Source organism: Cupriavidus agavae (assembly GCF_004217045.1).
GTDB classification, from domain to species: domain Bacteria; phylum Pseudomonadota; class Gammaproteobacteria; order Burkholderiales; family Burkholderiaceae; genus Cupriavidus; species Cupriavidus agavae.
Genome location: NZ_SGXM01000003.1, coordinates 115,344 through 173,014, shown reverse-complemented (window position 1 = coordinate 173,014; position 57,671 = coordinate 115,344). Strand labels below are relative to the sequence as shown.

The following is a 57,671-nucleotide window of genomic DNA, read 5'->3' as shown; positions in this document are numbered from 1 at the left end:
AGTTATTCCGCCAGATAGCGCTCGACCAACCGCGTCCAATAGGCCGCGCCGACGGTCAGGTTGTCGTCGTTGAAATCGTAGCCGGCGTTATGCAGCAGCGGCTGGTTGGCGCCGTTGCCCATCCGCACGAAGCAGCCCGGCCGCTGCTGCAGGAAATACGCAAAATCCTCGCTGCCGGCGATCCGGTGGAAGTTGCCGATGGCGCGTTCCGGGCCGACCAGTTCCTCGGCCACCTGCCGCGCGAACTCGGTCTCGGCCTCGCTGTTCACGAGCACCGGGTAGCCGCGCACGTAGTCGATATCGGCCGTAGCGCCGTAGCCCTCGGCGTGCGAGGTCACCAATTGGCGAATCCGCGATTCCATCGATGCCCGCACCTCGGCGCTGAACGAGCGCACGCTGACTTCCATCCGCGCGCTGTCGGGAATCACGTTCGGCGCATGCCCGGCGTGCAGCGTGCCGATGGTGACCACGGCGGTCTCGTTCGGATCGACATTGCGCGCCACGATCGATTGCAGCGCCATCACCAGGCTGCCCGCCACCAGGATCGGGTCGATCGACTGGTGCGGCCGCGCGGCATGGCCGCCCTTCCCTCGGATGGTGATATTGACCGTGTCGCACGCCGCCATGAACGGGCCGGAGCGGAACATGAAGGTACCGGCTTCGACACCCGGGTGGTTATGCAGCCCGAAGATGGCGTCGCACGGAAAGCGCTCGAACAGGCCATCGGACAACATGCGCTCGGCGCCGCCGCCCGCGCCGATTTCCTCGGCCGGCTGGAAGATCAGGTGGACGGTGCCGTTGAAGTGACGCGTACGCGCCAGTTGCCGCGCGGCACCGAGCAGGACGGTGGTGTGGCCGTCATGGCCGCAGGCGTGCATCTTGCCCTCGTGCACGCTGGCATACGGCAGGCCGGAGCGCTCGTGGATCGGCAGCGCATCCATGTCGGCGCGGATGCCGATGCTGCGCTTGCCGCTGCCGGAGCGCAGCGTGGCCACCACCCCGGTACCGCCCACGCCACGCGTGACCGTGTAGCCCCACCCTTCGAGCTTGCTCGCCACAAGCTCGGCGGTGCGGACTTCGTTGAACGCGAGTTCGGGATGCTGGTGGATATTGCGGCGGATGTCCTGCAGTTCTTCACGCGAGTCGAGCGTGTCGTGAACCGTGCAGAACGAACGCGTGGGAGCGTCCTTGGCGAGGCTGACCGAGACGGTCTTCAATATCGACTCGATTTCGGGGGCGTGTTCAGACATGGCATTGCTCTTGGTGGCAGACATGTAGGAACAGTATTTCACGCGATGCCGAAGGGTAAAACCCTGATTGCCGAATTCGTGCGAAAGCGCCCCAAATGCCCCCAAAACTGTTGCCCTTAACGGACGCTTTGTTTGCAAACGCGACGCTTTGAAAAAGCATGTTTCAGCGGGGAACCCCGCTGACCCACGAGATGGGTCAGGTATCCCCGCCGATTTTCCACATCACGATAATCAGCGCGCGCCGTACGCCACCACCTGCTGGCGCTGCGCGCCCAGGCCCTCGATGCCGAGCGTCATCACGTCGCCGGCCTTCAGGTAGCGCGGCGGCTTGAACCCCATGCCCACGCCGGGCGGCGTGCCGGTGGCGATCAGGTCGCCCGGCTCCAGCGTCATGAACCGGCTCACGTAGCTGACAATCGTCGCCACGTCGAAAACCATGGTGGCGGTGCTGCCTTTCTGCATGCGCTCGCCATTGACGTCGAGCCACATCCCGAGCCGCTGGGCGTCGGGTACCTCGTCGCGTGTCACCAGCCACGGGCCGACCGGGCAGAACGTGTCGCAGCCCTTGCCCTTGTCCCACGTACCGCCGCGTTCGAGTTGGAACTCGCGCTCGGAGACATCGTTGACCACGCAGTAGCCGGCCACGTGTTCGAGCGCCTGGGCTTTCGACACATTGCGCGCCGTGGTGCCGATCACCACGCCAAGCTCCACCTCCCAATCGGATTTCTGCGATTCAAACGGCAGCATGACCGCGTCGTCCGGGCCGTTCAGCGAGGAATTGGCCTTCAGGAAGACGATCGGCTCGGCCGGCAGCGGCATGCCTGCCTCGGCCGCATGATCGGCGTAGTTCAGGCCGATGGCGATGATCTTGCCGATGCCAGTCCAGGGCACGCCGGGGCGCGCGTCCCCGGCCAGCGGCAGCGTGGCGGGGTCCAGCGCGGCCAGCTTCGCCAGCGCGGCGGGCGCCAGCTGGGCCGGCCCGATCCCTTCCACCACGCCCGAGAGGTCGCGTACGCGGCCATCGCGGTCAATCAGGCCGGGACGCTCGGCACCGGGCTTTCCTGTGCGGACAAGTTTCATCGCGCTGCACTCCTCGGGAGGACGGTAATGGGGGGCACTCAGCGGGCGCCGAGCAGTTCCTCGATCTTCGCCACGAACTGCTTGTCGTCGGGCTTCACCATGCTGTTGAAGCTGCCGGCCACCTGGCCTTTGCGGTCGATCAGGTACTTGTAGAAGTTCCACTTCGGCGCCGTGCCCGATTCCTTGGCCAACAGCGTGTACATCGGGTTGGCCTCGCTGCCGCGCACGTGGGACTTGCCCAGCATCGGGAACTTGACGCCGTAGGTGTTGTAGCAGAAGTCCGAGATTTCCTTCGACGAGCCCGGCTCCTGCGAGAAATCGTTCGACGGGAAGCCCAGCACCACCAGTCCGCGATCGCGGTACTTGGCGTACAACTGCTCCAGCCCCTCGTACTGCGGCGTGAAGCCGCAGTAGCTCGCGGTATTCACCACCAGCACAACCTTGCCGGCGTACTGGCACAGGTTCTGGGGCGCTTCGTCCTGCAGGCGCGGGAAACGGAAATCGAGCGAGGCCGGGCAGTTGCCGGGCTGGGCGGCGGCCGTGGCGGGCTTGTCCGCCTTGCCGGCGGCGCGGGCCGGCTGCGGCAGCAGGCTGGCTGCGGCGGCCAGCCCCAGGGCAGCCGTCAGCGCCAGGCGCTGGAACCGCTTCACATGAAGGGCAGTGGCGGCACTGCGCGGACGGGACGGATAGCGGGACATCGGTTCAGACTCCATTTTCCAGAGGATGCCGGCAAGTCTAACGCGCCGGGCGCCACCCCGTCATGCCGCGCGGCCGCCGCCGCCGTCAATCCATATGGATCTTGGACGCGTGCTCGGTCACGGCGCTGCGCAGTTCCAGGTCCGGCATGCGCCGCACGATCAGCAGCGCCACCACGGCCGCCACGGCGCCGGCCGCGAAGATCAGATGGAAGCCCGACTCCACGCCGCCGGCCAGTACCTGGCGCACCGCCGGCGAGAGCTGGGCCATCGCCTCGCTGCCATGGCGCAGCGCGCCCAGGTCCAGCGGCTGCGTGACACCGGCGCGTGCCAGCGCACCCCGGAACTCCATCGCCAGCAGCGTGCCGGCCAGCGCGCCGCCGATGGCGCTGCCGAGCGAGCGCAGCACCAGCAGGGCGCCGGTGCCCGCGCCCATGTCGCGGCGTTCCAGCGCGTTCTGCACGCAGATCAGCGTGCCGACCATCGTCATGCCGAGCCCCACGCCGGCAACCGTCATCGCCAGCAGCACCAGCGCGGTCGGCACGGCGGCCGTGACCGCGGCCAGCGCCGCCAGCCCCGCGGCCGCCGCCACGTAGCCGCCGGTCAGGATGCCGCGCATGCGGCCGAGCCGGGGCGCAAGCCAGGCCACCACGAAATTGCCGGCCACCGTGGACAGCAGGAACGGCACCACGAGCAGGCCCGACAGCGACGCATCGGCATCGCGCACCAGCTGGAAATGCAGGGGCAGGGCGAAGATGCACAGGAAGATATTGAGCGCCGCCAGCGCCGACGCTCCCACACCCATCACATAGGCGCGGTTGCGGAACAGCCGGGGCGGCAGCATGGCGTCGGGCGCGCGGCGCTCCTGCCAGGCCAGCAGCGCCACGGCGGCGGCCGTCACGAGCAGCAGGGCGCCCATTTCGAGCGAGATCCAGTCGAACGCCTCGCCAGCCCAGCTCATCGCCAGCAGGAAGGCGACGATGGCCACGGCCAGCAGGAAGGCACCGAGCCAGTCAACCTGCGGCCGGCCGCCGCGCGGACGCAGTTGCGACAGCCCGCGATAGCACAGGCCCATCGCCAGCAGCCCCAGCGGAACGTTGATCCAGAACAACCAGCGCCACGACAGATGATCCGCTACCCAGCCGCCCACCAGCGGCCCGGCAATCGACGAGACGGCCCAGACCGTGGCCAGATACCCCTGGTAGCGTCCGCGCTGGCGCGGCGCCACCACATCGGCGATGGCCGCCTGCGCCAGCGACATCAGTCCGCCGCCGCCCACCCCTTGCAGCGCGCGGAACAGGATCAGCTGGGTCAGGGACTGCGCCATCGCGCACGCCACCGAGGCGGCGATGAACAGCGCGATGGCCATCATCAGCAGCCGCCGCCGCCCGAAACTGTCGGACAGCTTGCCGTACAGCGGTGTGCTGACCGTGGAAACGATCAGGTAGGCCGTGACGATCCAGGACAGGTGGCCGAAGCCGTTCAGGTCAGTGGCGATGGCCGGCACGGCCGGAATCACCACGGTCTGGTCCAGCGCGGCCAGCAGGATGCACAGCACGATCCCGCCAATCACGCGCATGATCGCGGCGTGGTCGTGGACGGCCGGCAGGTCGGAGGCGACGGAGGCGGAGGCGGGGGCTTGCGAAGTGGGCGGTGGCATGCGGTGGGGCGGCAACGGCGGGAGTCGACAGGCCGCATGACATCGATGCGGCCTTATTCAGTCACCGCATAATTATAGGCATGCTCAGCAATTGACGGGGCAATGATTGCTTCGTCCAGCATTCAGGCGCCCGCCCCGGACGCCTGCCCGTCACATTTGGCGCTTAGCGCGTGCCGCCGGAGATATATTGTTCGAGTTGCTCGATCGTGAAGCGCTGCTCGCTGATGATGTTGTTCACGAGGTCGCCGATCGACAGCATGCCGAGCAGCTCCTCGCCCTCCATCACGGGCAGGTGGCGCAGCCGGTGCCGCGTCATCAGCGCCATGCAGTCGTCGGTGCTCTGGTCGGCGCGGACGTAGATCACCGCCGTGGTCATGATCTCGCGCACCAGCGTCTCGCGCGAGGTCCGCTGCATCAGGATCACCTTGCGCGCGTAATCGCGCTCACTGAGGATGCCGACGATCTTCTGGTGTTCCATCACCAGCAGCGCGCCGATTCCCTTGTCGGCCATCAACTGCAGTGCGGAATAGACCGTGGCGGTGGGCGGGATGCTGAAGATGGCCCGCGTTGCCTTGTTTTCCAGAACCTGCCGTGCGGTTTTCATTGTCACCGACTCCTTGTTGCCGTCTTGGAAACAGTCTTGGCCGAGGCCGAATGGATATCACGGCGCCGCGCAATGATGCCGCGCCCCCCGGTGCCTGGCCACGTTCATCCAGATTAGCAAAGGATCGGCGCGGCTCACAGGGTGACTTTCACGAATCTTTGTAAGAAATGTTGGAGCTGCCGGCGGCCGGTGACAGACGCCCTCATGCTGATCCAGGCGCCGGCCAGACCTGTCTCGGCCGGCGCTGCCAGAGACGTCCGAGCCGGGCGATTTCGGGCGGCAGCTCGCCGGTGGCCGCCCCGTGCATCAGCAATGTCTGACGCAGCCGCGGGCACCGACTGGCCACGAAGGCGATGTCGTCGACAAAACCCATGCTGAGCATCGCATCGGCCCGATCGAATATCACGGTGTTGACCGCACGCAGATCAAGCGTCGCGGCGTCCACATGGTCGAGCATGCGGCCCGGCGTTCCCGCAACGATATGCGCGCCATGGATCAGGCTGTCGATCTGCAAGCGCATCGGCGCGCCGTGGCACAGCAGCGCCACCTTGATATGGTCCATCGGCTGGGTCAGCGCCCGGATGCGCCGCGCCACGCGCTCGGCGGCATCGGGCGTGGGGCAGAGCAGCAGCGCCTGCACGTCGAAGCGCTGCGGATCAAGCCGGTGCAGCACCGCCAGCGCCAGGGCCAGCGCGGCATCGTCGCCGGGATCGGCAGTCTGCACGATCAGGTCGCGCCCGGACAGCGCAGGCGGCAGCATCGTCGCCTGGAGCGGCGTCATCGCGGCATGGCCGAGGCGGGCGAGGGCGTCGAGCCAGACCGGCGCCAGCGGCAACGCGGAGTAGGGCGCGCCGGCCGGCAGCGCGGCGATGGCACGGGACGGAAGCGGGCGCATCGACGGTCCTTGCCCGTGGTCAGGCGGCGGCGCGGCCGGGAGCTTTTGCCGCCTTCGGGGTCCTGGAGGTCTTCTTCGCCGGCGCGGTTGGCGCCTTCTTTGCTGCGGCCTTCCCTGTCACGGCAGTCTTTGCGGCGGCCTTCGCCGCCGCCTTCACCGGCACGGTCTCGCTGGGCGCCCAGCCGAGCCGGTCGAGCAACGCCCCGGCCGCCGCCGGCGCCCGCACCTTCGCGCCATTGATGAAGAACAGGTACACGGCCTTGGCCTTGGGCGTCCGGCCCGGCTTGTCTTCCACGCGCGGCAGATCGCCGGGCGCCTCGCCGCCGGCCCAGGCCGTGGCGCGCGCCGCCCAGCGGTCGAGTTCCTTCGGCGCGTAGCCGGTGGCCACATCCTCCTTCGCATTCATCAGCCGCGCATAGACAAAATCAGCGGTCTGGTCGGCAAACGACGGAAACTTTGGCGAATCGGTGAACACGGTTGCCATGCGGTACTTGCGTGCAAGCTTCACAAATTCGGCACACATGAAACTTTCATGGCGCACTTCGAGCACGTGACGCAGGTCCACCCCTTCAATGGCATCGGGCAGCAGATCGAGAAACGCCTCGAAGTCATCAGCCACGAACTGTTTCGTCGGCGCAAACTGCCAGACCACCGGCCCGAGCTTCTCTCGCAATTCGGCGATACCGCTGTCGAGGAAACGATGCACCGAGTCGGCGCCTTCGGCCAGGTTGCGACGGTTCGTGGCAAAGCGTGACGCCTTGACCGAGAACACGAACCCATCGGGTGTGGCCTCGCGCCAATTCACGAACGACGAGCGCTTCTGCGTGCCGTGATAGGTGCTGTTGATCTCGATGGCCGTCAGATGCCGGCTCGCATACTCCAGCTCCCGTGCCTGGGCGAGCCCGGCCGGATAGAAGTTGTCACGCCACGGCGCAAAATTCCACCCGCCAATACCGATGTGAATGTTTGTCGCCGCCTTGTCCTTGCGCACTGCCATGGCCGTTTCTCCACGAGAGGCAATGCGAGAAGTCTAGCTGTAATTTTCTGACCCGGCTGTCCGGCTCCGGACACGTGATTCGCGCCCGACGTCCGGCGGCGTCAGGCGTCCGTGGCCCCCGGCGCGGGATACTTGCGCGCATTCATCGCCATCTTGGCCTGCACTGCGGCGTCGAGGTCCACCCCCAGCGCCGTCACCAGTTGCGTCAGGTAGATCGTGATGTCGGCCAGTTCCTGCTCGACATGCTCCCGCTCCCCGGTCGCCATGATTCCGCGCGACTCCTCCTCGGTCTGCCACTGGAAGATTTCGACCAACTCGGCCACTTCCACGCTGAGCGCCATCGCCAGGTTCTTCGGGCTGTGATACTTGCCCCAGTTCCGCGCCTCGCCAAAGGCAAGGGCGGCCTGCTGGAGATTCTTGAGGTCGATCAGGGGCATGGCGGTGTCAGGCAAAGTCAAACCCGAACGATACCGCAGGAACGCTACCGGGCCGCCGCGAACCGCCCGCCAGCAGCAATCTCGTCCGCCGGCCGCTTCCGCACGATGAACTCAATCGCCGATTCGCCAATTGCGGTCCGGGTCTGATCCTGGCGCGGCAGCCGGAAGCGGAAGCTGGCATCGAGCAGTTCCGCCTTGATTGGCTGCGCAGCGGCGCCCAGCGTTTGCAGCAGATCAAACAGATTGATGGTCCGCGCACTCCACGACCGGGCCTTCCAGAGCGTGAACGTCCATTTGTGGTCGTCGTTGAACGTCGACGGAAAACGACCCTGCTCGTACAGATCCTCGTCCGGCACCATGCAGATCAGATGCCCGCCCGGCTTCAGCACCCGAAACCAATGCCGCAACGCCTCGCGCGGATCGCGCAGGTGCTCCAGGCAATGCGAGGAATGAACAAAGTCGAAACTCTCGTCCGCCACCCCCGCCAGCAACTGCGCGTCCCCATCAGGCAAATCCCACGCCCGCAACGAGCGCATGCCGGGGAACAACTCCGCATACAGCGACACCGGATCGTTCCCCGCGCCGATATCGATCCCATCCCCGACAAAATAGCGCGTGGCAAACCGCACATCATGGATGCGCCGAGCGATTGCCTTGCTGGCTTCGTTCATGGAAATCCTCGCAAATGCACGACCGTAGCGCATCAACGCCCGCGGGCGGATGACCTATCGCAAGGGAGGATAGCAAGGGCAAGGGCGGTGTTTGGGCAGAGGCTTTGGTGGGGGATATGGAGGGTGCAGAAGGGGCGAAGTCGTGCCGCTCATCGATTGATACAGCATTCGAAGAGCCTTACTCTCTGTATTCTTGACCACCGCGTAGTGCGGGCTGCGTCGACCAATGGCGCCTTCGAGCAAGCGCTGCTGTTGGCATTCCTGTCAGGCACCCAGAAGACACATGATCTTATCGACCGGCTCGGCCTACGTGGGCCCCTTCATCGATGCAATCTCACATGCCAGGCTGAGCAACTACCGCCGCTTCTTCAGCCCCGCTGATGACAACGAAACCTTGGGAATCTACCAGTGGAATGACGATGTCAGCAGTTCGTTGTTCCGTGCGATGTCCCTGCTCGAAATCGTCCTCCGGAATCAGTTTCACAAGGCGCTGGGTAGCCGGTATGGCGCCGTGGGCCCAACAGGAGGAAAGGACTGGTTCAACCATCTCAATCTGAACCCGGATTCTCGGGACAAGGTCAAGAAGATCACTCACAAGAAGCGCCATGGGTCATGGTTGCCTCGCAATCCAATGCCGTCGCCAGATGACGTGGTTTCGAAGCTGACGTTTGGCTTCTGGTCCCACCTTCTGGATGTAGCCAGTGACGTCACAGGGCAGACGCTCAAGTGGGGAGACATCCTGATCGACGTGGTACCTGGGCACCGGATGCGATTGTCGACTCAGTGGAAGCAGGCAGAGCGTGACGCGCTGTTTGCAAGGCTGGATCTCTGCAACGAGGTCCGCAATCGCATTGCGCACCATGAGCCCATCTGGAAACTTGGTCCTTTGATGCAGGAGGCGCGGGCCCGGCAGGGTGTGACGCCCGCCATCGTTGCTCCCGCGCCGGCCACACCTGCCGATGCCGTTGACCGGCTGGCCTTGTATTACAGCCGCATGATGGAACTGCTGAAGTGGCTGGCGCCAGACGTGGCAGCAGCCTATCGTGGTGGTGAGTCAGATACCCGGTGTCGGATGCTTCTAAGCAGCAAGGCCCTTGATCATTACCGCCGACGCCGGAGACTCGGTGAGATCCAACTCAACCAGTTCATGGGAGAACGGCGTCTGGCGAAGGTCTTGAAATACGCAGCGAGACACCGCCAACCGGTTGCTCTCAAACGCGGTGAAGCCATCGTCGGGCATTGGATGAGCCACACCAACTAGCGCGACGTGCCGCAGGCGGCATGAAGGTTGCGTACAAAAGAAAAATGGCCGCTCGCGCGGCCACTTCCCTCATTTGCGTCTTGGAGCCTGGCGTCCGTCCGAAGAGGGAAGCAGCCAAACCGTGTTCCAAGCGCCTACTCGGTTAGTGTATTCGAAATGCCGAAGGCCAGCAAGACGGGAAGGCCTGCCACACCATCAATCGGCACGCCGAACAACTCAACGGTTATGCCTTCCCTCAAACATCAATATTCCTGGCCACCAGCGCATTCGATTCAATAAAGTTCCGGCGCGGCTCCACCTCATCGCCCATCAGCGTCGTGAAGATTTGATCGGCGGCAATCGCGTCTTCGATCTGTACGCGGAGCAGGCGGCGTTGGGTGACGTCGAGCGTGGTTTCGAACAGCTGCTCGGGGTTCATTTCGCCGAGGCCCTTGTAGCGCTGGCGCGTCACGCCGCGTTCGGCTTCGCTGAGCAGCCACTGCATGGCCTGGTGGAAGTCGGCCACGGTCTGCTCGCGCAGGCGTTCGCCTTCGCCGCGCTTGACCTTGGTGCCGTCCGGGATCAGGCCCTGGAAGGTGGTGGCGGCGCGGGCGAGGGCGGCGTAGTCGGCGCCGTGGACGAAATCGGCGTCCAGGTGCGACAGGCGCACGTTGCCGTGGTGGCGGCGCGCGATCATCAGGCGGTGCTTGTCGGTCTTCTCGTCGAACTGGGCGTAGACGTCGGCCGTGCCGTCGTCGTTGACGGCGGCGCCGATCAGCGTCTTGGCGTGCATTTCGGCCAGCTTGGCCTTCAGGGCCACGGCCGAGGCTTCGGCGGCGGCGGCGCTGTCGAGGTCGAGCGCCACGCCGTCGGCGATGGCGCGTAGCGCCTCGCTATCGACGATGCGCGACAGGCGACCGATCACGCCCTCGGTCAGCTGGTACTGGCGGGCCAGTTCGCCCAGCGCATCGCCGGCAATCTCGCTGCCGTCCGGGCGGATCAGCGCGGACTTTTCCATTGCCAGCTTCAGCAGGTAGGCGTTCAGCTCGTTGTCATCCTTGATGTACCGCTCTTCCTTGCCGTGCTTGATCTTGTACAGCGGCGGCTGGGCGATATAGACGTAGCCGCGCTCGATGATGTCGGGCATCTGGCGGTAGAAGAACGTCAGCAGCAGCGTGCGGATGTGCGAGCCGTCCACGTCAGCATCGGTCATGATGATGATGCGGTGGTAGCGCAGTTTTTCGAGGTTGTAGTCTTCCTTGCCGATGCCGGTGCCGAGCGCCGTGATCAGCGTCAGCACTTCCTGGCTCGACAGCATCTTGTCGAAGCGCGCGCGCTCCACGTTCAGGATCTTGCCCTTGAGCGGCAGGATCGCCTGGAACTTGCGGTCGCGGCCCTGCTTGGCCGAGCCGCCTGCGGAGTCGCCCTCCACCAGGAACAGTTCGGACTGTGCCGGGTCCTTCTCCTGGCAGTCGGCCAGCTTGCCGGGCAGGCCCATGCCGTCCATCACGCCCTTGCGGCGCGTCATCTCGCGGGCCTTGCGGGCGGCTTCGCGAGCGCGGGCGGCATCGACGATCTTGCCGCAGATGATCTTGGCGTCGTTGGGCGTTTCCAGCAGGAAGTCGGTCAGCGCCTTGCTGACCAGTTCCTCCACGGGCAGGCGCACTTCGGACGAGACCAGCTTGTCCTTGGTCTGCGAGCTGAACTTCGGCTCGGGCACCTTGACCGACAGCACGCAGGCCAGGCCCTCGCGCATGTCGTCGCCGCTGGTTTCCACCTTGGCCTTCTTGGCGATCTCGTTTTCTTCGATGTACTTGTTGATCACGCGCGTCATGGCCGCGCGCAGGCCGGTCAGGTGGGTACCGCCGTCACGCTGCGGAATGTTGTTCGTGAAGCACAGCACCTGCTCGTTGTAGCCGTCGTTCCACTGCATCGCCACCTCGACCGAAATGCCATCTTTCTCGGCGTTGCCGTAGAAGATATTCGGGTGCAGCGTGGTCTTGGCGCGGTTGATGTACTCGACGAAGCCCTTCACGCCGCCGGCGAATGCGAAGTCCTCTTCCTTGCCCGTGCGCTGGTCCACCAGCTTGATGTGCACGCCATTGTTCAGGAACGAAAGTTCGCGGATGCGCTTGGACAGCACCTCGTAGTGGAACTCGACGTTGGTGAAGATTTCCTCGTCGGCCAGGAAGTGCACCTCGGTGCCGCGCTTGTCGGTGGCGCCGATGATCTTCATCGGCGAGACTTCCACGGGCTGGCCGTCCGGACCGTTCACGGTCTCGACGATGCGGTTCTGCACCTCGCCCTTGGCGAATTCGATCAGGTTGACCTGGCCGTCGCGGCGCACCGTCAGGCGCAGCCACTTCGAGAGCGCGTTCACGCACGAGACGCCCACGCCGTGCAGGCCGCCGGACACCTTGTAGCTGTTCTGGTTGAACTTGCCGCCGGCGTGCAGTTCGGTCATGGCGATTTCCGCCGCGCTGCGCTTCGGCTCGTGCTTGTCGTCGAACTTCACGGCCGGCGGAATGCCGCGGCCGTTGTCGACGATCGAGATCGAGTTGTCGCTGTGGATCGTGACGAGGATCTCGGTGCAATAGCCGGCCAGGGCCTCGTCGATCGAGTTGTCGAGCACCTCGAACACCAGGTGGTGCAGGCCGGTGCCGTCGGACGTATCGCCGATATACATGCCGGGACGCTTGCGCACCGCTTCCAGGCCTTCCAGGATCTGGATCGAAGAGGCGCCGTAAGTGTTTTCCTGCTGCGGTTTCTGCTGGTCGGTCATGTTTTCCTACTCACGATACTGACGGCAAAGGCGGAACGCCGGACCTGCGCCTGGAACGGCGGGTACGGCGGCTCCGCGATTTGCGGGTTACTTGAAAACGGCAAAAGGGGCGGATCCCGTGGACCCGGCCCCTGCTGCGGTGTGTGCCCGATTGTGTATGGATGGCGGCTCTTTCTTGGCCATCAAATGCGCATCGGCATCACGACGTACTTGAAGTTGTCGTCTTCCGGCACGGTAATCAGCGCGCTCGAATTGGAGTCGCCGAGGCTGACCTGCACCTGCTCGCTCTTCAGGTTGGCGAGCACGTCGAGCAGGTAGGTCACGTTGAATCCGATATCGAGCGCATCGCCCGAATAGTCGAGTTCCAGTTCTTCCTGGGCCTCTTCCTGGTCCGCGTTGGTCGAACTGATCTTGAGCACGTGCGTATCGAGGATACAGCGCACGCCCTTGAACTTGTCCGTGGTCAGGATCGCCGTACGCTGCAGCGCCTGCTGCAACTGCACGCGGTCGATCGCGAACGCATTCTTGTAGCCCTTGGGGATCACGCGCTGGAAGTCCGGGAACTTGCCCTCCACCAGCTTGCTGATCAGTTCGATGTTGGCGAACGTGAACTTGACCTGGTTCGCGGCCAGCTGGACCTGCACGGGATCGTCGTTGTCTTCGAGCAGGCGCTGCAGTTCCAGGATGGTCTTGCGCGGAATGATGACTTCCTGGCGCGAGCCCACGCCCGCCGCCTCGTTTTCCAGTTCCACGCCGCAGTACGCCAGGCGGTGCCCGTCGGTGGCCACGGCCATCACCTTCTTGCCGTCGACCACGAGCAGCATGCCGTTCAGGTAATAGCGGATGTCCTGCTGCGCCATGGCGAAGTGGACCATCGCCAGCAGATGCTTGAACGTCTTCTGCGGCAGGCTCACGCTCGCGTTGAATTCGGCGGCCTCGGCCACGGTCGGGAATTCCTCGGCGGCCAGCGTCTGCAGCGCGAAGCGGCTCTTGCCGGACTGCACCGACATGCGCTTGTCGTTGAGCGACAACGCCACGTCGCCATCGGGCATCGCGCGCAGGATGTCGAGCAGCTTGCGCGCGGCCACGGTGGTGGCCACATCGTCGCTGCCCACGCCGCACTCGGCGTGCGTGGTGATCTGGATCTCGATGTCGGTCGAGAGGAAGGATACGTTCGAGCCGGACTTGCGGATCAGCAGGTTGGCCAGGATCGGGAGGGTGTGGCGGCGCTCCACGATGCCGCTCACGATTTGCAGCGGACGCAGCAGGTTGTCTCGCGAGGTTTTGACCAATTGCATTGAAATTATCCTTCGTCGTTTGTCATCGGCGACCGCGGAACAGGGCGCAGCTCCTGACTCCAAAATCATAAAGGAATCAAGGAGTTAATGGCCTGTATTGTACCAAGGATAAGCCGCTGCGGTGAAGCGGGGCGAGTCCGGCGGGGCGCCTGCCTGTGCACAAAATGCCACGGTCAGGCGCCGGCTTTCGCCAACGCGTCCCGACTCACCGCAAAGCCTTATCTGAGGTCAGATACCGCAATCCAAAGTCATTCTGGCGCCCGGTTGCCGCCGGACGCGCACCCAGTAGTATGCCAGCCCGGCAAGGCTGGCCTGGAATCAGCCCTTGAGCGTCTGTTCCAGCACGTGCAGCTCGTGGTTGAGCTGTGCGTCCTTGCTGCGTTCGTCGGCAATCTTGCGCACGGCGTGCAGCACCGTGGTGTGGTCGCGCCCGCCGAACAGCTCGCCGATCTCGGGCAGGCTCTTCTGCGTCAGTTCCTTGGCCAGGTACATGGCGATCTGGCGCGGCCGCGCGATATTGGCGGGCCGCTTCTTCGAATACATGTCCGCGACCTTGATGTTGTAGAAATCGGCACAGGTCTTCTGGATGTTCTCCACCGAGATCTGGCGGTTCTGCACGGTCAGCAGGTCCTTGAGCGCCTCGCGCGTGACATCGATCGTGATGTCCTTGCCGTGGAAGTTCGAGAACGCCAGGATCTTGCGCAGCGCCCCTTCCAGCTCGCGCACGTTCGAGCGCAGGTGCTTGGCCACGAAAAACGCCACTTCCTCGGGCACGCTGACGTTCTCGGCGGCGGCCTTCTTCATCAGGATGGCCACGCGCATCTCCAGCTCCGGCGGCTCGATGGCCACCGTCAGCCCGGAATCGAAGCGCGAGATCAGGCGGTCGTCGATGCCCGTGATTTCCTTCGGATACGTATCGCTGGTGATGATCACCTGCGCGCGGTTGGCGATCAGCGCCTCGAACGCGTAGAAGAACTCTTCCTGCGTGCGGTTCTTGCCCGAGAAGAACTGGATGTCATCGATCAGCAGCAGGTCCAGCGAGTGGTAGTACCGCTTGAACTCGTCGAACGCCTTGCGCTGGTACGCCTTCACCACGTCCGAGACGTACTGCTCGGCATGGATGTAGCGGATGCGCGCGCGCGGGTTCTCCATCAGCATGAAATTGCCGATGGCGTGGATCAGGTGGGTCTTGCCCAGGCCCACGCCGCCATAGAGATACAGCGGGTTGTAGGACTTGCCGGGGTTGTTGGCCACCTGGATCGCCGCCGCGCGGGCCAGCTGGTTGGCCTTGCCGGTGACGAAGTTGTCGAACGTCAGGATCGGGTTCAGGCGCGAGCGCTCGTGCACCGTGTCGCTGGGTTGCGCCGGCGCGCCGGACGGCTGCTGCTGAGGCTGCGGCGGGCGATAGGAGCGCGCGCTGGCCTCGGCCGGGTCCATCTGGGCCACGTCGATATCGCCCAGGTCATGGCTCGCGCCGGCATTGCCCTGCAGCGGATGGCCGGTCGGCGCGGCGGCGCGGTTCTGCGCGGGCGCACCGTACGGCGGCTGCCCGCCCTGCGCATGCGCCGGAGGCTGGGCGTATTCGTGATAACCGCCCATCTGGGCAGGGTGTTGGGCAGGATGCTGGGCCGGCGCCTGCGGGTAGCCCGGATAGGGCGCATTGCCCGCACCCACTCCTGCGTGGCCGCCGGCGGCGTGGTCGGCGCCCTGTTGCATCGCCTGCTGGGTATAGGTTGCCGCCCGGCCCGACGCAGCGGGATCCAGCACAAAGTGAACGCTAACTTGCGTTTCCCAGTATTCGCACGCGAGGGCGGTGATGCGGCCCGAGAACTGGCTCTTGACCCAGTCGAGCTTGAAGCGGTTGGGCGCGGCAATCCGCAGCGCATGCGCTTCCTCGTCGAAGGCGACCGGCGCCAACGGCTTGATCCAGGTTTTGAACTGTTGCGGCGTCAGTTCGCGCTCGAGCTGCGCGGCTGCCGCCTGCCAGAAATCTTGCATGTGTTCTTCTAAGTGATCGCGCCACAACGCTGCTTGGCACGTCACGGGCGGGGCGGCGGCCGGCCACGGGACTTCCTGCTGCCAGTCGCGGCAAACGAGCCGCGAAAAGCAAAATGCCGCCCATCGTGCCCGAGGCACGGCAACGGCATTCGAAAATCGGCACACCGGCGAGGTATACCAAGGCAGGAAGACCCGGGTTGTGCGTGCGCCACGCAGCCCGTGTAGTGTTTGGACCGGGATTGTACCCCCCGGTCCAAGTTATCCACAAAGGATAACCCTGTGGACAACTTGTGAAAAATCAGTGGATTTGTGTGCACAACCGGGTCCGCAGCTGCCGCTGCAAGCGCCTTGAACGCCAGATAATCCATGGAAAACAACAAGTTGGATCACCTGGACGGGTCTCGGGCACCCATCTGGCCGTACCGAAAGTTACCCACCGTCCATTGTGGACAATGGTGCACCGGTGTTTACCCACAGCCGGCGAGGCATTGTGGCGGCGTTTCGGGCACTATCCGTCTGCCGCCTTGACACGCCTTGCGAAAATCAGTTAAATGGCGGGTTCTGCGATGCGGCAGGGGATCACGTATGCGCATCGCCGGGTCTGGCCCGTACCGCCACATGCACGCATGTGCGGCATCAGGCAAGCGGTCTGATCCCCGCCAGTGCCCCGTCCCACGCGGCGGTGCCAGCGGCGGCCGGCAGCAAGACAGAACCAGAATCGTCGGCAGAGCCGCGGCCACCTTGCCCAAATCAGGCGGGCGTCGGCTGTGCGGCAGCCCCATGCGAACCATACGCGGCGGCCAAGGCGGTCCGGCATAGGCCGGCGCCCGGAAAGCCCGGATCAACCAGAGAGTGCAACATGAAACGTACCTACCAACCTTCCGTTACCCGCCGCAAGCGTACCCATGGTTTCCGCGTGCGCATGAAGACCCGCGGCGGCCGTGCCGTGATCAACGCCCGCCGCGCCAAGGGCCGCAAGCGCCTGGCAATCTGAGTGCCGGGCGACCGGCCGGGGTGGTGACCATGGCGGCAGCCGCCGCACGATGGCCACGCCCCAGCCCGACGCCTCGCCCTCAGGATGGCCAGGAGTGCCGCAGCACGGTGTCTTCCCAGTGTTGACCAGCGTGTCGGACCATGCCTTCCCCAAAGCCGCGAGGCTCACAAAGACGGATGAGTTTTCATCCGTTTTTGCTTTGCGGCCACGGCGTCGCAGCACGCACTTCGTGCTGTACGTGCGCGCCAACGGCCAGCAGCAGGGCCGGCTCGGCATCGTGGTGGGCAAGAAGTTCGCGCCGCGCGCCGCCGAGCGCAACCTCGTGAAGCGCATGGTGCGGGAACTGTTTCGCGGCCGGCAGGACCAATTCGGTGGCCGTGACATTTTGTTACGGCTGCAGGCGAAGTTTCCGCGTGCGGAGTTCGCCAGCCGGACCGCGATCCGGCGGACCTGCCATGCCGAAATCAGCGGGCTGCTCGATATCGCGGCCAGGCCACTGCCCGTGGCCCCGCCCGAGCCAGCCAGGCCAGCCGGCCTGCCCGCCTCCCCCGCCTGACCATCATCATGAAGCGAATCCTGCTTGCCCTGCTGCGCATCTACAAGATCGCCCTGAGTCCGTACCTTGGCTCGCAGTGCCGCTTCCTGCCAACCTGTTCCGACTATGCCCGCGACGCCATCGTCAGCCATGGCGCGGCGCGCGGCACGTGGATGGCCGCCGGCAGGCTCTGCCGTTGCCATCCTTTCGCAAAGGGCGGGTATGATCCCGTGCCCGAGCCTGCAGTAAACGGGAAGGCCGCCGCGGCGACCCGGGCATCCGCCGCGCCAGGCCGTCCGCCTGTCACGGTCCGGCTCCCCAGACCCTGATTCCCCCAGACCATAGCGAGACATGGATATCAAACGCACCATCCTGTGGGTCATCTTCTCGATGTCCCTCGTGCTGCTCTACGACAACTGGCAGCGCGCCAACGGCCACGCGTCGATGTTCTTCCCGAGCGCCAACACGCAACAGCAGGCCGCACCGGCCGGCGGTGCGAGCGGCGCCGCGGCCCAGGGTGACGTGCCCAAGGCCAGCGGGACGAGCGCCTCGGCGCCTGGCGCGGTGCCGGCGGCCCCGCAGGGCGCGGCCCAGCCTTCGGCCGAGAAGGTCGTGGTGACCACCGACGAGGTGCGCGCCGAGATCGACACCGCCGGCGGCATCGTGTCGCGCCTCGAACTGCTGAACCAGCACGAGAAGGACGGCAAGCCCGTGGTGCTGTTCGAGCGCGACGCCACGCGCACCTATCTCGCCCGTTCGGGCCTGATCGGCGGCGACCTGCCGAACCACACCACGGTGTTCACGGCCGTGCCGGGCGCGCGCACGCTGGCGCCGGGGCAGGACAAGGTGGACGTGGTGCTGACGGCCGAGAAGAACGGCGTGAAGTTCACCAAGACGTACACGTTCCACAAGGGCACGTACGTCATCGACACGCGCTTCGACGTGGCCAACACGGGCACGGCGCCGATCTCGCCGACGCTGTACCTGGAACTGGCGCGCGACGGCAGCAAGGTGGAGCAGTCGCAGTTCTACAGCACGTTCACCGGCCCGGCCATCTACACGAACGCCGACAAGTACCACAAGATCAGCTTCGAGGACATCTCGAAGGGCAAGGCCACCGTGCCGGGCCCCACGGACAACGGCTGGGTGGCGATGGTGCAGCATTACTTCGCCTCGGCCTGGATTCCGCAGAACGGCAAGGAACACAGCTTCTACGCCGAGCAGATCGATCCGAACCTGTACCGCGTGGGTATCCAGCAGCCGCTGGGCCAGGTGGCGCCGGGCGCCGCGGTCAGCACGCAGGCACGCCTGTTCGCCGGTCCGCAGGAAGAGCACATGCTCGAGCAGATCACGCCGGGCCTGGAACTGGTGAAGGACTATGGCTGGCTGACCATCCTGGCCAAGCCGCTGTTCTGGCTGCTGGAGAAGCTGCACGGCTTCCTGGGCAACTGGGGCTGGTCGATCATCGCGCTGACCGTGCTGATCAAGCTGGTGTTCTTCCCGCTGTCCGCCGCGAGCTACCGCTCGATGGGCAAGATGAAGGACCTGCAGCCGCGCATGACGGCCATCCGCGAGCGCCACAAGGGCGATCCGCAGAAGATGAACCAGGAAATGATGGCGCTGTACCGCACCGAGAAGGTCAATCCGCTGGGCGGCTGCCTGCCCATCGTGATCCAGATCCCGGTCTTCATCGCGCTGTACTGGGTGCTGCTGTCGTCGGTGGAAATGCGCGGCGCGCCGTGGCTGGGCTGGATCCACGATCTGTCGGTGCCGGACCCGTTCTACATCCTGCCGATCGTGATGGCCGTGTCGATGTTCGTGCAGACCAAGCTGAACCCGACGCCGCCGGACCCCGTGCAGGCCAAGGTCATGATGATCATGCCGCTGGTGTTCTCGTTCATGTTCTTCTTCTTCCCGGCCGGCCTGGTGCTGTACTGGGTCGTGAACAACATCCTGTCGATCGCCCAGCAATGGCAGATCAACCGGATGCTCGGCAAGAGCAAGGCGGCGGCGATCGCCAAGAGCTGAAACGCCGGGGAATCACCCCGCACCAACGAAGAACCCGGCCCCGCGCCGGGTTTTTTGTTGCCCGAGGCGGGCGGTGGCAAGGCTGGCGCGCCGGGCGTATGCTTCCACTCTTATATAAGACTTCGCAACCCCGCCGCAGCGGAAAGGACACGCCATGACCTGGTCGGCCAGCCAGTACGTACAGTTCGAGGACGAACGCACCCGCCCCGTGCGCGACCTGGTGGCGGCGATTCCGCCCGTCGAGGCGCGGCGCGTCATCGATATCGGCTGCGGCCCGGGCAATTCCACCGAAGTGCTGGCGGCACGCTTTGCCGGCGCCGAGGTGACCGGCGTGGACAGCGATGCCGACATGATCGCCGCCGCGCGCAAGCGGTTGCCCGGCCTGCGTTTCGATATGGCCGATGTCACCCAGTGGAACGACGCCGGCCCGTGGGACGTGATGCTGGCCAACGCCGTGTTCCAGTGGGTGCCCGACCACGCCACGCTGTTCCCGGCGCTCGTCAGCCGGCTGGCCCCCGGCGGCAGCCTCGCCGTGCAGATGCCGGACAACCTCGACCAGCCGTCGCACGTGCTGATGCGCGAAACGGCGCTCGACGGTCCGTGGGCCGCCAAGCTCGCCAGTGCGGCCGGCGCGCGCACCACGCTGCCGGCGGAACGCTGGTACTACGAACTGCTGAAGCCGCACTGCAGCCGCGTGGACATCTGGCGCACGATCTACCAGCATCCGCTCAAGGGCGGCGCCGCGGCGGTGGTCGAATGGTTCAAGGGCAGCGGCCTGCGGCCCTTCCTGGCCCCGCTCGACGACGCCGGGAAAGCCGCCTTCCTCCGGCAATACGAGGCGGCGCTGGCCAAGGTCTTTCCGGCCCTGCCCGATGGCACCGTGCTGCTGCCGTTCCCGCGCGTCTTCATGGTCGCCACGCGCTGACTCCGGCCCCTGGGTGGCTATCACGCCACTCAGGTGCGCCATCGCCTACACTAGACGGACCGCTGCGCAGTCACTCTCTTCTCCGATCCAGATCAAGAGACACCGCCATGAGCCGTCAGCCCGTGCTGCACCGGAAGATGCGACCCGCCAGGGCATTCGTGGTCCTTGGCGACCACGGCCTGCGGGCCGTGGACCACCAGCTGGAAGCCGTACTCCATCGTGACGAGGTCGAGGACGTGCACCGGCTGCGCGTGGCGATCCGCCATCTGCGCGCCGTTGCGTGGGCCTTCGGGCCGATCCTCGGCAATCATCGGAAGGCGCGCTGGAAGCGGACCCTGTGCGAGATGGCCGACGCGGCCGGTCCGGTACGCGACTGGGATGTCTTTCTCGCCGAAACGCTGGCGCCCGCGCTCGAAAAGCAGCCCGACGATCCGGTACTTGCCGCGCTCGTCGCCACGGCGCAGGAACGGCGCAGCGTCGCACGCGACGAGATGATGACAAGCCTGTCACGTTACCGTCAGTCGCCGCTGCCGGTCCTCTACCGCGACCTGATCCACATTGCTTCGGCCAGGTCCGGGTCGCGCCTGAAGACCTTCGCGCCGCGCCGGATACGCAAGGCGCGCCGGCGGGTACGCGAACTTGCCCGCGTGGCCCGCGACGGCCAGACCGACCACGTGCACCAGCTCCGCATCGGCAACAAGCGCCTGCGTTATGCCATCGAGGCGCTGTCCGACGTGCTGCCGCGCCGCTACCGCAAGCGGCTGCGCAAGAAGCTGGTCAGGCGGCAGTCGGAACTGGGTGCGCTGATCGACGGCGCCGTGGCGCGCCGGCTGATGGCGGAGTGCCTGGGCTGCGCCGCAGCCGCCCCCCAAACCCCAGCCGAAGCCCCGGCCGCCCCCCGGAACGATCTGCGACAATAACGCCATGACAGCCATCCAGACATCGACCGAGCTACCGATCGCAGCCATTGCCACCGCACCGGGCCGCGGCGGCATCGGCGTCGTGCGCGTTTCCGGCCCCGACGTCGGCACCATCATGCGCGCCGTCTGCGGCCGCAACCTGCAGCCGCGCCACGCCACCTACCTGCCGTTTCTCGACGCACGCGGCAAGGTCATCGACCACGGCCTCGCGCTCTACTTCCCCGCGCCCAACTCCTACACCGGCGAGGAAGTGCTCGAACTGCAGGGCCACGGCGGCCCGGTGGTCATGCAGATGCTGCTGTCGCGCTGCCTCGAAGCCGGCAAGTCCGTGGGACTGCGCGTGGCCGATCCCGGCGAGTTCACGCGGCGCGCGTTTCTCAACGACAAGCTTGATCTGGCGCAGGCCGAAGCGGTGGCGGATTTGATCGAAGCCAGCACCGAGGCCGCCGCACGCTCGGCGGCGCGTTCGATGGAGGGCGAGTTCTCGAAGGCCATCCACGCGCTCGTGGAAAAGGTGATCCACCTGCGCATGCTCGTGGAGGCCACGCTCGATTTTCCCGAGGAGGAGATCGATTTCCTCGAAGCCTCCGACGCACGCGGCCAGCTCACGCGCATCCGCGAAGCGCTGGCGGGCGTGCTCAAGCAGGCGCGCCAGGGCTCGCTGCTGCGCGAAGGGCTGTCGGTGGTGCTGGCCGGGCAGCCGAACGTGGGCAAGTCGTCGCTGCTCAACGCGCTGGCCGGCGCCGAACTGGCCATCGTCACGCCGATCGCCGGCACCACGCGCGACCGCGTGCGCGAGACCATCCAGATCGACGGCATCCCGCTGCACATCATCGACACCGCCGGCCTGCGTGACGATGCGGCCGACGAAGTCGAGCGCATCGGCATCGAGCGCACCTGGGAGGCCATCCGCCGCGCCGATATCGTGCTGCACCTGGTGGACGCCGCCGACTACCTCGAACACGGCCTCTCCGAGACCGATGACCATATCGACGACCGCCTCAGCGGCCAGTTGCCGCCGGGCGCGCCCATCGTGCGCGTGGTCAACAAGATCGACCTCGCCCCGGCGGCTGGCGAGATGGGCTTCGGCGGCAACCGCCCGCACGTGGTGGTGGCCAACGGCCCCAATCCCACCGAAATCTGGATCTCGGCCCGCACCGGCGCCGGCATCGACCTCATGCGCCGCGAACTGCTGCGCCTGATCGGCTGGCAGTCGGGCAACGAAGGCACCTTCCTGGCCCGCGAACGCCACCTCACCGCCCTGCGCAGCGCCCAGTCCCACCTCGACTGCGCCGTCGAACGCGCCGAACAGAACGCCCAGGCCCTCGACCTCTTCGCCGAGGAACTGCGCCTCGCCCAGGACCACCTGAACAGCATCACCGGCGAGTTCACCAGCGACGACCTGCTCGGGACGATCTTTACGCGGTTTTGTATTGGGAAGTGAGGGGCGGGGAATAGCGAATGAGCCAGGAAGGACAGCTTCTCGACAAGAAGTCGTTACGCTCGATTGTCGGCCGGACAGTAGATTGGGCGGAACTGGCGAAAGACTGCGTAGCGTTCGCCAACGCCACCGGGGGCCATTTGCTGATAGGCATTGAGGATGACCAGGCAATGCCCCCACCCGACCAGCGGGTTCCCATCGGACTGGACGATACGCTCCGGAGAAAGCTTGCCGAGCGGACGGTCAATGTCGTGGCGTTGCCAACCATCAGAACCGCATTGAACGGCGGCCAGTATCTCGACGTAATCATTCCGCGTGCCACGTCCGTCGCATCGACCACGGACGGCCGCTATTTTCTCCGTGTTGCTGACCAGAGCAAACCGGTGACGGGCGACGACGTGATGCGCCTGGCCAACGAGCGGGGCAGTTCCTCTTGGGAAACGCAAGTTTCGATGCAGATTCCCTCAACGAATTGCGATCCGGACAAGCTCCATGTGCTGGCAAGCGCGCTACGCAACTCGGACCGCGTCAAACCGTCGGTGAAGGAAAAAGCCGATGGCGAGTTGCTCGAACACTACCAGCTCTCGCATGGCGGACTGTTGACCAATCTAGGTGTTCTCTGTGTCGGCAGGCAGTTCGACCGCGCCAGGTTGGCCACCGCTCCCGTTGTTCAGTTCATCAAGTACGACGAACGCGGATCGAAAGTCAACAAGCTGGTCTGGGATGACCATGACTTGAACCCGATGGAAATGGTCGAATCCGTCTGGCGCGAAGTGCCCGATTTTCGCGAAAGCTACGAACTTCCCGACGGCTTGTACCGCCAGTTCGTGCCAGCATTCGACGAAATCGTGGTGCGGGAACTGCTGGTCAACGCACTGGTTCATCGCCCTTATACGCAGCAGGGCGATATTTTCCTGAATCTGCATCCCGACGGTCTGGAGGTCGTCAATCCGGGACTTCTGCCGCTCGGTGTCACGCCCCGGAACGTGTTGCATACGACAGTACGACGAAACGAGCATCTGGCCCGGCTTTTTCACGATCTCCGCCTCATGGAACGGGAGGGTAGCGGCTTCGACAAGATGTTCGAAGTGCTGCTTTCCCAAGGGCGGCCCGTCCCTGCGCTCAGGGAACTGGATGACGGTGTCGAGGTGACAATACGCCGCCGCATCCAGAAGCCAGAGATGATCGACTTCGTCGCCAAGGCGGATCAGACGTTTCAATTGACGCAGCGAGAGCGTATCGTCCTGGCGCTGCTGGCACAGCACGAAGCCCTCACTGCGCGCGAGTTGGCCGCGGCCCTGGAACTTCCCTCTGTGGATTCCTTGCAGTTGTGGCTCAAGCGGGCCTTGGCATGGGGACTGGTGCAAAGCGCAGGCCGCACCCAGGCGGTGCGATATTTCGTCGATCCCAAGCTGATCCGCAGTCTGGATTTTTCAACGTCAACAACGCTAAAGCGTATCGAACCACATCGGTTGCTTGCGCTGATCGTGGAGGACGTCGGGCGATATCCGCTGGCGAGGATCAGCGAGATTCACCAGCGCATTGGCGATGAGATTCCTCGTTCACGCCTGCGCAGGGGCCTTGAGCAACTCGTAAAGGAAGGAAAACTTCGTCAAGAGGGACTGCGCCGAGGGACGCGGTACCGAATCCCATGATTTGGCGCAAATGACGGCTTATCCGACGCCGGCGAACCAAAGCATTGCGCCAAATCGACCGTGCAAAGCCCGCGATCCCTTGTCACAGTGCGCTCGCCTGTTTGGCGCAAACGTACAACCTCGGCCAGACAATGCGCCAAACATTGCGCCGTATTCTCCCTATGGCTTTGTGCATGGCGCCTGACCGCACCAACTCCCGCCCCCTCACCCCTGCCGAGATCGCCCTCGCCCGCCAGGTCTTCGCAGACGCGGTCGATTACGCGTCGGTGGTTGTCCATCGCCGGAACTTCGTGTTCTGGCAGGGGGGTCGCTACATCGTCACGCCGAACGGGCAGATCTATCTTGGGCGAAAGCTGCGCTGGATCGATGACTTCAGCCAAGGCGGGCTGGCGTTGCAGGCACTGTTCATCCATGAGATGACCCATGTGTGGCAATACCAGCGCGGCGTCAATGTGCTGTGGCGCGGTGCCTGGGAGCAGGTGAGGCATTTCCTTGGCTTCAACCAGTATCGATATCGGCTTGAACGGGGCAAGGCGCTGTCCGACTACAAGCTTGAGCAGCAGGGCGATATCCTGCGTGACTTCTTCCTGAGCCGGCACGGTCAGAGTGCGCCGTACGGCGCGGCTGACTATCTGGCGGCGCTGGGCAAGGCGGGGCCGACCATCGTCTGACCTGGAAGCCCCCTGCGTTGACTTGCCCGCCGATGTGGCGGACCATCGGCTGGATCGTGTTCTGGAGTTCATCATGCCGCGCGTATCCAAGGCGGAAGCGGAGAAGAACCGCGCAGTCATCGAGCAGGTGTCGGCGCGGCTGTTTCGCGAGCAGGGCTTTCATGGGGTCAGCGTGGCCGATCTGATGGGAGCGGCGGGGCTGACGCATGGGGGGTTCTACGGGCATTTCGAGTCGAAGGACGCGCTGGCGGCCATTGCCTGCGCGCGGGCGTTCGAGGAGTCCGAGGCCCGCTGGCGCAAGCGCGTGGCCGACGCGCCCGATCGTGCCGCCGCGCTGTCGGCGCTGATCGACGGCTATCTGTCGGCGCGCAACCGCAACAGTGCGGGCACCGGGTGCCCCGTGGCCGCGCTGGCCAACGATGTGGCGCGCGAGGCCGATGACAAGCCGGTGCGGGCGGCATTCCACGATGGCGTGGAGCAACTGCTCGACATCCTGGCCTCGATCCAGCCCGGCGACGATGCCGGCGCGGCCCGGGCGGCGGCGCTGGCGCAGATGGCCACGCTGGCCGGTGCGCTGATGCTGTCGCGCGCCACGATGGGCACGCCGCTGTCGAACGAGATTCTGGCGGCCGCCCGCGCGTCCCTGCTCGCCGGGGTGCAGGCGGCTTAGGCGCGCTACACTGGCGGACTTTCCTCTGCCAGCCAGCGGCCGGCCCTGCGCCGTCCCGCCCCCTCCACGATGTTGAGCCGCACCCGCCAAACCCTCGTTGCCGTTGTCGCCGTCGTTGTCCTGATCCTGCTCTGGTTCGTCGGCAACGACAAGGCCGACGCCCCGCCTGCCGATTCCCAGTATGTCGCCGACGCTCCGGAAGCCCCGGACGCCTCCGCGCCCGCCATCCCGGCCAGCATCCCGCGCGGCATCCCGCGCAACGGCACGCTCGACCCGATCAGCATCGACGAGAACCGGCCGGCCGACATCCTGCCGCAGGTGGCCGCCGAGAGCCTGGCCAGCGACTACCGCGACAATGCCGGCGCCGCCGACGACCGCTACCGGGGCAAGTACATCATCGTCGAGGGCGTGGCCAGCGGCATCCGGCGCGACCAGAACCACGTGTACCTGGAAATCCGCACCGACAATCCGGGCGTGGTGGTCCGTGGCGACCTGCTGCCGCGGCAGATCTGCGGCCCCGGCACGCGCGCCTGCGAGGTCGAGGCCCGGGCGACCATGGTCCGGCGCGGCCAGAAGGTGGCCGTCGAGTGCAATGGCGCCGGGGTGGCCGAGGACGGCACGCCGCTGCTGTCCGACTGCCTGCTGCGCGGCGGAGCGAACTAAGCGGCACCCCGCGGCTCGCCGGCGCCCCAGCCGCCGATTTGCGGCATCTGTCGCCCGCTGTTCCCCGCTTTGATCCTGGGCCGGCACGCCTACATTACGCAGGCATGCTGCCGGCAATGCGCCCCGCATCGTCTTCGTGACGGGTGCGGGCGGCCGGCGCCCTCGCCGACGCGATCCAGGATCCAAGATGAAGAGAGTTACGATTGCCGCCACGCTGGCCCTGCTGGCCACTGGCTGTTCCACCTACCAGAGCGTGCTGCCGGTAGACCGCGCGGACCAGATCGATCCGATCGCCGGCTTCCAGAACGGCGCCTTCGGCGGCCCGGCGCAGTTCCGCGTCGACGGCAACCGCGTGGTCGGTGCCGACGGCTCGCTGTTCTGCGTGGTGGCCAACCAGGCCAACAGCAACGCCTTCGTCGAGAGCTTCGTGAAGGCGCTGCGCGCGCGCAATTTCGAGGTCAAGCTGCTGCCGCCGTACTCGTCGATGGCGTCGTGCCCGATGACGGCGATGTACGTGGCGCAGCGCCAGACCTACATCACGCCGTTCCTGGCCGCCGCCGACATCACCGTGTACCGCAACGGCGAGCGCGTGGGCAAGGCCATCTTCAACGCCAACCGCAGCGCGGGCGGCGTGAACCTGAGCAACTTCATCCCGCCCGAAATGAAGATCGAGGAACTGGTGGACCAGCTCTTCCCGGGCCTGAAGCCGCAGCCCCAACCCGAGACCGCTCCCGCGCAGGCCGCGCCGGCGCCGCAGCCGGCCCCGGCAGCCTGACGGCCGGTGCCCGCCCCGGAACGGGCGGGCGTCCCGGCGCTCAGGCCAGGCGGAACACCTCCACCGCCTGGCGCAGCTCCTGCGCCTGGTGATGCAGGCTTTCAGCCGCCGCCGCCGCTTCCTCCACGAGCGCCGCGTTCTGCTGCGTCACGGTGTCCATCTCGGCCACGGCGCTGCTGACCTGCGCCAGCCCCTGCGACTGCTCGCGCGACGCCACGCTGATATCGCCCATCAACGCGGCGATGCCTTCCACGCGGCGCACCATGTCGTTGATATCGGTGCCGGCCTGCTGCACGGCCTCGTTGCCCGATTTCAGGTCGGTCACGGTGCGCTCGATCAACTGCTTGATCTCGCCGGCCGCATTGGCGCTGCGCTGTGCCAGGCTGCGCACCTCGCCGGCCACCACGGCAAAGCCCCGGCCATGCTCGCCCGCGCGTGCCGCTTCCACGGCGGCATTCAGCGCCAGGATGTTGGTCTGGAACGCGATGCCGTCGATCATGCCGATGATGTCCACCACCTGCTGGGCGTTGCGATGGATGTCGGCCATCGTGCTCACCACGCGGCCCACCGTGCTGCCGCCGGCGCGTGCCGCATCGGCCGCGCTGGCCACGGCGGCATTGGCGTCGTGCGCGTTGTCGGCGTTCTGCTTCACCGTGGCCGACAGCTCCTCGATGCTCGCCACCGTCCGCTCCAGGCTGCCGGCCTGCTGCGCCGTGCGCGCCGAGAGGTCGGCATTGCCGCTGGCGATCTGGCTCGTGCTGCCCGCAATGGCGCCCACGCTGCCGCGCACCTTGTCGACGATGCCGGTCAGGCCCTGCCCCACGCCGTCGATGGCGCGCATCAGCTCGCCGATCTCGTCGTTGCGCGAGGTCTGCAGGCGCGCGGTCAGGTCGCCCGAGGCCAGCCGGCTGGCGGCGTGCGCGGCGTTGGCCAGCGGCTGGCTGACCATGCGGCGCAGCAGCCACCAGAACGCGGCCGACACGGCCAGCGCGGCCAGCAGCCCGCCCGCCAGGAAGCGGTTGCGGCTGGTCTCCACCTCGTCGCGCAGCGATGCCGTGGGCACGCTGCCGGCGATCAGCCATTGCCACTCGGGATAGGTCACGAACGCGGTCAGCCGCTCCACGGCCGCGCCGCTGCCGATTGCCACGGTGTTGGTCACGTTGCCATCCTTCGCGGCGATCATGTCGCGCACCCAGGGCTTGCCGTTGGCGTCCGTGGCGTCGATCTGCACCGTGCCCTCGCTGCCCGAGCGGTCCACCATGACCTTGCCCTGGTCGGCGCCCGGCTTGGCGTCGATGACGATGAACTGGCCGTCCTCGCCGATGGTCTTGCGGCGGATGCGGTTCTTGAGCGCGGCCAGCTCGGCCTCCACGTTCACGCCCACGTACAGCGCGCCGACGATCTTGCCGCCGGCGTCGCGCACCGGCTCGTACTTGCTCATGTATGGCTTGCCGAACAACCACGTCAGCGAGCGGTACGACTTGCCCGAGGACACCGCCGCGTAGGCCGCGCCGGCGCGGTCCAGCGTGGTGGCGATGGCGCGCTGGCCGTCCTGTTTCTTGAGCGAGGTGGTCACGCGGATGTAGTCGTCGCCGGTGCGCGCGAAGACCGTGGCCACCACGCCGCCGGTCGTGGCGAAGAACCTGTCCGGGATCTCGAAGCTGTTGTTCAGCACCAGGTCGCCGCTGCGGAACTCGGGCGTGGCCTTGCCGGCCACCTCGATGGTCTGCGACGGATCCACCGCGTACGGGCCGGGCAGCACCGCCGCAAAGCTCAGCATGAAGCGGTCGACTTCCTGCAGCATGGTGTCGTCGAGCTGGGCCACGAGTTCGCGCAGCGTCTGGCTCTCGGCCGTGATGGCCTCGCGCGCCTGCACTTCGAGCTGGCGCATGCTGCTCAGCGACAGCGCCAGCGCAAAGGCGCAGAACGCCACGATCTGGACGGCGAGCACGACCAGCGCAATGCGCGTGCCGATACTCCAGCTGCTGGCAAGCGCGCGCAGGCCGCCAGCCGACGCCTGCCGGGGCAGGGTAAGGGAAGAATTCGAATACAAGGGGCGCTCCGTGATTAACGCCGTGCGCCATCATGGCGCACGGGCAACGCCCGCTCTGACGGCAGGTCGTCACGTCCGGGTTATCGGACGCCCCGGGGGGCGCCTTGAATGAAAAGAGTGCTTAATCTAACCGGACTTGCGTTGCGCGCAGATATATCACGGCATGACATGACATCCACAACGAGAAAGCGCCGGACGTGGCTCTCTTGAGGGGAGCCATCGCCGGCGCTGAAAGCGGCCTGCCGGTCATGCAACCGGTTTCATGGTTGTTGTGTCAGGACTCCAGTTGTCCGAGGCGGACCACGGTCACGCCGGGCCGAAGTTGGCGCAGCGAGGGCATCACGAGCACGCAGTTGTCGTACGGCGTCACCACCGGCTGGCCGTCGCGCCAGGCAATCACGGTGCCGGCGTCGGTGAACGTTTCGAGCCCGGTGTAGGCGCCCGCGAAGCGGAAATCCATGCTGCGGGCCACCACGGGCTCGGTCACGCGGATCACGCGCTGGGTGGCCGGCAGCGGGCGCAGCCAGCCGTCCGGCAGGTCGGCGGCCTCGACGATGCCCGCATGCAGCAGGAAGCGCGCGGTGCTGTCGCGGGCCACATCCACGGCCGAGGTCTCCCAGTGCTGGCCGCATTCGATCAGCAGCGCGTTGCGCGGGCTCGCAGAATCTCCAAAATCCGCGTAGTCGCGCATGCGGCGGCCCTCGGGGTGGCCCTCGTCAACGATCACGTCTGCCGGCGCGCCCAGGGCGCGGGACAGCGCGATGCCCTTGTCGAGCGGCCCCGACACGATCAGCGGCCGGCTCTTCTCGTGCATCGAATGCAGGTCGAGCAGCAGGTCCACGGTATCGACGATGGGACGCATGGCGCGTGCACGCCGCAATTCGGACGAATCGCGCGCCGCATCGTCGAGCACGGCCGCCGTCCAGACGCGGTTGAAGTCCTGGTCGACAAAGCGCGAGGCGTCGGGCTGCGCGGCGTCGAAGCGCGCGTAGGCATCCACGTTCGCAAACGACAGCGTCAGCTTGCCGCGGCGCGGTCGCAGGCCATGGTCGAGCAGCCCGGCCACCGCAATCGCGCCGCAGACTTCGTTGCCGTGCGTCAGTGCATTGATCATCACATGCGGTCCCGGCGTGCCGCTATCGAACGTGTGCACGTAGGCCACGCCCGTGTTGCCCGTGGCGTACGGGCGGATATCCGGAAACTCGACCTCGACCGGGTAGGCCTCGAAGGCGGGGGCGCTCTGCGTCATGGGTACTTCCTTGCTGGCAGCGGTGGAGACTTTACTGGCGGATGTCGGCGGTCTGCACGATGGTGCGGTACTTGGCCGTCTCGCGCTTCACGAAACTGGCGAACTGGGCCGGCGTGCCGGGCGACACCTCGACGCCCGCCTCGGCCAGCTTCTTGCGGACATCGGGCATGGCCAGGACGGCCTGCATTTCACTATTCAGGCGATCGATAACTGGCTTCGTCAAACTGCCAGGCGCCATCAATCCGAACCATACTCCCATGTCGACACCCTTGAGCGCTGGCGTCTCGGCCAGCGCCGGAACGTTCGGCGCCACGCTGGCGCGCTTGCCTTCGGTCACGCCATAGGCGCGCACGCGGTTGGCCTGGATGTGGGGCAGAGCGGACGACAGCACCATCACGGCGAGGTCGATCTGGCCGCCGAGCAGGTCGGTGGCCATCGCGGAGGCGCCCTTGTATGGCACGTGTGTGATGTTCACGTTACCTTGCTGCTTGATCAGTTCGCCCGCCAGGTTCAGCGGCGTGCCGACGCCCGACGAGGCGTACGACATCGAACCGGGCCTGGCCCTGGCCAGCGCGATCAGTTCGGCGGCATTGCGGGCGGGCAGGTCGTTCTTGCCGACCAGCACCATCGGCTGGGTGCCGATGAACGTGATGGGCGCCAGGTCCTTCTCGCCGTCATAGCGCACGGCCGGATTGGTCAGGCGCGCGATCGACACCTCGCTGCCCGAGCCGAGCAGCAGCGTGTAGCCATCGGCCTCGGCCTTGACCACCTTCTGCGCGCCAATCGTGCCGCCGGCGCCGCCCAGGTTCTCGATCACCACGCTCTGGCCCAGCCGCTTGCCCAGCTCGGGGGCCACGGTGCGCGCCACGAGGTCGACGCTGCCGCCGGCCGTGTAGCCAACCACTAGCGTGATCGGCTTGGACGGATAGGCGGGAGCGGCCGGCGCGGCAAACGCGGCACTGGCAAGGGAGGCGGCAACGGCCGCGCGCAGCAGGGTCTTCATCGATTTCTCCGGCAGGGCTTTGAATGGTTTGCGCCGATGGTAGAGAGCGCGCGCTGCGGCATCGTGCAGGTTTGGCAATAGCGGTTGCCGATTCGGCAAGATCGATGTTGGTGCATCAGGCGCGGCGGCAGAGCGGCGGCAGAGTGGCGCAGGAACTCAGCCGGTGGCCGCGCCCCAGAACGCTTCCGCCAGCGCCCGCATGGGCGCCCTGGGCCGGTACAGCCGGATATCGAGCGCCAGGTCGCCGCCATCGCCGCCCTGCGCATCGGCGCGCACCAGCCGCCCGTCGCGCAGGTCGTCGGCGATCAGCCGTGCCGGCAGCCATGCCAGCCCCATGTGCTGGCGCACCATTTCGTGCACCGACTCGGCGAAATCGCTGACGGCAATCACGTCGAGCCAGCCGGCCAACTGGCGGCGGGAGATTTCCTGGTTGACCAGGCGGCCCATCGTCAGCGTCTCGGCGTAGGCGATCATCGGCACCGGCGTCGGGCGCCGGCCGGCACGCGGGGCCTGCAGGCGGAAGGCCGGGCCGCCGTGCGCGTCGGCCGCGGCCACGCAGACCAGCCGCTCCACGCCCACGGGATGGAACATGTAGCGCGCATCGTCGAGCATCACGGGCAGGTCGTGCGGGCTGTAGCAGAGCAGGAAGTCGGCGTCGCCCTCGGTGAACATTTCGAGCGCGTCATGGATGGCATGCGTGGAGAGCCGCGTGCGGAAACCGGCGCCCGCCGGGTCGTCGCGCAGTGCGTGGCGCAGGCCGGCCAGCCAGGCGGGCACCATCGAGCGGGCCAGCGTCTTGCCGGTGGCGATCGTGATCGTGCTGGCATCGGCCCGGTGCGCCGCGCGCAGCGACAGGCGCGCCTCGTCGAGCGTGCGCAGCGCGCCTTGCGCGGCCTCCAGGAACTGGCGGCCCTCGGCGGTCAGCCGCACCGGAAACGCGCTGCGGTCGATCAGCGGCGCGCCGGCCCAGACCTCCAGCGCCTGCATGCGCCGGCCGAACGCCGGTGGCGTGACATTGCGCAGTTCGGCGGCACGCGCCAGGCTGCCCGCCTGCGCCAGGCACACGAAATCTTCGAGCCAACGGATATGCATGGGGACGCCGGAATGAGTTGGCGCATTGTAGCGTCGCCCGAGTCGTTTAGAATTTTCGCCATGACCTCCACCCAGGGCGCCAGCCGGCCCGCCACTTCCCCGCCTTCCGCCATGCCAGCAGACCCGTCCCCGGCGCCTCCCGAGTACACCATCGACGAACTGGCGCGCGTGGCCGGCACCACGGTGCGCAATATCCGCTCTTACCAGGACAAGGGGCTGATCGACCCGCCCGAGCGGCGCGGACGCGTGGGCATCTACACCCAGGCCCACCTGGGCCGGCTGCGGCTGATCCACCATCTGCTGGCGCGCGGCTACACGCTCGCCAACATCATGGAGCTGCTCAAGGCCATCGTGGAAGGGCACGACCTGCGATCGATCCTCGGGCTCGAATCGGCCATCAGCAGCCCGTGGAACACCGAGGCGCCACGCCACTATTCCTACCTGGCGCTGGCGCGCATGTTCGGCCGGGCGATCTCGCGGCCGGCGCTGTCACGCGCCATCGCGCTGGGCCTGCTCGAACGCGACGGGCTCGGCTATCTGGCGCGCAGCCCGCGCGCGCTGGCGGCGGGCGCCGAAATGGCGCGGGCCGGATTCGCGCTGGAAGACGTGCTCGACATCATCGAGCAGGCGCGCGGGCATTTTCAGGCGGTGTCGGACCGCATCGTCGGGATGGTGGTGCGCGAGCTGGACCGCTTCGGCGAAGGGCAGTTGCCGCCGCCGGCGGAAGTGCCGCGCATCGTCGATGTGCTCTGGCGCATCCGGCCGCTGGCGCTGGTCACGCTGGAAACCGAGATGATGCGGGCGCTGGAGATCTCGGCGAACAAGTACCTCGGGGATCGGGTGGCGGCGATCCTGGCGCACCTGGGCGAAGAGACGCGGCAGGAGTAGGGAGGGGTGAGACGTGAGACGTTTGAGCCAGAAAAGCAGTGGTTTCTTGCTCAAACGTCTCAAATTGTCACCCGGCTGCCCCCACCGAGAGGCGGAGAAAACGTCAGGCCGCGCTGCGCAGCGAGGGGGCCTTCGTGCTGGCCCCTGCGCGAATCGCCGTTTCTTCAATTTCCTCGATCAGCGGCAGGATGCGGGCCAGTTCCGCGCGGTTGTCTGCGTCCCATGGATGGAAGCCGGGGCGGAAGTAGTCGAACCACTCCGGAATCATCTTGCGCAGCACGCCGGGCGAGCCCCACAGGAACGTCATCACGCTGCCGAAGCCCCGCAGCTTGTTGCGGCACGTCTTGTCCGCCAGCACCAGCCGCACGTGGAACACGAACACCAGCGCCCAGAACGTGACCGTGGTGGTCAGCATCGTGAACGCCCGCAGCAGGTAGCGGTACGGGCCGGGCTTCATGACCGTGTTCCAGACGTCGTAGGCCACCGCCTTGTGCTCGGTTTCTTCGAGCGCGTGCCACGTCCAGACCTGCCGGTAGCCCGGTTCCGATACCCCCATGTGGCGCGGGTCGGACAGCATGCCGCCGGCCAGCATCGCCGTGTAATGCTCCAGCGCGATGGTGTGCGCCAGTTGCCACGACTCCGGCAGGATGCGGCGCAGCAGGTTCAGCAGCTTCGCCACCGCGTGGTCGAGCTGCGCGGCCGGCAGGCCGGCATCGTCGAGCAGGCGGTTGTAGAGGATGTGCTCGCGCGTGTGCATCGCCTCCTGGCCGATGAAGCCGGCCACGGCCTGCCTGAGTTCCGGATCGGTCACGCGGTCGCGGTAGTTGCGCACGCTGTCCATGAAGAAGCGCTCGCCGGCCGGGAAGAAGATCGACAGCGCGTTGATGAAGTGGGTCACGTGCTGCCCGCGCTCGTGCCAGTTGCAGATGCGTTCGGGCGGGAGATGGGGGTGCACGTCGCGGCGTACCGGCATCATGGTGTGGACTCCTGGATCGAAGGGACGGGCGCCTGCGGGGCGCCGTCGAGGAAGGGCAGCAGGTCAGCCGCCACGCGCTGCGGATCTTCTTCCATCGGAACATGGCCAAGATCCGCGTAGCGGCGCAGCGACACGACGGGGAGACGTGCCGCGAACGCCGCGGCGTGCGCGGGCGGTATCCAGCGGTCGCGCTCGCCCCAGAGCACCAGCGTGGGGGCTTGCACGGCACGCAGCCGCCCGGTGTCGAGGGCGTCGAAATCGAGCCTCGGCACCATGCGGCCCACCGCTGCGCGGCTGCCTGCTGCATAAAAGAAATCGACGTAGCGCCGGAACGTGGATTCCGGCACGCGGCGCGCATCGCCGTACACATCGCGCGTGGCGGCCCGGATGATCGGCTCGGGCAGCAGCCATGGCGCCGACCAGCGCACCAGGGCGTGGCGGAACAGGCCGATGTAGACCGGCAGCTTCATCGGGAAGCCCGCCGCGTCGATCAGCACGAGCCGGCTCACCAGCGCCGGCCGGCGCGCGGCAAGGTCCCACGCGATCAGTCCGCCCAGCGAGTTGCCCACCAGCGTGGCGCGTGCGATGCCGAGCGTGCGCAGGAAGCTGTCGACGAACGTGCGGTAGGCATCGACATCCATCGTCACGATGCGCCCGCGTGCGTCGCGCAACGGACCAGTCAGCCCGAAGGGCGGCAGGTCGAGGCGGATCACGCGATAGCGCTGGCGCAGCGCCGGCATCAGCCCTTCCCATGTGTGCAGCGACGCGCCGAAGCCATGGATCAGCACCAGCGGCTCGGCTCCGGGCGCGCCCTCGTCGGTGTAGTGCACCAGCGCGCCCATCACCTGCACCCAGCGCGAGGCCGGCAGCGCGTAGCGGCGCGCCAGCGTGTCGCGCGACAGGCTCCTGAAGCCCAGGCGCCCCTGCCCAAACCAGCGCGTGAAGGGGCCCGGCGGCGCCTGCAGCACCGCTTCCGGCGGCAGCGCGCGGGTCATGCGCGTTCTCCATCCGGCGCCGGCGCGGGCGTCGGAGTCGGCGCCGCGACGAATTGCCGGCGCTTGCGGCGCGCCTCCTTCACGACGAGGGACTGGTAGGCGGCCGGCAGCAGCCGCGCCATGGCGTCGGCGGCGTAGGCGTCGGGGCCCACCAGCACCCGGCGCCTGTTGGCGCGCACGGCAGCAAGAATCACGCGCGCGGCCTTGTCGGCGGTGGTGATGAAGAACTTCTCGAATTCCTCCCGGCCCTGCTGTTCGTCGCGCACCAGCAGGCCGTTGACGCTGGGCGAGACGCGGCTGTCGCGCGCAATGTTGGTCTTGATGCCGCCCGGGTGCACCGTGGTGGCCGACACGCCGCAGTCCATCAGGTCCAGCTCCTGCCGCAGCGATTCCGTGAAGCCGCGCACCGCGTACTTGCTGGCGTTGTAGGCGCCCATGCCGGGCTGGGCGAACAGGCCGAACACGCTCGACGTGTTGACGATATGGCCCTCGCCGGCCGCCTTCAGGTGCGGCAGGAACGCCTTGGTGCCGTACACCACGCCCCAGAAGTTGATGCCCAGGATCCATTCCAGATCGTCGTAGCTGGCCCCCTCCACCGTGCTCGACAGCGCCACGCCGGCATTGTTGAAGATCAGGTTCACGCGGCCATGCGCCGCCGCCACGGCCTCGGCCCAGGCGTAGACCGCCGCCCGGTCCGCCACGTCCACGCGGTGCGTGGTGGCGCGCACGCCCGGCGCGGCGCGCCGGACTTCGGCCAGCGTCTGCGCCAGCCCGGCCTCGTTGCAGTCCGACAGCGCCACGTGGCAGCCCGCCTGCGCCAACTGCAGCGCCAGGCAGCGGCCCATGCCCGAACCCGCGCCGGTAATCGCGGCAACCTTGTTGCGGAAATCCTTCATCGGTCTCTCTCCTGTGGTGGGCGGTCAGGCGCGCGCCGTCTCTGCGGCGCCGGCGGGTACCCCGGCATGGGGAACATCGGGTACGGGCGCCCGCACCGGCCACTGTTCGTAGTCGGCCATCCGGAACGCTCGCGTGGCCTGGCGAAACTGCCATGTGAAGCCGGGCCAGAGCGTGGTGTTCTTGCCGTTGGCGGCATCCACGTACCAACTGGCGCAGCCACCCGCCGACCAGATCGTCCGGCCCAGCTTGCGCTGGATGCCATGGTTGAACCGGGCCTGCACCGGCGGCTGCACGTCCACGGCCTGCACCTGCCCGGCGCGCATCTGGCGCAGCGCGTCGAGCACGTAGTTCACCTGCGACTCGATCATCAGCACCATCGAGCTGTGGCCCAGGCCGGTGTTCGGGCCGACGATCAGGAACAGGTTCGGGAAGCCGGCCACCGTGGTGCCGAGATAGGCTTCGGCGCCGTCGCGCCAGGCGTCCGTGAGGTCGTGGCCGTCGCGGCCCACGATCACGCCGCGCGGGATGGGGTCGGTGGCGCGGAAGCCGGTACCGAGGATGATCGCGTCGGCCGGGCGGCGCGTGCCGTCGCGCAGCACCACGCCGTCGGCTTCCACGTGGTCGATGCCGGTGGTCACCACGTCCACGTTGTCGCGGGTGAGCGCCGGGTAGTAGTCGTTCGAGATCAGCACGCGCTTGCAGCCGATGGTGTAGTCCGGCGTCAGCGTCTGACGCAGCGCCGGGTCGCGCACCTGCCGGCGCAGGTGCCGGCGCGCCACCTGCTCGACCGCCTTCATCAGCTTCGGATGGATCACGAACCCGAGCACGCGCGATTCGAGCATCCAGTACAGGCCCGTGCGCACCAGCCGCTGCGTGACCGGCACGTAGCGGAACAGCGCGCGCTCCACCGGCGAGATGCGGCGGTCCGGCTTGGGCATGATCCACGGTGGCGTGCGCTGGTAGAGATCGAGATGTGCCACCTGGGGCGCGATGCGCGGCACGAACTGGATCGCGCTGGCGCCGGTGCCGATCACGGCCACGCGCCTGCCCTCCAGCGCGTAGTCATGGCGCCATTGCTGCGAATGGAACACGGTGCCGGCAAAGCGGTCGAGGCCCGGAATGTCCGGGATGGCCGGCGTGCTGAGCCCGCCCATGCCCGAGACCAGCACGCGGGCGCGCACCCGGCGGCCGTTGGCCATGCGCAGGCGCCAGACGGCCGCGGCGGCATCCCACTGCGCATGTTCCAGCGCGTGGCCGAAGCGCAGGTGCCCGCGCAGCCCGAAGCGGCTGGCGCAGTGCTCCAGGTACTGGCGGATTTCGGCCTGGCCCGAGAACATGCGCGACCAGCCGGGGTTGGGCGCGAACGAGAACGAGTAGAGGTGCGATTGCACGTCGCACGCGCAGCCGGGGTAGTGGTTGTCGCGCCAGGTACCGCCCACCGCGTGGGCGCGCTCGAAGATCAGGAAATCGTCCACGCCGGACTGCTTCAGGCGCATGCCCATGCCAAGCCCGGCAAACCCGCTGCCAATGACCGCGATGTCGCAGACGATCTCGGGCACCTCGGCCGCGGGTGGTTCGAAGACATGAGTGGGGAGATCCGCCGGAGCGTTCATATGCGCCTTCCAGTGGGTGTCATTCGGCCCGCCGTGCTGCCCGGCCCTCATCGACACCGTTGATTGTGACATTGTTCGATGTCATCATAGGGACTCCGTTCCGCGCGGGTCAACGGGCTGAATCGAAGAATTGCTCTATTCGGACGTCATTTCCAGTGTCGGTTGACGCACATCAAACGAAGTGCAGGAGGGCGGGAACTGCGTCCGGGGCCGATGTCGGTCGTGCGTTTGAAACCCGTCACGCAATGGAAATAAATTTCGGCGGCTTCGGCAGAATCACAACGCCGGCAGCCCATCACCGCGACAAGAACAACACGGAGACACGATGCCCACCTCGCACCATCTGGCCGTGGCCATGCCAGCGCGCCGCGCTTTCCTGAAGGTTGGCGGCGGCTTCTGCGCGGCCATCGCGTGCTCGGCGCTGGTTCCCACGCTGACCGGCTGCTCGTCGGCCGAGACACCGCCGCAGCCCGGCAGGGCGTTCCTTCGCACCGGCGACGTGGCGCTGTTCCGCGCGCTGCTGCCAGCCGTGGCCAGCGAACTGGAGGCGATGCCTGCCGCGCAGCGCGAGGTTCGGGTGGCCGGGGCGCTGAAGAACATCGACCGCACGCTGGCCGCGATGGACCTGAACAGCCGCGACGAACTGCGCAAGCTGCTCGACCTGCTCTCCAGCACGCCGCTGCGCTGGGCCGTGGCCGGGGTCCGCGCGCCTTGGGCCGAGGCCACGCCCGAACAGGTACGCGGCTTTCTCGCACGCTGGCGACATAGCCGTTTCGCCACGCTGAACGCAGGCGGCGTGGTGCTGGTGAAGCTGGTCAGCGTCAGTTACTTCGCGCTGCCCGAGACCTGGGCGGCCAGCGGCTATCCCGGACCCAACGCGGCCATCCACCGCGCCCTGCACAGCTGAGGCCCGACATGGCGATATCCGATATCTACGGCGCCGGCATCGCGTCCGGCTGGCAGGTGCTCGACGCCGCCACGTTCACGGCGCCGCGCATGCTCGATGCCGACGTGGCCATCGTCGGCACCGGCGCGGGCGGCGGCATCGCGGCCGAGTTGCTGAGCCAGGCCGGCCTGCGCATGCTGATGCTCGAAGAGGGCGGGCTGCATACGTCCGACAGCTTCCGGGACATGGACGAAGGCCGCGCCTACCGCGACCTGTACCAGGAGGCCGCCGCGCGGGCCACGTCGGACGGTGCGATCTCGGTCCTGCAGGGACGCTCGGTTGGCGGCAGCACCACGGTCAACTGGTCGTCGAGCTTCCGCACGCCGCCGCAGACGCTGGCGCACTGGGCCGCCGCCCACGCCGTGGTGGGGCACAGCGAGGCCGAGATGGCCCCGTGGTTCGCGAAGATCGAGGCGCGGCTCGGCATGGCGCCGTGGGCGATGGACCCGAATCCGAACAACGCCGTGCTGCGGCGGGGCTGCGAAGCGCTGGGCTGGGAGTGGCACGTGATCCCGCGCAACGTGAAGGGTTGCTGGAACACTGGCTACTGTGGGCTGGGCTGCCCGGTCAACGCCAAGCAGTCGATGCTGGTCTCGACCCTCCCGGCGGCGCTGGCGAACGGCGCCACGCTGGTGCACCGGCTGCGCGTGCGCACGATCGATCACGATGGCAGGACCGTGCGCGGCCTGACCGCCGAGGCGCTTGGCCACGATGGGTACACGCCCAGCGGCATCGCGGTGACCATCCGGGCGCGGCATGTGGTGGCGGCGGGCGGGGCGATCAACACCCCGGCCCTGCTGCTGCGGTCCAACGTTCCTGATCCGCATCGCCAGCTCGGGCTCCGCACCTTCATTCATCCGGTGAATTTGAGCATCGCAGAAATGCCGGAGAAAATCGATCCGTATTATGGTGCGCCACAATCGATCGCATCGGACCACTTCCAGTGGCGCGACGGCGCCACCGGTCCCATGGGCTACAAGCTCGAAGTGCCGCCGATGTTCCCCGGCATCAGTGCAGGGGTCTTCAACGGCATCGGCGCCGACCTGCGCCGGCAGATGGCGGCGCTGCCCCATACCAACGCCATGCTGGCGCTGCTGCGCGACGGTTTCGTCCCCGACAGCCCCGGCGGCCGGGTGCGGGTGGCGGCCGACGGCAGTCCGATCCTCGACTACGACGTGAGCGACTACATCTGGGATGGCGTGCGCCGGGCCTACCTGAGCATGGCCGAAGCCCAGTTCGCGGCCGGGGCGCGCACGGTCCGTCCGGCGCACCTGGATGCCCGGCCCTACGCCAGCTGGACCGAAGCGCGGGCGGGCATCGAGACGCTGCCGCTCAGGAAATTCCGCGCGATGCTGTTCACCGCCCACCTGATGGGCGGCTGCGCGATGAGCGAAGACCCTGCCCGGGGTGTGGTCAACAGCGCGGGCCGGCACCATCAACTGTCAAATCTGTTCGTGCTCGACGGTTCGGTATTTCCGACAAGCATAGGTGCCAATCCCCAATTGTCAGTTTTCGCACTGACGGCGCAGAATGCTTCAGGAATGAGACAGACCATCATGGCGTGATGGGATTTTCCGCCATGCAGAATCGGGGCTTGCAATTTAGAGTCAGACCTCGAAAAATGGTCTTGTGAAACGGTGCGATCACTGGAGTAGGCTGCCTACAACCGTTTCAAGCATCCGTATGCCGATAGAGCAGGGAGCTTGGCAGCACAGTGGATGTACTTTTTTTGCAGGGGTCCACAGCGGTATTTGAGCGAGAGACGCCCCCATGAAGACCGGGAAAACCACGGCAGGAGATACGAAGGCCCGCATCCTGGATGCGACCGAGAAACTGTTCATCGAGGTAGGCTACGAGGCGACATCGCTCAGACAGGTCACGTCGCGCGCCATCGTCAACCTGGCCGCCGTCAACTATCACTTCCGCAGCAAGGAAATCATGATGCAGTCGGTGCTTGGCCGCCGGCTGGACCCGCTCAACACCCGGCGGCTTGCGCTGCTGGACGCCTGCGAGGCGCGTTGGCCGGGCAACGAGATCCGCTGCGAGCATGTCATGGGCGCGCTGTTCGTGCCCGCGTTGCAGATGGCGCGCGAGCCGGAGATCGGCGGGCCGTCGTTCCTGCGGCTGCTGGGGCGTGTGTATTCCGATACCTCGCCGTTCATCCAGTCCTGGCTGATGGGGCACTACGCACCGGTGTTCGGACGCTTCTTCGAGGCGTTTGCGCGCGCGTTGCCGGACGTGCCGCGCCAGGACCTGGGATGGCGCCTGCATTTCGCGCTCAAGGCGCTGGCCGGCGTGCTGGCCGGCGACGAACTCGGCAACCTGATGCCGGCGTTCACGCAGGGCAAGCGCATGAGCGATGCCGAGATCCTGGCGCAGCTGACGTCGATGGTGGTGGCGGCCCTCAAGGCCCCGTCGCCCGAGACCCAGGAGCTGGGCGCGCTGCACGACGTGTTCGAGATCGGCGAGGCCCAGCACGCCGACGAACAGGCACAGTTGGCCGCGCTGGCCGCCTCGGTGGAATCTGAGGCCGAGCAGGCTGCCGCAGCCACGGCCGCCGCCGTGAACCGCGCCCGGCGCAGCGCGCGCACCGTGCGCAGCGAGAGCGCCGCGCGCTCGGCCACCGCCAGCCTGGCGGTACGCCGCGAGCACTGCGCCTTCCCCAGCAATCCGCTCGACGACTGGATGCGCACCCGCTCCAGGACGTAACCACCGGCTGCGGCAGTCCCCACCCGGGGCTGCCGCCGATCCCGACAGTCCGATTCACCTGATTCGCCCTGCCCTCCGCGAGGCGTGACCCGTTGCGCGCCGCGGTTCCGGTGCGCCCCTCCCTGAGCCCGCTGTCACCGACATGCGCGGGAGGGCCCCGTCTTGCCCGCACCAACGTAAAAACCACTGGAGACCCGCGATGAAGCAGCTGATCACGATTGCCGCGCTCGGCGGCGCCCTGAGCCTGATGGCCGCGCCGCAACTGAGCCTGTTCGATGCCCGCGCGCAGGGCGCGCCCGCCGCGCAGCCGGCACCGGCCCGCGCCGCCACGCCTTACGACGGGCTGTCCACGGCGCAGCAGACGGCGATGCTGGCCAGGCAGACGGCCAGCGGCGAACTGGCGGCGCTGCCCGACGCGCAGGTGCTGGCCGTGTTCGACGCGCTGCAGCCCGAGGCGCTGCTGACCTGGGCGCGGCAGGAGATCAACCGCTTTCCCGAGTACGAATACGCGATGACGCGCCAGGAGCGGCTCAACGGCCAGTGGCAGGACAAGCCGGCGCGCATGCTGATCCGCTACCGCCACATGCCGCGCCAGCTTTACGCCAGGTGGCTGCCCAACGGCGCGCAGGCGGGCCAGGAAATCATCTACGACGAGACCAAACGCCGTGACGAGATGTACGGCCACCTCGGCGGCGTGCTGGGCTTCACGTCGATCTGGACCGCCATCGACGGCTCGCTGGCGAAATCGCAGTCGAACCACACCGTGCGCGACCTGGGCTTCCAGTTCGTGCTGTCGATGCTGGAGCGCGACGCCAGGACGCTGAAGGCCGCCGGCCTGTCCGAGAAATACAGCCGCGCCGAGATCGTGCAGGAGCACGGTACGCGCATGGTGGCGCTGACATGGGAACTGCCCGAGGGCGCGCCAAAGTACTACGCGAAGAAGGTGCAGCTGATGTTCGACCTCAGGCATCCGTGGCCGCGCCAGGAGACCGCCTGGGACGCCGACGGGAACATGGTCGAGAAGATCGTCTTCGAGAAGGCCGTGAAGAAGAGCTTCGACGCCTCGACGTTCGACCCAACCAACGCCGAATACAAGTTCTGAGCGGCCCGGCTGCCCGATTCCGGCGCCACCCCCCGTTTGAATCCGTGCGCGGCGCCGTGTGGCGGCGGTTTGAATGGCGCGCGAAATGCTTGGCAGGTCAAGGGTCTGCGGTGCGGCCACCGTGTTTGGAACGTGCGCTCTATTGCGCACCGTCGCTTGAAACGCGAGATTCCGACCACTGTGCGAGTTTGGCGACAGGCCGCCGCACCGACGATAAGAACGAGGAGACAAACCATGGACCCGCTGAACCAGTCGGCCCTTTCACGCAGCCTTTCCAGCCTGGCCGGGGTAGGCCTCTGCAGCCTCGCGCTGGCGCTCGCCGCCTGCGGCGGCGGGGGCGAGGAGCCGGGCGGCACGCCGGCCGCCACCAACGCCCAGCAGTGCGCCACCAATGGAACGTGCACCCCGTCCGGCCCCACCACCAACGCGCCGGTGGCCGCCATCTGCCCGGGCGTGCTCGACTACAGCACCACGTACACGGGCGGCTCCGGCGCCGGGGAGTTCGTCAAGATCCAGCTCGACAGCCGGCAGGGCACCTACCGCATCCAGATCCTGGAGTCCGCGGTGCCGAAGGTGACGAACAGCGTCTCGCCAACGCGCGCCGGCGTGACGCTGACCGGGACGATGTCGCATCCCGCCAGGCCGCTGCCGACCGAGGCGCAGAACAACTGCGCGTACGAGCTGAAGACCGCCACGGCGTCGGACGGCGTCTCGCAGGCCATCATCGACCCGGCCAACCCGCCGATCCTGTTCGTCGGCAATGGCGTGGCCGGCGGCGGCATTCCGGGCGCGACGATCTCGTACAACAATCCGGGCCTCGGCGGCCTGGGCGTGATTCCGGAGCGCACCTTCCCGATGTACCCGGTGATCGCCTTCGCCGAGACCGAAACCGACTTCGCCAAGGTGGCTGGCAGCTACAACATGCTGGCCTACCACCTCGTGCCGTCGAGTGGCGAACTGCTGGGCGGCACCAACTTCGTTCCGGCCACGATCACCACGGTCGAGACGCTCAACGCCGATGGCACCTGCACGGCCGCATCGGGCACCTGCAAGTCGACCGGACAGCCGTGGAAGCTGCGCGGCGGCGCCGACGGCGCGTTCGAGAGTGCCAACGACAACGAGATGCAGCCCTACCCGTACCTGTACAAGGCGGCGCTGCTGCAGGACAACTACAGCCGCGCCCGGGGCGTGCTGATCGTCGGCAAGCTCGAAGGCAAGCTGGTGCCGGTGCTGGTGCGCGTGGGATTTGCCGAGATCGACCTCGACCCGCTCGACTTCAAGCTGCGCGTGGATGACGAATCGGGCATCGGGCTGCTGTCGGCGACGACGCCGGTCACCGCCGCCATGCTCAAGGGCGGCTACATCGGCTCGGGCAGCGATTTCAGGTACACGGCCTCGTCGCTGCACGACAACGTGGGCGCGCTGCTCGATCCGCAGGACGCGTCGCTGACGCCGACCGGCGCCTTCCAGATGGATTTCACGCAGACCCGGCCCGGCCAGGTGGCCACGGTGGACAACAGCGGCACCCCGGGCGCCCTGATCAGCACCGGCCCGGTCTACGCCCACCTGTTCGGCCCGGCGGCAAACCCCACCTTCCGCGTCAGCGCGGTGGCCAGCCGCTGAAGCGCAGCACCCTGCCTCACACAACATAAGAAAGCCCACAGGAGACGTCATCATGCATCTGCCGCAATGGCTCGCGCCCCGCGCGCAACGTTCCGCCACCGGCCGCCGCGCGCTGCGCGCCGCGCCGGCCCTCGCCTCGCTCGTGCTGCTGGCCGCCTGCGGCGGCGGTGGCGACGGAGGCGGCGGCGGCGGGGGCGGCGGCGGCAGCCCCGCGCCGGCCACGGTGGGCGTGCCGCGCCTGTGTCCGGCCTCGGTGGACTACTCCACGCCGTACATCGGCGGCACCGGCTCGGGCGAGCTGGTCAAGGTGCAGATCGACACCACGCAGAAGACCTGGTCCGTGACCTTCCTCGATTCGTCGGTGCCGCGCACCACGGGCACCGTATCGCCCACGCGCTCGGACCCCACCGGCGGCCAGAACGTAATCACCGGCACGCTGGCGCGCGAAACCGCGCTGCCCACCGAGAAGCTGAACCAGTGCGCGTTCGTGCTGCAGGGCGCCAGCCTCGATCCCGCGCGGCCCGCCAAGCTGTTCCTGGGCGAAGGCGTGATGGGCGGCACCATCCCCGGCGCACGCATCCAGTTCAACGGCCTGCTGGGTGCGGGGGCGGTACCGGACACCACGTTCCCGTACTTCCAGTTCATCGGCTTCGCGCAGACCGAGACCGACCTCGGCAAGATCGCCGGGGTCTACAACGGCGCCGGCTTCCACGAGATCCCGTCGAAGGGCTTTGCCACGGTGGCCCAGGATTACCGCATGTCTCTGGCGGCCGATGGCTCGTTCTCGGTCTGCGACAACAGGCCGGGCGGCACCTGCAAGCAGAAGGGCAACAAGTTCGTGCCGCAGGCCACGGGCGCGCTGCTCTCCACCAACTACGAAGGCGAGCAGCCGCCGAGCCTGGGCGCCGTGATGGGGCGTGCGTACCTGATTGTCGGCAAGCTGCGCGGGCAACTGGTGCCGATCATGATCCGCGTGGGCTACGCCAGCGCCGACAAGCTGCCGCTGGGCGCCGACGACGAGATCGGCATCGGCATGATGGCGCCCGCGGCGTCGTGGCAGCAGGGCAGCGTCAACGGCGAGTACGTGGGCGTGGACAGCAACTTCGACTACAAGGTCACGGCGCTGGTGGGTGCCGAGGCCGCCATGCTCGATCCGTTCCACGCGTCGGACGCCACGCGCGCCATCGCGCTCAAGCTCGACTTCTCGCAGACCACGGCCGGCGTGGTGACCACCACGCGCAAGGAGGGCACGGCCGGCATCACCGGCAAGCTGATGTTCACGGGCGGCGTGCTGGGCTTCCTGGAGGACCGCAACGGCACGCCGTACTTCGGCATCGGCGCCTTCGTCGAATAAGACAACGAGAACGAGAACGAGAGGAGACCATCGATGAAGCTGCAACCTGCGAGCGCCACCCTGGCCCGCCTGCTGGCGGCCGTTGCCGCGTGCGGCCTGTTCGCCGCCGCACCGGCCCACGCCCAGAAGAAGGGCGACAACGTGATCTCGGCCGGCTGGTTCCATATCGAAACCTTCGGCACCAGCCCGCCGATGACCACCAACGTGGTGGACGTGCCGATCAACTATCCGCTCGGCCTGCCGTCCTCGTTCACGGCGCCGGGCAGCGGCCTGTCGACCTCGAACGCGGACACGCTGGGCCTGACGTTCAGCCACTTCGTCACCGACCATATCGCCATCACCGCCGTGGGCGGCATCCCGCCGACCTTCAAGCTCTACGGCCACGGCGAGCTGATTCCGCCCGGCCCGGCCGGCGCGCTGGGCCGCCAGAGCCTGGGCGACCCCTCGCTGAACCCGATCATCACCCGGGCGCGGCAGTGGAGCCCGGCCGCCATGGTGCAGTACCACTTCCGCGAGCCCGGCGTAGCATTTCGGCCATTTGTGGGGGTAGGGGTGTCCTACAACTTCTTCACTGACATCAAGGTCAACCCGGCCTTCGCCGAATCGGTCAACAACAACCTTGGTGCGGTGCTGGCGGCCGGCGCCGGCATTCCGGGGCCGACTTCGGTGTCGGCCGATGCCTCGTCGTCGTGGGCGCCGGTGTTCAACATCGGCGGCACCTACAACATCAACGAGCACTGGGGCATCACCGGCGCGGTGACCTATATCCCGCTCAAGACCGAATCGAGCATGACGATCAAGGCCTCGGACGGCACGGTGCTTTCCACGTCAAAGACGACGCTGAAGCCGAATCCGATCATCTTCTTCCTGGCGGCGACCTACAAGTTCTGACTGTTTTCTCCCCTCCCCGGCGAGCGGGAGAGGAGCTGGGGAGAGGCCAGCGAAAAAAAAAGGGCGAAGCCTCATCCGCTTCGCCCTTTTCGTTCTACAACAACCGCATCACTGCGTGGTCGTCTGCGGCGCCACCTGCGCCACCGGCCCCGTCTCGTTCAACCCGCCGCCCAGCGCCCGATACAGGTCGATCGCATTGGTCAGCCGCAGTTGCCGCGCCTGCACCAGCGCCTGCTCGGCCGAGAACAGTTGCCGCTGCGCGTCGAGTTCGTCCAGGTAGCTCGCCACGCCGCTGCGGAAGCGCAGCCGCGACAGCTCGTAGCGCGCCGCTTCGGCGTTGCGCTGCTGCTCCTGGCCCGCCACCTGCTCTTCGAGCGTGCCGCGGGCCTGCAGGGCGTCGGCCACCTCGGCAAACGCGGTCTGGATCGTCTTCTCGTAGCTGGCGATCTGGATGTTCTTGCGCACGTTGGCAAGATCCAGGTTCGACAGGTTGCGGCCCGTGTCGAAGATCGGCAGCACCAGCGACGGCGAGAACGACCAGATGCCCGTGCCCGAATCGAACAGCCCCGAGAACGACGGGCTGATGGTGCCGGCGCTGGCCGTCATCGTGATGCGCGGGAAAAACGCCGCCCGCGCCGCGCCAATGTTGGCATTGGCCGACAGCAGCGCCTGCTCGGCCTGGCGGATATCCGGGCGCTGCGTCAGCAGGTCGGACGGCAGCCCTTCCGGGATATCGCTGATGATCCGCTCGTCGGACAGCCGCATCGGCGCCGGCAGGTTCTGGATCTCGGCGATCGGCTTGCCGACCAGCACTTCGAGCGCGTTCTGGGCCTGCGCGCGCTGGCGGGCCAGCTGCGCGGCCGAGACGCGGGCCTGCGCCACCAGCGATTCGTTGTCGCGCAGGTCGAGCGCCGAGGTGGCGCCCGCGTCGAATCGTTTTTTCGCCAGTTCGAACGTGCTCTGGCGCGCCTCGTAGGTTTCGCGGGCCAGGTCGTACTGCTCGGCGGCGGCGCGTTCGGCCAGATAGGCCTTGGCCACTTCCGACACCAGCGAGATATGCGCGGCGCGGTGAGCTTCCTCGGTCGAAAAGTACTGCGCCAGCGCGGCGTTCGACAGGCTGCGCACGCGGCCGAAGAAGTCCAGCTCCCACTGCGTCACCGACAGGCCCACCTGATAGATGTTGCCCGTGAACGACTGGCCCACCCCGGAGGTCAGGCCCGAGAACTTGCCGCGCTGGAAGCTGGCGTTGCCGTTCACCGTGGGCAGCAGGTCGGCGCGCTGGATCTGGTACTGTGCGCGCGCCTCCTCGATGCGCAGGGCGGCCGTGCGCAGGTCGCGGTTGTTCTCCAGCGACGTGGCGATCAGCGCCTGCAGGCGCGGGTCCGTGAAGAACTCGCGCCAGCCGATGTCGTTGGCCCGGCGCGTTTCACCGGTCTTCACCTCGGCGGCGGCGTAGCCCTCGGGCGCGGCCGGATAGGCCCCCGCCACGGGCGGGGCCGGCTGCTCGTAGCGGGGCGCCAGCGTACAGCCGCTCAGCACCCCGGCGACCAGCAGCAATGCGGTCAAATGCTTTGTCATCGTGAGCGTCATCGTCAGATTTCCTTGCCTTCCATCCGGGCCTGCTCGCGCTCTTCCTGGGCCTTGCTGCCCTTGAACAAGCCGCGCACGACCACGAAGAACACCGGCACCAGGAAGATTGCCAGCACGGTTGCCGTGATCATGCCACCCATCACGCCGGTACCGATGGCGCGCTGGCTACCCGAACCGGCACCCGTGGAGATCGCCAGCGGCAGCACGCCCAGGATGAACGCCATCGACGTCATCAGGATCGGGCGGAACCGCAGGTGCACCGCTTCCAGCGTGGCGTCCACCAGGCTGCGGCCCTGGGCCTGCAGGTCCTTGGCGAATTCCACGATCAGGATGGCGTTCTTCGCCGACAGGCCGATCGTGGCGATCAGGCCCACCTTGAAGTACACGTCATTGGGCATGCCGCGCAGCGTCACGCCAAGCAGCGCGCCAATCACGCCGAGCGGCACCACCAGCAGCACCGCCACCGGGATCGACCAGCTCTCGTACAGCGCGGCCAGGCACAGGAACACGATCACCAGCGACAGCGTGTAGAGGATCGGCTCCTGCGAACCGGCCAGGCGTTCTTCATACGACTGGCCCGACCACTCGAAGCCGAAGCCCGGCGGCAGCTTGGCGAAGTTCTCTTCCATCACGCGCATCGCCTCGCCGGTGGACTGCCCCGGCGCGGCCTGGCCGGCCAGCTTGACGGCCGGCATGCCGTTGTAGCGCTCCAGGCGCGGCGAGCCCATGACCCACTCCGACTTTGCGAACGCCGCAAACGCCACCATGTCGCCATTGGCATTGCGCACGCGCAGCTTGGTCAGGTCGTCCGGCAGGCGGCGGTCCGAGCCCTCGGCCTGGACGATCACGCGGCGCACGCGGCCTTCGTAGATGAAGTCATTCACGTACGACGAGCCGAACGCGATGGACAGCGTCGAATTGATCTCGGCCACCGACACGCCCAGCGCACGCGCCTTCTCGCGGTCGATGTCGATGCGCAGCTGCGGCGCGTCTTCCTGGCCTTCCGGACGCACGCCCTGCAGCTGCGGCGACTTCGCCGCCATGCCCAGCATCATGTTGCGCGCTTCCATCAGCTTGGCGTGGCCCTGGCCCGTGCGGTCCTGCAGGCGGAAGTCGAAGCCGGACGAGTTGCCCAGCTCCGAGATGGCCGGCGGGTTCAGCGGGAAGATGATCGCGTCCTTGATGAACGACAGCGTGCCGAACGCGCGGCCCACCAGCGCCTGTGCGGTGTTTTCGTCACCCGGACGTTCCTTCCAGTCCTTCAGGCGCACGAACGCGATACCGCCGTTCTGGCCGCGGCCGAAGAACGAGAAGCCCGCCACCGTGATCATCTGGTCAACCACCTTCGATTCCTTCTGCAGGTAGTAGTCCTCGATCTGCTTGAGCACGCCGATGGTGCGCTCCTGCGTGGCGCCCGTGGGCAGCTGCACGACCGTGATCATGTAGCCCTGGTCCTCGTCGGGCAGGAACGACGACGGCAGGCGCTGGAACAGCAGCACCACGCCCGCGATGATCAGCGCGTAGATGATCAGGTAGCGGCCGCTGCGGCGCAGGATGCGCGCCACGATGCCCTGGTAGCCGGTCGAGGCCCGCGCGAACGTGCGGTTGAACCAGCCGAAGAAGCCCTTCTTCTCATGGTGGTGGCCCGCTTCCACCGGCTTGAGCAGCGTGGCGCACAGGGCCGGCGTCAACGTCAGCGCCAGGATGGCCGAGAACACCATCGACGAGATCAGCGACAGCGAGAACTGGCGGTAGATGTTGCCGACCGAGCCCGAGAAGAACGCCATCGGGATGAACACGGCGGTCAGCACCAGCGTAATGCCGACGATGGCGCCCGTGATCTGGCCCATGGCCTTGCGCGTGGCTTCACGTGGCGAGAGACCTTCCTCGCTCATGATCCGCTCGACGTTCTCCACCACCACGATGGCATCGTCCACCAGGATACCGATCGCCAGCACCATGCCGAACATGGTCAGCACGTTGATCGAGAACCCGAACGCCAGCATGGCCCCGAACGTGCCGAGCAGCGCCACCGGCACCACCAGCGTGGGGATCAGCGTCGCCCGGAAGTTCTGCAGGAACAGGTACATCACCAGGAACACCAGCACCACGGCTTCGAGCAGCGTCTTGACCACTTCCTCGATCGAGATCTTCACGAAGGCCGAGGTGTCGTAGGGGATGCTGAACTCGTAGTCGGGCGGGAAGAAGCGTTGCAGTTCCTCCATCTTGGCGCGCACGGCAGTGGCCGTCTGCAGCGCATTGCCCGTGGGCGCCAGCTTGATGGCGATGGCCGAGGCCGGCTTGCCGTTGATGCGGGCGAGCGTCGAGTAATCGGCGCCACCCAGTTCCACGCGGCCCACGTCCTTGATGCGCACCGACGAACCGTCCGGGTTCACGCGCAGCAGGATGTTCGAGAACTGTTCGGGCGTGGTCAGCCGGCTTTCGGTGTTGACCGTGGCGTTCAGCTCGGTGCCCTTGGGCGACGGAGTGCCGCCCAGTTCACCCACGGCCACCTGGATGTTCTGCTCGGCCACGGCCGCCGTCACATCGGTGGGGGTCAGGTTGAATCCGGTCAGCTTGGCCGGATCGAGCCAGATCCGCATCGCGTACTCGGTGCCGAACAGGTCGGCCGCACCCACGCCGGGCACGCGGCGGATGGAATCCACCACCTGCGCCGAGACGAAGTTGCCGAGCTCGATCGCGTCCGAATTACCGGACTTCGACGAGACCGTGATGAACATCATGTAGTTGTTGCCGGCCTTGTCGACCCGCACGCCCTGCTGGCGCACCTCCGCCGGCAGGCGCGCTTCCACGCGCTTCAGGCGGTTCTGCACCTCCACGGAGTTCAGGTCCGAGTTCGAGCCCGGCGCGAACGCGATGTTGATCGTGGCCAGCCCCGACGACTCGCTCTGCGACTCGTAATAGAGCAGGTTGGGGGCACCGTTGAGCTCCTGCTCGATCGGCGTGACCACCGAATCCTCGATCGTCTTGGCCGACGCACCGGGGTAGGTGGTACTGACCGTGATGATCGGCGGCGCGATATTCGGATACTGGGCGATCGGCAGCTGCAGGATCGCCAATATGCCGCCCAGCGCGATGATCAGCGCGAGCACCCACGCGAACACCGGCCGGTCGATGAAAAACTTCGCCATGAATCTGGCTCCCTATAAAGGCTTGTCTGGCTTGGCTTGGGGCGGAGGGTCAGCTCTGCTTGGCGGCCGGCTTGGCGTCGGCCTTGCCCTCGGGCGCGGCACCGCCACTGGCGGCGGCCGGCGCCGAGGCGGGCGCCTGCGCGGTCTTCGGGTCCTGGAACGGCACGGCCTTGGCCGGTGCACCCGGCTGCACTTTCTGCAGCCCTTCCACGATCACCTTCTCGCCGCCCTTGAGGCCCTCGGTCACCAACCAGCGATCGTCGATGGCCTGCGGCGCCTTGACCGGCACCGCCGCCACCTTGCCGTCGGCGCCCACCACCATCACGCTGGCGCCCTGGGCGCTGCGGATCAGGGCGCGCTGCGGCACGGTCAGGGCGTTTTCGTCCACGCCCTGCTCGATCTTCACGCGCACGAAGGTGCCCGAGAGCAGTTCACGCTTCGGGTTCGGGAATTCGGCCCGCAGCGTGATGGCGCCCGTGGTCGGGTCTACGGTCATGTCGGTGAACAGCAGCTTGCCGGTGGCGCTGTATTCCTTGTCGCTGGCTTCCGGGAACAGGTGCACGCGGGCACCGCCGTTCACGCCCTTGACCTGGCCCGAGGCGATGGCGGCCCGCAGGCGCGCCACTTCAGAGGCCGGCTGGGTGAACGTGACCCAGATCGGATCGACCTGCTCGACCGTGGTCAGCTTGGTGGCTTCGCCCTTGCCGACCAGCGCGCCCTCGGTGACCAGCGCGCGGCCCACGCGGCCCGAGATCGGCGCCGTCACGGTGGTGTAGCCCAGGTTGATCTGCGCCGTGGTCACGGCAGCCTTGGCGGAGGCAATGTCGGCATTGGCCTGGCCGGCGGCGGCCACGGCCTCGTCGTATTCCTGCTTGCTGACGGCATTCACGGCCACCAGCGGCTTGTAGCGCTCGGCCTTCTGGCGCGCCGACACGGCATTGGCCTCGGCGCGTTCCAGTTGCGCCCTGGCCGAGGCCAGCTGCGCCTGGTACGGGGCCGGATCGATGCGGAACAGTACCTGGCCGGCCTTGACCTCGCCGCCTTCGGTGTAGTTGCGCGACAGCACGATACCTTCGACGCGCGCGCGGACTTCGGCGGTCCGGACGCCTTCCAGGCGGCCCGGCAGCTCGTTGATGACCGACACAGTCGACGGCGTGACCGTGACCACACCCACTTCCGGCGGCGGCATCGCGCCGCCCTGGGGCGCCTTGTCGCCACAGGCGGACAGGGCCAGCGCGGCCACGGTGGCGGCAGCGGCAGCGGCTACGCCGCGGATACGTTGGGACTTCCTCATCGATAACCCCGTGATGGCAATTTGAGTTTCGCCGCAGGCGCCAGAGCGCGCCAATGCCTGGCGCGGGCGCTGCGTACCCCGGGGACGGGGCACGGCGGGCATACAGATGTCACGGGAATCAATCAGGAACGTTTTTGGCGAAGCGACTATTGCGCCACAAAAAAACGTCTTGGCTGATTCCCGAGCAAACGCGTAGTATAGATACATCCGCGCATGTATGTAAGTCAAAATTACGTTGTGCGCCGTTTGCAACACCCCGTATCGGTTGCCTGTTGTGGAATGTTCCCGCCCTGGCAGCACGATTGTTCCATTCACTGTACGATTCGGCCGCCGTGCCAAACGCGCAGACGGCACGCCCCGCCACACCGGCGCGGCGTCAGGAGGCCCGGGCGGCACAACCCTGCCGCGGGTGAGAGAGGAAATGGTCAGACGTACCAAAGAAGAAGCGCTCGAGACGCGCAACCGGATTCTGGATGCGGCGGAAGCCGTCTTCCACGCCCGTGGCGTGGCACGCCCGTCGCTCGCGGATATCGCGGAAGCGGCCGGCGTCACGCGCGGCGCCATCTATTGGCACTTCAAGAACAAGAGCGATGTGTTCGCGGCCATGGCCGACCGCGTCAACCTGCCCGTGGAGGCGCTCTGCGCGCCCGAGCGGCTGGCGCTCCTGACCGATCCGCTTGGCGGCATCCGCGACATCTGCGCGTTCGTGTTCCGCCAGACCGTGACCAACCCGCAATGGCGCCGGGTCTTCGAGATCATCTTCCACAAGTGCGAAATGGTGGAGGACAACGGCGCCATCTTCGAGCGCCAGCGCCAGTCCCACACGGACGGCACGGTCAAGATGCGCGAGCACCTGCGCCTGGCCATGGAGCGCGGCCAGTTGCCCGCCGACCTTGACCTCGACCTGGCCGTCAACGCGTTCCACGCCGCCATTGGCGGGGTGCTGGCGCACTGGCTGTTCTCCCCGTCGGACTTCGACCTGAACCACGAAGCCGAGCGCCTGGCAGACGTCTTCATCGATACGCTGCGCCTGTCGCCGGCCCTGCGCCTGGGCTACAAGCCGCGTCCGATGGCGCCGCTCGACGCCGAGATGGCCGCGCTCTGCGAGCGCCAGCCCCAGCCCACCGCCTGACTTTCCGGCCCGACTAGATGGCCTGGCCGCCCAGCGCCTCGCGCCAGCGCGCCAGGAACGCCTTCTTGCGCAGCGCATCCTGCGCGGCCAGCAGGCCCGGCCCCACGCTGATCGGCTTGAGCGCATAGCCCAGCCGCTCGGCCAGCGCATTGGCGGTGTGGCGGCTCTCGGTATCGGTGCGGATCGTATAGAGCTGCGACGTGGACTTGCCGAGCAGCGCCTGCCCCTCGCGCGACAACAGGTAGTCCAGCCAGAGCCGCGCCGCGTTGGGGTGCGGCGCCCGGCGCGCGATGAATGCCACGCGCGACATCACCAGCGTGTAGTCGCGCGGCGCGATCACGCCGATATCGGCGCCGCGCTCGATCAGCGACAGCGCATACGAACCCAGCAGGTTGTACCCCAGCACCAGCTCGCCGCTGGCAATGCGCTCGATCATCTCGGCCGTGGATGCCGACAGCACCACCTGCGCCCGCCCCAGCGCCTGCGTCAGGTACCAGAACTCCCCGCCCATGCGTGCGTCCTGCTGCGCGAACAGATACCCCACGCCCGACCGCTCCACGTCGTACGTCACCACCTTGCGCCGCCACGGCTGGGCGTGCTCCTGCAGCAGCCGGGCCAGTCCGCTGCGGCTGGTAGGCATCGTCGTGCCGGCGAAATGGCGCCGGTTGTAGACGATCACGGCCGGCTCGAACGTGGTGCCCCAGGCTTCCTCGCGCCATACGGCCCAGCCGGGCAGGCCGCCGCGCTCGGGCGAGTCGTAGCGCTGGGCGTACCCGTCGTTGACGAGCTTGATCTGCAGATCCATGGCCGTGCTCCACAGCACATCGGCATGGCGTGCGCCGGGTGCCGGCGTACCGGCGCCGCTCTCGGCCAGGAAGCGTTCGTGCAGCGCCACGGTGTTCAGGTCTTCGTAGCGCACCCGCACGCCCGGATAACGCGCCTCGAACCCCGCGATCAGCGGCTGCGCCACTTCGAGATCGGTCGACGCGTAGACGTTGACCGACCCCTCGCGCCGCGCACCGGCGATGGTCTCGGCATAGCCGGACGGATAGCCGGCCGGCACCGGCGGCACCGGCTGCGCGAGCGCCGGCCAGCCCGCCGCCATGGCGCCACCGGCCAGCAGCAGGCGGCGGCGCGCGGCGCTGGGCGGAGTCGGCGGATAGGGGAGCAGATCGGACACGGGAACGCGCGCTGGGGGCGATGAGCGGGATCGGCGGGCGCGGCAAGCGGCGCCACGCAGGGCGGAGGTATTATAGGCGCCCGCAGGCAGCCCGCACGGGCCCGTCCTGGGCGAACAGAACGACACGGGTGGAGGAGATCCGGCATGCGCATCCTGCTGGTGGAAGACGAGGTGGAGCTGGCCCGCTGGGTGGCCCGCGCGCTGGAGCAGGGCGGCTTCGTCATCGAGCACGTGGCCGACGGCCTGCAGGCCGACACGCGCCTGGCCGCCGAGGAATACGACGCGGTGGTGCTTGACCTGCGCCTGCCCGGCAAGGACGGGCTGGCCGTGCTCAAGTCCATGCGCGGCCGCGACGACCGCACGCCGGTACTGATCCTGACCGCGCAGGACACGCTCGACGAGCGCGTGCGCGGCCTGAACCTGGGCGCCGACGACTACCTGCCCAAGCCCTTCGCCATTGCCGAACTCGAAGCGCGGCTGCTGGCCCTGATCCGCCGCAGCCGGGGCCGCGCGCACCCGCGCCTGCAGTGCGGCACGCTGGTGTTCGACGGCGAGACGCGCAGCTTCACGCTCGACGGCGCGCCGCTCTCGCTGACGCCGCGCGAATCCACGCTGCTCGGCGCGTTGCTCGCGCGCAGCGGGCAGCCGCTGACCAAGGCGCAGTTGCTCGACAAGGTGTTCTCGCTCGATGCCGACGTCAGCCCCGACGCCATCGAGGTGCTGGTCTACCGGCTGCGCAAGAAGCTCAGCGGCCACGGCGTGACCATCGTCACGTTGCGCGGCTTCGGCTACCTGCTGGAGCCCGAGACACCGGCCACCCCCGCCGCCGATGCCTGACATGTGGCCCCGCCTGCGCGGCAGCCTGCGCCGGCAGTTGCTGGTGCTGCTGGTACCGGCGCTGGCGCTGATGATGGCCGTGGACACCTGGTTCACGTACGGCACGCTGCGCGACGCCGCCAACACCGCCTACGACCGCTCGCTCTATGGCTCGGTGCGCACCATCGACAACGCCATCGGCATGGCGGGCGAGAGCATACAGCTGTCGCTGCCCGACGCGGCCATGGAGATGTTCGAGACCGCCGCGCAGACGCACGTCTTCTACCGCATCTCGATCGAGCGCGACGGCCGCATCGAGACGCTCACCGGCTACGACGACCTGCCCTTGCCGAAGGGCGCGCTGGTCAGCAACGAGACCCGCTTCTACGACGCCGCGTATCGCGGCGATGCCGTGCGCATTGCCGCGATGGCGCGGCCGGTCTATCGCCCCGACGCCCGCATGCGCGTGATCATCCAGGTGGCCGAAACGGCCGAGCCGCGCGCGGCGCTGATCGGCAGCGTCTGGCGCAGCGCGCTGCTGCGCGACGTGGGGCTGATCCTGCTGTCGGCGCTGATCCTCGTCGGCGGCATCACCTACGTGCTCAAGCCGCTGCAGCGCGTGCGCGCCGACGTGCGCGCGCGCTCGCCCGAAGACCTGACGCCGCTCGAATTCGAGCACGTGCCCGTGGAGGTGCGGCCGCTGGTCGATGCGGTGAACCTGCACGTGTCGCGCTCCGAGGCCATGGCGCAGTCTCAGGCGCAGTTCATCGCCGATGCCGCGCACCAGCTGCGCACGCCGCTGGCCATCCTGAAGACCCAGGCCGAGTACGCGCAGCGGCAACTGCAGGGGCGCCACGACAACGCCACGCATGCGGCGGCCGCCGAGGCCGTGGGCGGCATCGTCACGCAACTGGAGCAGGCCGCGCGGCTGACCAACCAGTTGCTGGCGCTGGCCCGCGCCCGCCAGCCGGCGCGCGATACCGGCGACGAGGACGCGGCCCTGACCGTGATTGACGCGCTCGCCGTGGCCGAACAGGTTGCGCTCGACTACCTGCCGCTGGCGCGCGGCAAGCAGCAGGATTTCGGCTGGGAACGTCCCGCCGGCCTGACCCTGCCGATCCGTGCCGACGCCGCGCTACTGCGCGAAGCCTTCGCCAACCTCGTCCACAACGCGATCCAGTACGCCGGCCCGCGCAGCCGCATCACACTGTCGGCGGCGCGGCGCGGTAGGCACGCCGTGCTCGTGGTGGAGGATGACGGCCCCGGCATTCCTGAAGCCGAACGCGAGAAGGTGTTCGCGCGGTTCTACCGGCGGGTGGGCAATGCGGAACCGGGGTCTGGACTAGGACTGGCGATTTCGCGTGAGATGGCCGCGAGGTTTGGCGGCAAGGTCACGCTGCGCGAAGGCGTGCAAGGGCGAGGGGTGAGGGCGGAGATGGAGTTCTTGTTGGTGGAGTGAGAAAGCAATGCAGGATTTTCGAACCCTGCTGGTTGCGCCCCTCTCCCTCTGGGAGACGTGCGAAAACCAAGGGCCGCTCAAGCGTTACTTCACCCCCATCACCGCCCCCTTGCACGGGTCTTCCCGATCCTTCGCCGGCACGCGCACCACCGCGTCGTATCCGGTGTCGGGCGAGTCCGCCTCCAGATACCCGATGCTCAGCACGCGCGCCCCATCGTCGCCCAGCCAGCGCGGCACGCCGACATCGCGGCGCACATGGCCGTTGCCGGCGATCAGCACGGCGCCGCGCCCCGCGTAGGGACGTAGCGTTTCCGCCATCACGGCGTCCCGCGCCGCCTGGGCGTTCAGCATGCCGGGCAGCATCGACTTCGGAAAATGCCCGCAGTGGCTGGCATCGAGCGTGGCGGTCTGCGCCGCGACGAGATCGGCGGGAAGCGCCCGGTCAAGGCCGAGCCGGGTCATCTGGTCGGCGGCAAAGACACCGCCGTAGCCGCCGCGCACGATCTTGCCGGCGTCGGCGCGCGACAGGTTGGCGGCCAGCAGCGGCAGGTCGTACTGCAGCGCCAGTGCGATCACTGGCTTGTAGAGCGCCCAGTCCCAGCCGCTCTTGCCCGACGCCTGCGCAATCAGGTAATCCACGTCGCGCGGGCGCTCGCGGCGGGCGCGGTCGATATCGGCCTGGCGCTCGCGGTCGAACTGCTCCATCGCGATGGCCGGGCGCCAGCCCGCTTCCACCGCCCGCGTCAGTGCCTGCAGCCGCTGCTGCTGCGCGG

At 67.3% G+C, this 57,671-nt stretch carries 49 protein-coding genes (1 of these 49 only partly in view); 24 read left to right on the top strand and 25 right to left on the bottom strand.

Annotation, left to right across the window (positions count from 1 at the left end; genetic code table 11):
- Positions 1–2: 2 nt before the first annotated feature.
- The 9 genes from EV147_RS14620 to EV147_RS14580 all read right to left on the bottom strand — a co-directional run bounded on the left by EV147_RS14620 (position 3) and on the right by EV147_RS14580 (position 8,289).
- Positions 3–1,250, bottom strand: a complete 1,248-nt coding sequence (locus EV147_RS14620; RefSeq protein WP_130391939.1) for a M20 aminoacylase family protein — start codon at positions 1,248–1,250, stop codon at positions 3–5.
- Positions 1,251–1,481: 231 nt separating this feature from the next.
- The gene (locus tag EV147_RS14615) at positions 1,482–2,330 is read right to left on the bottom strand and encodes a fumarylacetoacetate hydrolase family protein (RefSeq protein ID WP_130391938.1); all 849 of its coding nucleotides are present in this window, start codon (positions 2,328–2,330) and stop codon (positions 1,482–1,484) included.
- Positions 2,331–2,368: 38 nt separating this feature from the next.
- Positions 2,369–3,028, bottom strand: coding sequence for a glutathione peroxidase (locus EV147_RS14610; protein WP_130391937.1), 660 nt, complete (start codon positions 3,026–3,028; stop codon positions 2,369–2,371).
- Positions 3,029–3,113: 85 nt separating this feature from the next.
- Positions 3,114–4,685, bottom strand: coding sequence for an MDR family MFS transporter (locus EV147_RS14605; RefSeq protein WP_130391936.1), 1,572 nt, complete (start codon positions 4,683–4,685; stop codon positions 3,114–3,116).
- Positions 4,686–4,848: 163 nt separating this feature from the next.
- Positions 4,849–5,289 (bottom strand): CBS domain-containing protein, encoded by a 441-nt coding sequence (locus tag EV147_RS14600; RefSeq protein ID WP_130391935.1) that lies wholly within the window; start codon positions 5,287–5,289, stop codon positions 4,849–4,851.
- Positions 5,290–5,491: 202 nt separating this feature from the next.
- Complete coding sequence (locus EV147_RS14595) at positions 5,492–6,184, bottom strand: DEAD/DEAH box helicase (protein WP_130391934.1); 693 nt, start codon at positions 6,182–6,184, stop codon at positions 5,492–5,494.
- Positions 6,185–6,203: 19 nt separating this feature from the next.
- Positions 6,204–7,181 carry a DUF72 domain-containing protein gene (locus tag EV147_RS14590; RefSeq protein ID WP_130391933.1) on the bottom strand — a complete coding sequence of 326 codons (978 nt, stop codon included), beginning with the start codon at positions 7,179–7,181 and terminating at the stop codon, positions 6,204–6,206.
- 101 nt (positions 7,182–7,282) lie between these two features.
- Entirely contained in the window at positions 7,283–7,618 is a 336-nt protein-coding gene (locus EV147_RS14585) for a nucleotide pyrophosphohydrolase (protein ID WP_130391932.1), read from the bottom strand.
- Positions 7,619–7,662: 44 nt separating this feature from the next.
- On the bottom strand, positions 7,663–8,289 hold the full coding sequence (locus tag EV147_RS14580) for a methyltransferase domain-containing protein (protein WP_130391931.1): 627 nt from the start codon (positions 8,287–8,289) through the stop codon (positions 7,663–7,665).
- A gap of 283 nt (positions 8,290–8,572) precedes the next feature.
- Here EV147_RS14580 and EV147_RS14575 point away from each other — a divergent pair, with 283 nt between their 5' ends.
- The gene (locus EV147_RS14575) at positions 8,573–9,550 is read left to right on the top strand and encodes an Abi family protein (protein WP_157994693.1); all 978 of its coding nucleotides are present in this window, start codon (positions 8,573–8,575) and stop codon (positions 9,548–9,550) included.
- Positions 9,551–9,785: 235 nt separating this feature from the next.
- On the opposite strand, the gene gyrB is transcribed toward EV147_RS14575, so the two are convergent.
- The 3 genes from gyrB to dnaA form a co-directional block, all read right to left on the bottom strand.
- Positions 9,786–12,311 carry a DNA topoisomerase (ATP-hydrolyzing) subunit B gene (gene gyrB / locus EV147_RS14570; RefSeq protein ID WP_130391929.1) on the bottom strand — a complete coding sequence of 842 codons (2,526 nt, stop codon included), beginning with the start codon at positions 12,309–12,311 and terminating at the stop codon, positions 9,786–9,788.
- 182 nt (positions 12,312–12,493) lie between these two features.
- Positions 12,494–13,609, bottom strand: coding sequence for a DNA polymerase III subunit beta (gene dnaN / locus EV147_RS14565; RefSeq protein WP_130391928.1), 1,116 nt, complete (start codon positions 13,607–13,609; stop codon positions 12,494–12,496).
- 318 nt (positions 13,610–13,927) lie between these two features.
- Positions 13,928–15,607, bottom strand: a complete 1,680-nt coding sequence (dnaA, locus tag EV147_RS14560; protein ID WP_130391927.1) for a chromosomal replication initiator protein DnaA — start codon at positions 15,605–15,607, stop codon at positions 13,928–13,930.
- A gap of 859 nt (positions 15,608–16,466) precedes the next feature.
- Here dnaA and rpmH point away from each other — a divergent pair.
- The 12 genes from rpmH (at position 16,467) to EV147_RS14500 (ending at position 26,884) form a co-directional block, all read left to right on the top strand.
- Positions 16,467–16,601 carry a 50S ribosomal protein L34 gene (gene rpmH, locus EV147_RS14555; protein ID WP_008650850.1) on the top strand — a complete coding sequence of 45 codons (135 nt, stop codon included), beginning with the start codon at positions 16,467–16,469 and terminating at the stop codon, positions 16,599–16,601.
- Positions 16,602–16,719: 118 nt separating this feature from the next.
- Positions 16,720–17,157, top strand: coding sequence for a ribonuclease P protein component (gene rnpA / locus EV147_RS14550; RefSeq protein ID WP_407923236.1), 438 nt, complete (start codon positions 16,720–16,722; stop codon positions 17,155–17,157).
- Between the two features lie 8 nt (positions 17,158–17,165).
- Positions 17,166–17,465, top strand: a complete 300-nt coding sequence (gene yidD / locus EV147_RS14545) for a membrane protein insertion efficiency factor YidD (RefSeq protein ID WP_130391925.1) — start codon at positions 17,166–17,168, stop codon at positions 17,463–17,465.
- A 22-nt stretch (positions 17,466–17,487) separates the two neighbouring features.
- Complete coding sequence (gene yidC / locus EV147_RS14540) at positions 17,488–19,164, top strand: membrane protein insertase YidC (protein WP_130391924.1); 1,677 nt, start codon at positions 17,488–17,490, stop codon at positions 19,162–19,164.
- A 154-nt stretch (positions 19,165–19,318) separates the two neighbouring features.
- Positions 19,319–20,089, top strand: a complete 771-nt coding sequence (tam, locus tag EV147_RS14535) for a trans-aconitate 2-methyltransferase (RefSeq protein WP_130391923.1) — start codon at positions 19,319–19,321, stop codon at positions 20,087–20,089.
- Positions 20,090–20,196: 107 nt separating this feature from the next.
- Positions 20,197–21,009, top strand: a complete 813-nt coding sequence (locus EV147_RS14530; RefSeq protein ID WP_130391922.1) for a CHAD domain-containing protein — start codon at positions 20,197–20,199, stop codon at positions 21,007–21,009.
- Between the two features lie 4 nt (positions 21,010–21,013).
- Positions 21,014–22,453, top strand: a complete 1,440-nt coding sequence (mnmE, locus tag EV147_RS14525; protein ID WP_130391921.1) for a tRNA uridine-5-carboxymethylaminomethyl(34) synthesis GTPase MnmE — start codon at positions 21,014–21,016, stop codon at positions 22,451–22,453.
- Between the two features lie 17 nt (positions 22,454–22,470).
- Entirely contained in the window at positions 22,471–24,105 is a 1,635-nt protein-coding gene (locus tag EV147_RS14520; protein ID WP_130391920.1) for an ATP-binding protein, read from the top strand.
- Positions 24,106–24,278: 173 nt separating this feature from the next.
- The gene (locus EV147_RS14515; protein WP_235844758.1) at positions 24,279–24,776 is read left to right on the top strand and encodes a hypothetical protein; all 498 of its coding nucleotides are present in this window, start codon (positions 24,279–24,281) and stop codon (positions 24,774–24,776) included.
- Between the two features lie 73 nt (positions 24,777–24,849).
- Positions 24,850–25,446 carry a TetR/AcrR family transcriptional regulator gene (locus EV147_RS14510; protein WP_130391919.1) on the top strand — a complete coding sequence of 199 codons (597 nt, stop codon included), beginning with the start codon at positions 24,850–24,852 and terminating at the stop codon, positions 25,444–25,446.
- A gap of 69 nt (positions 25,447–25,515) precedes the next feature.
- Entirely contained in the window at positions 25,516–26,109 is a 594-nt protein-coding gene (locus tag EV147_RS14505; RefSeq protein WP_130391918.1) for an OB-fold putative lipoprotein, read from the top strand.
- Positions 26,110–26,296: 187 nt separating this feature from the next.
- The gene (locus tag EV147_RS14500) at positions 26,297–26,884 is read left to right on the top strand and encodes an Sbal_3080 family lipoprotein (protein WP_130391917.1); all 588 of its coding nucleotides are present in this window, start codon (positions 26,297–26,299) and stop codon (positions 26,882–26,884) included.
- 40 nt (positions 26,885–26,924) lie between these two features.
- On the opposite strand, the gene EV147_RS14495 is transcribed toward EV147_RS14500, so the two are convergent.
- From EV147_RS14495 to EV147_RS14480, 4 genes are all read right to left on the bottom strand, one after another.
- Positions 26,925–28,937 (bottom strand): methyl-accepting chemotaxis protein, encoded by a 2,013-nt coding sequence (locus tag EV147_RS14495; RefSeq protein ID WP_235844757.1) that lies wholly within the window; start codon positions 28,935–28,937, stop codon positions 26,925–26,927.
- A 274-nt stretch (positions 28,938–29,211) separates the two neighbouring features.
- A complete protein-coding gene (locus tag EV147_RS14490) occupies positions 29,212–30,186 on the bottom strand; it encodes a M14 family metallopeptidase (protein ID WP_130391916.1) in 975 nt (324 codons plus the stop codon).
- Positions 30,187–30,217: 31 nt separating this feature from the next.
- Complete coding sequence (locus EV147_RS14485) at positions 30,218–31,189, bottom strand: Bug family tripartite tricarboxylate transporter substrate binding protein (protein WP_130391915.1); 972 nt, start codon at positions 31,187–31,189, stop codon at positions 30,218–30,220.
- A 156-nt stretch (positions 31,190–31,345) separates the two neighbouring features.
- Complete coding sequence (locus EV147_RS14480; RefSeq protein WP_130391914.1) at positions 31,346–32,281, bottom strand: LysR family transcriptional regulator; 936 nt, start codon at positions 32,279–32,281, stop codon at positions 31,346–31,348.
- A 111-nt stretch (positions 32,282–32,392) separates the two neighbouring features.
- On the opposite strand from EV147_RS14480, the gene EV147_RS14475 reads away from it, so the two are divergent.
- Complete coding sequence (locus EV147_RS14475) at positions 32,393–33,169, top strand: MerR family transcriptional regulator (protein WP_130392215.1); 777 nt, start codon at positions 32,393–32,395, stop codon at positions 33,167–33,169.
- Positions 33,170–33,272: 103 nt separating this feature from the next.
- Here the strand turns inward: EV147_RS14475 and EV147_RS14470 are convergent, their stop codons facing one another.
- From EV147_RS14470 to EV147_RS14455, 4 genes are read right to left on the bottom strand one after another with little or no spacing between them, the layout of a single operon-like run.
- Complete coding sequence (locus EV147_RS14470) at positions 33,273–34,145, bottom strand: metal-dependent hydrolase (RefSeq protein WP_130391913.1); 873 nt, start codon at positions 34,143–34,145, stop codon at positions 33,273–33,275.
- Complete coding sequence (locus tag EV147_RS14465; RefSeq protein ID WP_130391912.1) at positions 34,142–35,140, bottom strand: alpha/beta fold hydrolase; 999 nt, start codon at positions 35,138–35,140, stop codon at positions 34,142–34,144. The genes EV147_RS14470 and EV147_RS14465 overlap by 4 nt, the downstream gene beginning before the upstream one ends.
- Positions 35,137–36,036, bottom strand: a complete 900-nt coding sequence (locus EV147_RS14460) for an SDR family NAD(P)-dependent oxidoreductase (protein WP_130391911.1) — start codon at positions 36,034–36,036, stop codon at positions 35,137–35,139. The genes EV147_RS14465 and EV147_RS14460 overlap by 4 nt, the downstream gene beginning before the upstream one ends.
- Before the next feature lie 24 nt (positions 36,037–36,060).
- Positions 36,061–37,650, bottom strand: a complete 1,590-nt coding sequence (locus tag EV147_RS14455; RefSeq protein ID WP_130391910.1) for a flavin-containing monooxygenase — start codon at positions 37,648–37,650, stop codon at positions 36,061–36,063.
- 325 nt (positions 37,651–37,975) lie between these two features.
- On the opposite strand from EV147_RS14455, the gene EV147_RS14450 reads away from it, so the two are divergent.
- From EV147_RS14450 to EV147_RS14420, 7 genes are all read left to right on the top strand, one after another.
- Positions 37,976–38,557: a hypothetical protein gene (locus EV147_RS14450; protein ID WP_130391909.1), complete on the top strand. Its 582-nt coding sequence runs from the start codon at positions 37,976–37,978 to the stop codon at positions 38,555–38,557.
- Positions 38,558–38,565: 8 nt separating this feature from the next.
- Positions 38,566–40,161: a GMC family oxidoreductase gene (locus EV147_RS14445; protein ID WP_130391908.1), complete on the top strand. Its 1,596-nt coding sequence runs from the start codon at positions 38,566–38,568 to the stop codon at positions 40,159–40,161.
- A gap of 205 nt (positions 40,162–40,366) precedes the next feature.
- A complete protein-coding gene (locus tag EV147_RS14440) occupies positions 40,367–41,305 on the top strand; it encodes a TetR/AcrR family transcriptional regulator (RefSeq protein ID WP_130391907.1) in 939 nt (312 codons plus the stop codon).
- Positions 41,306–41,504: 199 nt separating this feature from the next.
- The gene (locus tag EV147_RS14435; RefSeq protein ID WP_130391906.1) at positions 41,505–42,407 is read left to right on the top strand and encodes a DUF1571 domain-containing protein; all 903 of its coding nucleotides are present in this window, start codon (positions 41,505–41,507) and stop codon (positions 42,405–42,407) included.
- Between the two features lie 243 nt (positions 42,408–42,650).
- Positions 42,651–44,030 carry a DUF2957 domain-containing protein gene (locus EV147_RS14430; protein WP_407923243.1) on the top strand — a complete coding sequence of 460 codons (1,380 nt, stop codon included), beginning with the start codon at positions 42,651–42,653 and terminating at the stop codon, positions 44,028–44,030.
- 52 nt (positions 44,031–44,082) lie between these two features.
- On the top strand, positions 44,083–45,384 hold the full coding sequence (locus EV147_RS14425) for a DUF2957 domain-containing protein (protein ID WP_198680253.1): 1,302 nt from the start codon (positions 44,083–44,085) through the stop codon (positions 45,382–45,384).
- Between the two features lie 33 nt (positions 45,385–45,417).
- Complete coding sequence (locus EV147_RS14420; RefSeq protein WP_130391904.1) at positions 45,418–46,275, top strand: OmpW/AlkL family protein; 858 nt, start codon at positions 45,418–45,420, stop codon at positions 46,273–46,275.
- Positions 46,276–46,383: 108 nt separating this feature from the next.
- Here the strand turns inward: EV147_RS14420 and EV147_RS14415 are convergent, their stop codons facing one another.
- From EV147_RS14415 to EV147_RS14405, 3 genes are read right to left on the bottom strand one after another with little or no spacing between them, the layout of a single operon-like run.
- Entirely contained in the window at positions 46,384–47,853 is a 1,470-nt protein-coding gene (locus tag EV147_RS14415) for an efflux transporter outer membrane subunit (protein ID WP_130392213.1), read from the bottom strand.
- A gap of 14 nt (positions 47,854–47,867) precedes the next feature.
- Positions 47,868–51,017, bottom strand: a complete 3,150-nt coding sequence (locus EV147_RS14410) for an efflux RND transporter permease subunit (RefSeq protein ID WP_130391903.1) — start codon at positions 51,015–51,017, stop codon at positions 47,868–47,870.
- Between the two features lie 49 nt (positions 51,018–51,066).
- Complete coding sequence (locus tag EV147_RS14405; protein WP_130391902.1) at positions 51,067–52,311, bottom strand: efflux RND transporter periplasmic adaptor subunit; 1,245 nt, start codon at positions 52,309–52,311, stop codon at positions 51,067–51,069.
- 421 nt (positions 52,312–52,732) lie between these two features.
- On the opposite strand from EV147_RS14405, the gene EV147_RS14400 reads away from it, so the two are divergent.
- Positions 52,733–53,443, top strand: a complete 711-nt coding sequence (locus tag EV147_RS14400) for a TetR family transcriptional regulator (RefSeq protein WP_130391901.1) — start codon at positions 52,733–52,735, stop codon at positions 53,441–53,443.
- Positions 53,444–53,456: 13 nt separating this feature from the next.
- On the opposite strand, the gene EV147_RS14395 is transcribed toward EV147_RS14400, so the two are convergent.
- Positions 53,457–54,548 carry an ABC transporter substrate-binding protein gene (locus EV147_RS14395; protein ID WP_198680269.1) on the bottom strand — a complete coding sequence of 364 codons (1,092 nt, stop codon included), beginning with the start codon at positions 54,546–54,548 and terminating at the stop codon, positions 53,457–53,459.
- A 219-nt stretch (positions 54,549–54,767) separates the two neighbouring features.
- Here EV147_RS14395 and EV147_RS14390 point away from each other — a divergent pair, with 219 nt between their 5' ends.
- Both EV147_RS14390 and EV147_RS14385 read left to right on the top strand, forming a co-directional pair.
- Positions 54,768–55,460 (top strand): response regulator, encoded by a 693-nt coding sequence (locus EV147_RS14390; protein WP_130391900.1) that lies wholly within the window; start codon positions 54,768–54,770, stop codon positions 55,458–55,460.
- Between the two features lies 1 nt (position 55,461).
- Positions 55,462–56,898: a sensor histidine kinase gene (locus EV147_RS14385; protein ID WP_235844756.1), complete on the top strand. Its 1,437-nt coding sequence runs from the start codon at positions 55,462–55,464 to the stop codon at positions 56,896–56,898.
- Positions 56,899–56,982: 84 nt separating this feature from the next.
- Here EV147_RS14385 and EV147_RS14380 read toward each other — a convergent pair whose 3' ends face one another.
- Positions 56,983–57,671: the 3' portion of a ChaN family lipoprotein gene (locus EV147_RS14380; RefSeq protein ID WP_130391898.1), read on the bottom strand. 139 nt of this gene lie beyond the right edge of the window; only the last 689 of its 828 coding nucleotides appear in the window; its start codon lies off the right edge, out of view; the stop codon is at positions 56,983–56,985.

Coding starts and splice junctions, on each gene's coding strand:
- yidC (WP_130391924.1), top strand. CDS start 17,488: ATGGATATCAAACGCACCATCCTGTGGGTCATCTTCTCGATGTCCCTC.
- EV147_RS14590 (WP_130391933.1), bottom strand. CDS start 7,181: ATGGCAGTGCGCAAGGACAAGGCGGCGACAAACATTCACATCGGTATT.
- EV147_RS14600 (WP_130391935.1), bottom strand. CDS start 5,289: ATGAAAACCGCACGGCAGGTTCTGGAAAACAAGGCAACGCGGGCCATC.
- dnaN (WP_130391928.1), bottom strand. CDS start 13,609: ATGCAATTGGTCAAAACCTCGCGAGACAACCTGCTGCGTCCGCTGCAA.
- EV147_RS14475 (WP_130392215.1), top strand. CDS start 32,393: ATGCCAGCAGACCCGTCCCCGGCGCCTCCCGAGTACACCATCGACGAA.
- EV147_RS14530 (WP_130391922.1), top strand. CDS start 20,197: ATGAGCCGTCAGCCCGTGCTGCACCGGAAGATGCGACCCGCCAGGGCA.
- EV147_RS14445 (WP_130391908.1), top strand. CDS start 38,566: ATGGCGATATCCGATATCTACGGCGCCGGCATCGCGTCCGGCTGGCAG.
- EV147_RS14505 (WP_130391918.1), top strand. CDS start 25,516: ATGTTGAGCCGCACCCGCCAAACCCTCGTTGCCGTTGTCGCCGTCGTT.
- gyrB (WP_130391929.1), bottom strand. CDS start 12,311: ATGACCGACCAGCAGAAACCGCAGCAGGAAAACACTTACGGCGCCTCT.
- EV147_RS14395 (WP_198680269.1), bottom strand. CDS start 54,548: ATGGCGGCGGGCTGGCCGGCGCTCGCGCAGCCGGTGCCGCCGGTGCCG.
- EV147_RS14580 (WP_130391931.1), bottom strand. CDS start 8,289: ATGAACGAAGCCAGCAAGGCAATCGCTCGGCGCATCCATGATGTGCGG.
- EV147_RS14490 (WP_130391916.1), bottom strand. CDS start 30,186: ATGACGCAGAGCGCCCCCGCCTTCGAGGCCTACCCGGTCGAGGTCGAG.
- EV147_RS14480 (WP_130391914.1), bottom strand. CDS start 32,281: ATGCATATCCGTTGGCTCGAAGATTTCGTGTGCCTGGCGCAGGCGGGC.
- EV147_RS14520 (WP_130391920.1), top strand. CDS start 22,471: ATGAGCCAGGAAGGACAGCTTCTCGACAAGAAGTCGTTACGCTCGATT.
- EV147_RS14510 (WP_130391919.1), top strand. CDS start 24,850: ATGCCGCGCGTATCCAAGGCGGAAGCGGAGAAGAACCGCGCAGTCATC.
- EV147_RS14450 (WP_130391909.1), top strand. CDS start 37,976: ATGCCCACCTCGCACCATCTGGCCGTGGCCATGCCAGCGCGCCGCGCT.
- dnaA (WP_130391927.1), bottom strand. CDS start 15,607: ATGCAAGATTTCTGGCAGGCGGCAGCCGCGCAGCTCGAGCGCGAACTG.
- EV147_RS14455 (WP_130391910.1), bottom strand. CDS start 37,650: ATGAACGCTCCGGCGGATCTCCCCACTCATGTCTTCGAACCACCCGCG.
- EV147_RS14485 (WP_130391915.1), bottom strand. CDS start 31,189: ATGAAGACCCTGCTGCGCGCGGCCGTTGCCGCCTCCCTTGCCAGTGCC.
- EV147_RS14415 (WP_130392213.1), bottom strand. CDS start 47,853: ATGACAAAGCATTTGACCGCATTGCTGCTGGTCGCCGGGGTGCTGAGC.
- EV147_RS14470 (WP_130391913.1), bottom strand. CDS start 34,145: ATGATGCCGGTACGCCGCGACGTGCACCCCCATCTCCCGCCCGAACGC.
- rpmH (WP_008650850.1), top strand. CDS start 16,467: ATGAAACGTACCTACCAACCTTCCGTTACCCGCCGCAAGCGTACCCAT.
- EV147_RS14465 (WP_130391912.1), bottom strand. CDS start 35,140: ATGACCCGCGCGCTGCCGCCGGAAGCGGTGCTGCAGGCGCCGCCGGGC.
- EV147_RS14575 (WP_157994693.1), top strand. CDS start 8,573: ATGATCTTATCGACCGGCTCGGCCTACGTGGGCCCCTTCATCGATGCA.
- EV147_RS14460 (WP_130391911.1), bottom strand. CDS start 36,036: ATGAAGGATTTCCGCAACAAGGTTGCCGCGATTACCGGCGCGGGTTCG.
- EV147_RS14400 (WP_130391901.1), top strand. CDS start 52,733: ATGGTCAGACGTACCAAAGAAGAAGCGCTCGAGACGCGCAACCGGATT.
- EV147_RS14410 (WP_130391903.1), bottom strand. CDS start 51,017: ATGGCGAAGTTTTTCATCGACCGGCCGGTGTTCGCGTGGGTGCTCGCG.
- yidD (WP_130391925.1), top strand. CDS start 17,166: ATGAAGCGAATCCTGCTTGCCCTGCTGCGCATCTACAAGATCGCCCTG.
- EV147_RS14405 (WP_130391902.1), bottom strand. CDS start 52,311: ATGAGGAAGTCCCAACGTATCCGCGGCGTAGCCGCTGCCGCTGCCGCC.
- EV147_RS14440 (WP_130391907.1), top strand. CDS start 40,367: ATGAAGACCGGGAAAACCACGGCAGGAGATACGAAGGCCCGCATCCTG.
- EV147_RS14595 (WP_130391934.1), bottom strand. CDS start 6,184: ATGCGCCCGCTTCCGTCCCGTGCCATCGCCGCGCTGCCGGCCGGCGCG.
- EV147_RS14390 (WP_130391900.1), top strand. CDS start 54,768: ATGCGCATCCTGCTGGTGGAAGACGAGGTGGAGCTGGCCCGCTGGGTG.
- EV147_RS14425 (WP_198680253.1), top strand. CDS start 44,083: ATGCATCTGCCGCAATGGCTCGCGCCCCGCGCGCAACGTTCCGCCACC.
- EV147_RS14615 (WP_130391938.1), bottom strand. CDS start 2,330: ATGAAACTTGTCCGCACAGGAAAGCCCGGTGCCGAGCGTCCCGGCCTG.
- tam (WP_130391923.1), top strand. CDS start 19,319: ATGACCTGGTCGGCCAGCCAGTACGTACAGTTCGAGGACGAACGCACC.
- EV147_RS14420 (WP_130391904.1), top strand. CDS start 45,418: ATGAAGCTGCAACCTGCGAGCGCCACCCTGGCCCGCCTGCTGGCGGCC.
- EV147_RS14605 (WP_130391936.1), bottom strand. CDS start 4,685: ATGCCACCGCCCACTTCGCAAGCCCCCGCCTCCGCCTCCGTCGCCTCC.
- EV147_RS14585 (WP_130391932.1), bottom strand. CDS start 7,618: ATGCCCCTGATCGACCTCAAGAATCTCCAGCAGGCCGCCCTTGCCTTT.
- EV147_RS14500 (WP_130391917.1), top strand. CDS start 26,297: ATGAAGAGAGTTACGATTGCCGCCACGCTGGCCCTGCTGGCCACTGGC.
- EV147_RS14515 (WP_235844758.1), top strand. CDS start 24,279: ATGGCGCCTGACCGCACCAACTCCCGCCCCCTCACCCCTGCCGAGATC.
- EV147_RS14610 (WP_130391937.1), bottom strand. CDS start 3,028: ATGTCCCGCTATCCGTCCCGTCCGCGCAGTGCCGCCACTGCCCTTCAT.
- mnmE (WP_130391921.1), top strand. CDS start 21,014: ATGACAGCCATCCAGACATCGACCGAGCTACCGATCGCAGCCATTGCC.
- EV147_RS14620 (WP_130391939.1), bottom strand. CDS start 1,250: ATGTCTGAACACGCCCCCGAAATCGAGTCGATATTGAAGACCGTCTCG.
- EV147_RS14435 (WP_130391906.1), top strand. CDS start 41,505: ATGAAGCAGCTGATCACGATTGCCGCGCTCGGCGGCGCCCTGAGCCTG.
- EV147_RS14385 (WP_235844756.1), top strand. CDS start 55,462: ATGTGGCCCCGCCTGCGCGGCAGCCTGCGCCGGCAGTTGCTGGTGCTG.